Here is a 57,671-nt window from a genome sequence, read left to right on the forward strand (position 1 = left end):
GCCGCAGGTTCAAATCCTGCCCCCGCAACCAACAAACACATCAAAAAGCCCGCAGCCAGAAATGGACGCGGGCTTTCGACGTGATAAAACATAAAAATAAAGTAAACGCAGTCGCTCAGTCGGCATGATGTATCACGCTGTATTTGAAACAGCTGATATTCCATCAGGGCAATTTGCGTGTGCCAACGTCCAGGCGTGGACGATCAACATTACACAGAACCAATATCCGAACTTTTTTGAGAACATTGAACCAGATGCACTGTAACTCTGGAAGCCACGCGTCTCTCAAACGCCCCAGATGACGGCCTCTTCGTGCCGCTTGATGAGATGGCGCAGGTCTTGGAAGTCGGTTCGGATGAAGGTTGCGAACTGTTCGACGGCGGGTGTGCGCGGGGCGTCCGTCCGCTTCAGGATCGCAAGCGCCCGCTCCGGGTGAGGGATGTTCACCGGCAGCGCGGTGATTGTCTTTTCCTTGCGCTGGGCGAAGACGACGCTGTGGGGCATTACGGTGAGCGCATCGGCCGATTTCAGATAGTTGATCACGCCCATCAGCGAGCCGCCGGAATAGCGGATCTTGATCTCGGTCGCGCCGAAGGAGAGAAGCAACGCCCGCAGGTCGGTCATAAGAGGGCTTCCCGGTGGTGGTGCGACCCAGGGGTAATCGAGCAGGTGGCTCGGTTGCGGCCGGCGCTTCAACAGCAGCGGATGAGTGACCCGGCAGGCGATGACGTTGCGGCCGGGAAGAATCTGCTGGAACTCGAGCCCGGAACCCTCGTCGAGAATATCGATCGGGCAGATGGCAAGGTCGATCTGGTCAGCCTTCAGCGCGGCGCGCAGGTCGGGAAAATAGCCGTAGCTTTGGTCGATACGCACATCGGGATGACGCGTCTGGAATTCAGCGCAGAGTTCGGCGATCAATGCATCCATAAAAAAAGGCGTGCCGCCCACGCGCACCACGCCGCTTTTGCCGATGCGAAAGCTTTCCAGAAGATCGGAGGCTTTTCGCGAAGCTGCCAGCATCACGAAGCCATGTTCGGCAAGCGCAAGCCCAAAGGGCGTCGCTTGCAGCGGCCGGCGGCCCTTGATGAACAGCGGCTCGCCGACCCGCTTTTCAAGCATGGACAGCGTGCGCGAGACGGCAGGCTGCGCCATGCCCAGCAGGGCGGCCCCTTCTGTGACACCGCCGGTCTTGACGACGGCGGCAAGCTGGATCAGGTGGCGTTCATCAATCTTCATAACGATCCGTTATATTGATCTCGAACAAAATCATCAATCCATCCATTTCCGACTGCTATATTCCCTTTACCAACACGGCGGATTTGGGAGGAAAAGCATGTCGTTGGGTGCTAAAGCGCTCACATTCAGCGAAGCGACATCGTCGCAAGCCTTCGCCGAGCGTTTTTCCGCAAGTCCGGATAGCAATCTGCCGCAGCTCATCGCCGCCGCCGTCACCCATGTTCACGATCTCATCAAGCAATTTCGCCCGACGCAGGACGAGTGGCGCAAGGTCATCGCTTTCCTGACGGAAGTCGGCCACGCCTCCGACGAGCGCCGGCAGGAATGGGTGCTTCTCTCCGATCTCATCGGCGCTTCCGCTCTCGTTGAGGAGATCAACACCCGCCGTCCGAAGAGCGCGACGCCCAACACCATCCGCGGCCCCTTCTTTCGCAACGATGCGCCTGAGCGCGCTTCCGGTTCCTCCATCTCGCTCGATGGTATCGGCGAGCCTCTCGCCGTTTCGGTAAGGGTAGAGGATCTCGACGGGCTGCCCATTCCCGGCGCAGAGGTCGTGACGTGGCAGGCCAATGCCGAAGGTTTCTACGAGAACCAGCAGCCGGACCTGCAGCCGGAGCACAATCTGCGCGGCCTGTTTCGTACGGATGCGCAAGGCCGTTTCGATTACCGCTCCGTCGTGCCTTCCGGCTATGGCGTGCCGGATGATGGGCCGGTCGGGCGGCTGCTGGCCGAGGCCGGTTATCCGCTGCGGCGGCCGGCACATCTGCATTTCGTTATCCGCGCCAAGGGGTTCGAGACGATCACGACGCATATCTACGATGCCAATGATCCGCATCTTTCCGAGGATGCCCTGTTCGGCGTGCGGCCGGAACTGGTCACCTGCTTCGAGCCCGCCGACGTCGCGGGCAAGCGCGGCAAGGCTGTGAGCCTCACATTCGTCATGATGCGCGCCAAGCCGGGGAGAGCGGTATGACCCAGCTCTTTTCCTATGCCGGTAGCCCGGCGCGCATTGTCTTCGGCGAGGGTACCAAAGGCCAGGTGGCAGAGTGGATCAGAAAGTCCGGCTGTAAGCGGGCGCTGGTGCTGTCGACGCCGCAGCAAAAGGCCGATGCCGAGGCTCTGGCGCGCGAAATCGGCGATCTCGCCTGCGGCATCTTTTCAGGCGCCACCATCCACACGCCGGTCGATGTGACGGACGCGGCGATGAAGGTGGTGGCTGAGACCGGCGCGGATTGTGTCGTCTCGCTGGGTGGCGGCTCGACCACCGGGCTCGGCAAGGCGATTGCTTATCGCACGGACCTGCCGCAGATCGTCGTGCCGACCACCTATGCAGGCTCGGAAGTCACGCCGATCCTCGGCCAGACCGGGGCTGGCCGCAAGACGATGGTGCGGGATGCGAAGATCCTTCCGGAAGTTGTCATCTACGATCCGGTGCTGACGCTCGGCCTCCCGGTCGCGATGAGCGTGACCAGCGGTCTGAACGCTATGGCCCATGCCGTGGAAGGGCTCTACGCACAGGACCGCAACCCAATCTCGACGCTGATGGCGCTGGAGGGTCTGCGCGCCTTCGCCCGCAGCCTGCCGAAGATCGTCGCGTCGCCCCGCGACGCCGAGGCTCGCAGCGATGCGCTCTATGGCGCCTGGCTCTGCGGCACGGTGCTCGGCACGGTCGGCATGGCGCTGCATCACAAGATTTGCCACACGCTGGGCGGCTCCTTCGATACGCCGCATGCGGAAACCCATGCGGTGATGCTGCCGCACACCGCCGCGTTCAACGCCCGCGCCGCTGTATCGGAACTTGCAGCAGCGGCGGAGATCTTCGGGGGTTCCATTGGCGGCGGGCTCTGGGATTTCGCCAAGGCCATCGGCGCGCCGTTGTCCCTGAAGGATTTCGGGCTGAGTGAAGCCGATCTTGATCGCGCCGCATCGATCGCCGTCGAAAACCCCTATTGGAATCCGCGGCCGATCGACAAGGCGTCGATCCGCGCACTTCTGCAGGACGCCTGGGAGGGCCGCCGGCCGATGGACTGATATCTCGCACGCCGCTGGGCGCGCTCTTTGGGAGGAGAGACGACAATGGGAGAAAGCATGTTTACCAGACGCGATTTTCTGAAGACGACGGCGGCCGGCGGGGCCGTTCTCGCCACATCGGGCCTTGCCGCGCCGGCGATTGCGCAGGATGTGGCGATCAAGCTCGGCTATGTCAGCCCGCAGACCGGACCGCTCGCCGCTTTCGGCGAGGCCGACAAGTTCGTGATCGACGCCTTTCTTTCGACGACCAAAAGCATGGGCCTCAATTACGAGGTGGTGGTGAAGGATAGCCAGTCCAACCCCAACCGGGCGGCGGAAGTGGCCAAGGAACTGATCGTCGATGACGAGATAAACCTGATGCTGGTCTCCTCGACGCCGGAAACCACCAATCCGGTTTCCACCACCTGCGAGGCCGAGGAGATGCCCTGCATCTCGACCGTTGCCCCATGGCAGCCATGGTTCATCGGCCAGCAGGGTAATCCAGGCGATCCGGCCTCGTGGAAGCCGTTCAATTATGCCTACCATTTCTTTTGGGGGCTCGAGGATATCATCGCCGTCTTCACCGGCATGTGGGGCCAAATCGAGACCAACAAGAAGGTCGGCGGCCTCTTCCCGAATGATGGCGACGGCAATGCCTGGGGCGACAAGGTCGTCGGCTTCCCGCCGGTCCTTGAAAAGCTGGGCTACGGGCTGACCGATACCGGCCGCTACCAGAACCTGACGGATGATTTTTCCGCCCAGATCAATGCCTTCAAACAGGGGCAAACCGATATCCTGACCGGCGTGATGATCCCGCCCGATCTCACCACCTTCTGGAACCAGGCCAAGCAGCAGGGCCTGAAGCCCAAGATCGCCTCGATCGGCAAGGCGCTGCTCTTCCCGCAGACGGTGGAGGCGCTGGGCGAGGCCGGGCACAATCTGTCGACCGAGGTCTGGTGGACGCCAAGCCATCCGTTCAAGTCGTCGCTGACGGGCGAGACGGCGGCAACGGTGGCGGATGCCTTCAGCAAGGCGACGGGGCGGCCTTGGACGCAGCCGATCGGCTTTGCCCATGCGCTGTTCGAGCTTGCCGTGGATGTGATGAAGCGAGCCGAGGATGTTGCCGATGGCGATGCGGTTGCCAAGGCCATCGGCGAGACCAAGCTCGATACGCTGGTCGGCCCGGTCGCCTGGGGCAACGAAAAGCTGCCGCCCTTCGCCCAGAAAAACGTCGCGAAAACGCCGCTGGTCGGTGGCCAGTGGCGGCTGAAATCCGGCGGCGGCTATGATCTCGTTGTCGTGGAAAACGGATTGGCGCCGAATGTGCCACTGGGCGGGAAGCTGGAGGCTTTGGCGTAGAGGTTGTTTCCGGGATTGCCCCTCACCCTAGCCCTCTCCCCGCTTGCGGGGAGAGGGGACGACGGAGCGGGATCGGGAATACCGAGCGTGCCGCATATTCCTTCTCCCCGCGCGCGGGGAGAAGGTGGCCGACAGTCCGGATGAGGGGCTCTCCGAAAGCTAAAACAAGAAACTGAGAAAACCGATGCCCATACTGGAACTCACCGCAGTCTCGAAATCCTTCGGCGCACTGGTCGTGGCCGAAAACATCAGCTTTGCAGTAGAGCCGGGCGAGGCGCTGGGCGTGATCGGGCCGAATGGCGCGGGCAAGTCCACGCTGTTTAATCTGATCAACGGCACGCTTTCCGTCGCCAGCGGTACCGTCCGCTTCGATGGCCGCGACGTGACCCATCAGCCGCCGATGCAGCGCTGTCTGTCTGGCATGGGCCGCACCTTCCAGATCCCGCAACCCTTCGAGCGGCTAACGGTGTATGAAAACCTGCTCGTCGCAGGAGCCTTTGGCGCGCAGGCGAAGGAGAGCGAGGTGGCCGATCTTTGCGCCGATACCCTCGTCGAGACCGGCCTGATCGCCAAGGCCAATGTGCCGGCGGGTTCGCTCACCCTGCTGGAGCGCAAGCGGCTGGAACTCGCCCGCGCGCTTGCCACCCAGCCAAAACTTCTGCTGCTGGACGAGATTGCCGGCGGACTGACCGAAGGCGAATGCCGTCAGCTCGTCGCGACGATCAAGCGCGTGCATCAGCGCGGCATCGCCGTTATCTGGATCGAGCATGTGCTGCATGCCCTGACGGCGGTGGTCGAGCGCATCCTTGTGCTCAATTTTGGCCGGGTGATCGGCATCGGCGATCCCGAGACGATCATGGCCTCCAGCGAGGTTCGCGAAATCTATCTGGGTATGGAGGTCTGATGCCGAGCCTCATCGAAACCCGCAGCCTTACGGCTTTCTACGGCGATTTGCAGGCCGTCTTTGGCGTCGATATCCGGCTCGATGCCGGCGAGACCATCGCGGTCATCGGCGCGAATGGCGCCGGCAAATCGACACTGATGCGCTCGATAGCGGGCGTCATCGCCAATCGTCCGGAGATGATCCTGCACCGTGGCGAGCCAATCGGCGCGCTGGCCGCACCCGACGTCGTGCGCCGCGGCATCGCGCTGGTGCCGGAGGGGCGAAAGCTGTTTCCGTCTCTTACCGTCGAGGAAAATCTTCAGGTCGGCGCTTATGGCCGCAAGGTCGAAGGCCCGTGGACGCTCGAGAGCATCTACGGGCTTTTCCCGATCCTCAAGGAGCGTCGCCGCAATCCGGCCACTGCACTGTCCGGCGGCCAGCAGCAGATGGTGGCGATCGGCCGGGCGCTGATGTCGAACCCGGAGATCCTGCTCTGCGACGAGCTCAGCCTCGGCCTCGCACCCGTCATCATCAAGGATATCTACGCTGCCTTCTCGAAAATCCGCGCGACAGGTGCGGCCATCGTCATCGTCGAGCAGGATATCGCTCAGGCGCTGAAGGTCGCAGATCGCGTCTATTGCATGATGGAGGGCCGCATCACCCTGTCCGGCCGCCCGGCCGAACTTGACCGCGCTGATATCCACGCCGCCTATTTCGGAGCAGAGACCCATGAGCTTCATTGATACGCTTCTGCAGGGTGTGCTGCTCGGCGGGCTTTATGCCCTGTTCGCGGCGGGCTTGAGCCTCGTCTTCGGCATCATGCGGCTCGTCAATCTCGCCCATGGTGATCTGATCGTGCTCGCCGCCTTCCTCATCCTGCTGATCGTCTCGACGTTCGGACTCGATCCTTTCTTGGCGGCCGTTATCGCAGCGCCAATGATGTTCGGCATTGGCTGGCTCTTGCAGTATCACCTGCTCAACCGCACGCTCGGCAAGGATATCCTGCCGCCGCTGCTCGTTACCTTCGGCCTGTCGATCGTCATCCAGAACGGTCTGCTTGAAGGCTTCACCGCCGATAGCCGTCGCATCTCGGCCGGCGCGCTGGAAACGGCCTCGGTCAATTTCGGCGGTATCAGTGCCGGCGTGATGCCGCTCGTCACCTTTGCCTCGGCCGTGTTGGTCATCGTCGCGCTGAACCAGTTGATCTATCGCACCGCGCTCGGCCGCGCCTTCCGCGCCACGTCGGATGACGTGGTGACGGCGAGCCTCATGGGCATCCGGCCGAACGCGATTTTCGCCATCGCAACCGGCCTTGCGATGATGATCGTGACCGTCGCCGCCCTCTATCTCGGCACGCGGGCGAATTTCGACCCGACAGCCGGACCGGCGCGGCTGATCTATGCCTTCGAAGCCGTGATCATTGGCGGGCTCGGCTCGCTCTGGGGCACGCTTGCCGGCGGGATCATCCTTGGCGTCGCCCAGACCGTCGGTGCCGCCATCAATCCGGAATGGCAGATCCTTTCCGGGCATATCGCCTTCCTTCTTGTCCTTCTCTTCCGGCCGCGCGGCCTTTTCCCTCGGGCAGTGGATTGAGACGCCATGACCACAGGTTTTGAAACCATGAGCAACGAGATCGAAACGCCCCAAGGCTGGCGGGTGGAAACGCGCACACGGCTTTCCGGCATCTTCGCAGTCGTCTCCCTTATGGCCGTCGTGGCGCTGGCCGCCGCCCCCTTCCTCGTGTCGCGCGGCGTGGTGCAGGATCTGTTCTTCATCCTCACCATGCTGGCGCTGGCGCAGAACTGGAACCTTCTTGCCGGTTATGCCGGTTTGATCTCCGTCGGCCAGCAGCTTTTCGTCGGCTGCGGCGCCTATGCACTTTTCGGTCTGGTGATCCTTGCGGGTTTCGACCCGATTTTCGCCATCCCGTTCGCCGGCCTTTTTGCAATGGTCGTTGCCGCACCCACGGCCTTCTTTGCCTTCCGGCTTTATGGCCCCTATTTCGCAATCGGCACCTGGGTCATCGCCGAGGTCGGGCGGTTGCTGTTCGCGCAATGGAAAACGCTGGGCGGCGGCACCGGAACGTCGATGCCGCGCGAGGCGACGAAGGACATGCTCGGTCTCTCGCTGCTACAGGACTGGTTCGGCATGCGGTCTTCCGCCGCTGCCGATGCGCTCGCCTACTGGCTGGCGCTGGCGCTTGCCGCGCTCACCATCGGCTTCGTCTACAAGCTGCTGCGCTCCAAGCAGGGTCTAGGCCTTGCTGCGGTGCGCGACAACGAGACAGCCGCCCGTGCGCTTGGCGTCGAGGCGCGCCGGCTGAAGACCGCGATCTATCTGCTGACCGCTTTTCTCACGGGCATCGTCGGCGCGCTCATCTATCTGCAGAAAGCCCGCATCTCACCGGATGCCGCTTTCTCGCTCACCGACTGGACGGCCTATGTCGTCTTTATCGTTGTCATCGGCGGCATCGGCACCATCGAAGGCCCGATCCTTGGCGTCATCGTCTTCTTTCTGCTGCAGAATGCCTTTTCGAGCTACGGCTCCTGGTATCTGCTGGCGCTGGGGGCGCTTGCCATCGTCACCATGCTTTTTGCGCCCCGGGGTCTCTGGGGGCTGATCTCCGACCGCACCGGTTGGGAACTCTTTCCGGTCCGCCGCCTGCTGAAGGGCGGACCACACAGTAGGGATGATAAGGGAGGGCCGCATGGCTGACATCACCACCGACGTTTTGATCATTGGAACGGGACCGGCAGGCTCTGCCACGGCAGCACTTCTGGCGACCTATGGCCTCGAGCCGCTGGTGATCAACCGCTATCGCTGGCTGGCGACAACGCCGCGTGCGCACATTACCAACCAGCGCACGATGGAGGTTCTGCGCGATCTGGGCCGCGACGTGGAGGACGAGGCCTATATGTTCGCGACCGAACAGGATCTGATGGGCCAGAACGTGTTCTGCACCGCCGTCGCAGGCGAAGAGATCGGCCGCATGCAGAGCTGGGGCAACCACCCGCTCTCCCGCGCCGAACATATCTTGACGTCGCCTGGCCGCATGAATGACCTTCCGCAGACCTATATGGAGCCGCTGCTCTTCAAGACGGCTTGTTCGCGCGGCGCCCAGTCGCGCATGTCGACGGAATATCTGAGCCATGTGCAGGACGACGAGGGCGTCACCACCACCTGCCTCGATCGGTTGACCGGCAAGGAGGTTATCATCCGTTCGAAGTTCCTTGTTGGTGCCGATGGCGGCAACTCCAAGGTCGCCGAACATGCGGGGCTCACTTTTGAAGGCAAGATGGGCGTCGGCGGCTCCATGAACATCCTGTTCGAATGCGATCTATCGCAATATGTCGCCCATCGTCCCTCGGTGCTTTACTGGGTGCTGCAGCCCGGCGCCGATGTCGGCGGCATCGGCATGGGGCTCGTGCGCATGGTGCGACCCTGGCATGAATGGCTGATCGTCTGGGGCTATGACATCAACCAGTCCGCGCCGCAGGTTGACGATGCCTTCGCCACCAAGGTCGTGCGCGATCTCGTCGGTGTGCCGGATCTGAAGCCGACCATCAAGTCGGTCTCCACCTGGACGGTCAACAATATGTACGCGACGACGCTGTCGAATGGCCGCGTCTTCTGCATGGGTGATGCCGCCCACCGCCATCCGCCCTCAAACGGTCTCGGCTCAAACACATCCATTCAGGATGGCTTCAACCTCGCCTGGAAGCTCGCAATGGTCATCCGCGGGCAGGCGGGCATGGGGCTGCTCGACAGCTATCAGGCGGAACGTGCGCCGGTCGCCAAGCAGATCGTCACCCGCGCCAACAAGTCGATCGAGGAGTTCGGCCCGATCTTTAAGGCGCTCGGCCTGCTCGATTCCGTCGATCCGGTGAAGATGCAGCAGAACATGGATGCGCGTTGCGACGATACCGCCGATGCCGAGCGTCAGCGCGCTGCGATTCGGGAGGCGATCGCCAACAAGGTCTACGAATTCGATGCCCACGGCGTTGAGATGAACCACCGATATGACTCCAATGCCGTGGTGAAAGACGGCCAGCTGGAGCCGGCTTTCGAAAAGGACGCGGAGCTGCATTTCCAGCCGACGAGCTGGCCGGGCGCACGGCTGCCCCATGCCTGGCTGTTTGGCGCCGATGGCGGTAAGGTGTCGAGCCTAGACCTTACCGGCCACGGCGTCTTCACCATCCTCACGGGCATCGGCGGCGATGGCTGGGTGGCGGCGGCAAAAGCCTTGTCGAAAGAATTTGGCCTGCCGATCACAGTCCACAAGATCGGCCCGCGCCAGCCCTGGCAGGATCTGACCGGCGACTGGGCGCGTGCCCGCGAAATCCGCGATTCCGGCGCGTTGCTGGTGCGGCCGGATCACCACATCGCGTGGCGCGCGGATGCGGCGATCGGCGATCCCGAAGGCGAGCTGCGCCGCGTGCTGAAGATCATTCTGGACCGGTGAGGACATCATGAGCGCTCAGGAAAAGGGCTATTTCACCGAGGAAAATTCCGTCGAGGTGGTCACCAGCCGCAACGTCGATGCAAAAAGCGAGCGGCTGAAGGAAATCATGGAGGTCGTCACACGCAAGCTGCACGAGGCGGTGAAGGAGCTGGAGCCGACGCAGGAGGAGTGGATGGATGCCGTTCTCTTCCTCACCCGCACCGGCCATATGTGCAACGAGTGGCGGCAAGAGTTCATCCTCCTGTCGGATGTGCTTGGCGTTTCGATGCTGGTCGATGCGATCAACAACCGCAAGCCATCCGGTGCCTCCGAAAGCACGGTGCTCGGGCCGTTTCATGTGGCGGATGCGCCGGAACTGCCGATGGGCGCCAATATCTGCCTCGACCAGAAGGGCGAGGACATGGTGATTGGCGGCCGCATCCTCGACACTGAGGGCCGGCCGATCGAAAACGCCGTCATCGATGTCTGGCAGGCGAATGACGAAGGCTTCTACGACGTCCAGCAGAAGGGCATCCAGCCGGACTTCAACCTGCGCGGCATCTTCCGCACCGGTGCGGACGGGCATTACTGGTTCCGCGCGGTGAAGCCGAAATATTACCCGATCCCGGATGACGGCCCCGTCGGCCAGTTGCTCGGCCATCTCGGCCGCCACCCCTACCGTCCGGCGCACCTGCACTACATCATCAAGGCAGACGGTTTCGAAACGCTGACAACCCACATCTTCGATCCGGATGACCCCTACATCCACTCGGATGCTGTCTTCGGCGTCAAGGAAAGCCTGCTTGCCGAGTTTCGCCTGACAGATAATCCGGCGCGGGCCAAGGAGCTCGGCTTTGACGGCAAGTTCTGGCAGGTGGAGCACGATTTTGTGCTGGCCAAGGAATAGGTGGGCTCTTCTGTGTTCAAGCCGTAAATCAGATTGAGACTTTCTGATACACATTCTTGCCCGGCGCCACGTCGGCAACGATCTGCGTTAGCTTGCCGTCCTTCTTCGCCACGCTGTCACCACCGAAGTGATTGGACTGAACATCCGACGGTTAATAACGCTTGACAATTGCTTGCTCCATCATCCTTGTTGACTGCACGCAATATACAGAAAGAACGTTCGATGCCTGCTGACACCCATGCTGCCGCAATCCTGCTGAACCCTGCAGATGATGTTGCCGTTGCGCGCCGACGGATTGTGGCTGGGGAAGCGACCGGGATTTCCGGTGTTGTTGCGGCACAGCTTGTTCCGCGGGGTCACAAGGTGGCATTGCGCCCGCTGCCGGCGGGCGCTGAGTTGCGCAAATTTGGGCAGGTGATCGGCGTGGCGACACAGGCGATCGAAGCCGGGGCTCATGTCCACCTTCACAATCTGGCCATGTCGGAATCGCATGCCGATCATCAGTTCTCGACCGAGATCGAAGAGCTCGGAATGCTCCCCACATCCGCGCGTCGCACCTTTATGGGATACGACCGCGGCACCGGCGGCGTCGGCACACGCAATTTTATCGGCGTTTTGACGACTGTAAACTGTTCGGCCACGGTATCCCGCTACATCGCCGATCATTTCAACCGGATGGGCGGACTTGATGGCTTCGACAATGTCGATGGCGTCGTGGCCCTCACCCATGGCTTGGGCTGTGCTGTCAGCAACACATCCGAGGGCTACCGGTATTTGACCCGTGTCATACAGGGTTATGCCCGTCATCCCAACTTCGGCGGTATTCTGATGATCGGGCTCGGATGCGAGACGAACCAGATCCAGCCAATTCTGGAGCATTACAAGCTGGAGGAGGGCGAGCGCTTCCGGACCATGACCATCCAGGCGATGGGCGGTACGCGCAAGACAATCGAAGCTGCTTGCGAGATGATCCGCGAGATGCTGCCTGCGGTAAACGCGGCAAAACGCACGCCGCAACCGCTATCCGGGTTGAAAGTCGCGTTGGAATGCGGTGGCTCCGACGGTTATTCCGGCATCACGGCAAATCCGGCGCTTGGCTATGCGTCCGACCTCATCGTTCGTAATGGGGGAACATCCTGTCTGGCCGAAACGCCAGAGATCTATGGCGCCGAACATCTGCTGACGCGCCGGGCCGTGCGTCCTGAAATCGCGCAGAAACTGATGGACCGGATCGACTGGTGGCGGGACTACACGGCGCGCAACGGTGCGGAACTCAACAACAATCCGAGCTATGGCAACAAACAGGGCGGATTGACCACCATTCTAGAAAAATCCCTGGGTGCGGTGGCCAAGGGGGGCTCGATGCCGCTCAAGGCGGTTTACGAATATGCAGAGATTATCGACCAACCGGGTTTTGTCTTCATGGATACACCGGGTTACGACCCTGTCGCCGTGACCGGACAGGTGGCTGGCGGCTGCAACGTGGTCTGCTTCACCACGGGGCGTGGTTCCGTCTCCGGCTGGAAGCCGGCTCCAACCATCAAGATCGCCACCAACACGGAAATGTACGAGCATATGCGCGAGGACATGGACATCGATACCGGCGGTATCGTGACCGGGATCGAAACGATCGAAAGCGCCGGTGAAAAGCTTTTCGAGCAGATCATTGCCGTTGCCTCCGGGCAGAAAACCGTGAGCGAGCTCTATGATTACGGCGACAACGAATTCGTGCCGTGGCAGGTTGGCGCGATCACCTGAACAGGTTTGTCAGGCGAAGAAACTGGCGGGTTGCGGACTTCCTTCGTTGCGCACCAGTTGCGCTCTCGCGACCACGTTTGGCATTGAGTTGCGGATATGATCCCGCACTGCCGCCTGAACCGCACTGCTGTCACGGCAGCGCATGGCGGAAAAGACGGCCATATGTTCTTCGAACAGGGCTTCACGCGGCAGCTTGGCGACCTTCGTCCCCACCGTATGCTTCGATAGGGTCAGAACGCAGTGGGTCCGTTGCAGGATTTGGGCGAGTTCGCGATTCTGGCTGCGCTCTACGCAGCGCACATGCAGGTCGACTTCGAGATCATACATTTCCGCGGCGCTGATGTCGGGGTAGCGGGCCAGGCCGTCGGCGTGACGGGCGGTCATCCCGTCGAGCTCCGCGTCGCTCACGGCGCCGATTGCGCCTGCGATGGCCACCGGTTCAAGATGTTCGCGGATTTCGTAAAGTTCACGGATACGCCGCTCGTCCAGCGGGACGACCGACCAGCGGGAGGCTTCGTCCTTTTCCAGCATGCCAAGCGTTTCCAGCCGTGAGAGGACGTCCCGCGCCACCGTGCGACCGACATCATAGTGCCGGGCCAGTTCATGTTCGTTGATGCGGGTTCTCCCGAAAAAGGAGCGATGCACGACCTGAGCCTCGACATCGTCGTAAAGCGCCTGCCAGGCAAAATTGATGCGGGGCTCGTGCAGGATCGAAAGGGATCCGAGGGATTGCTCCAGGGGGACGCGAATGATGTCCACACCAGCGGCGCCGACGACATAGCCCCTTGCGCCTGCCCTGTGAATCAGGCCTTCGTCCAGCAATAACTGGAGAGCGCTTCGCACGGGTACCCTGCTTGAGCCGACGAGCCGAGCCAGTGGAACTTCCGTCAGCAGCGTGCCCGGCGTTATCGCGCCGTCCATGATCGCCGTCTTGAGGCTTCGGCTCAGTCGTTCTGTCAGCGTCTGCTTGCGTTGCACATCCCGCCCCTTGATCCACGAGACCACCTGTAGAGGAGGATTACCTTCGGCTGCAAGCTGGATCAGGAGAATGAAGAGTTTCGGCGGGAAAATCTCAAAGAGCGGCTATCCCGCAGCCACCCGCCGGTAAACTTCCGGGTCAGGTATCGGCACCGCGCCAATGAGCTTGCGGGTGTACTCGTTCCGCTGTTCTTCAAACACCTGCCGCCGTGTGCCCATCTCCACCAGTTCGCCGCCGCGCATGACAGCGACGGAGTGGGCCATTTTCTCGATAACCGCCATGTCGTGGGAGATGAACAAATAGGCGAGACCCATCTGTTCCTGGAGCTCGAGCATCAGATCGAGCACGCGGGCGCGCACGGAGACGTCGAGCGCCGCCACGCTTTCATCCGCGATGATGAGTTTTGGTTCGAGCGCCAACGCGCGTGCAATGCAAATGCGCTGGCGTTGTCCGCCGGAAAACTCGTGCGGATAGCGTTCCGCTGCATCCGGCGTCAGACCAACACGCTTCAGGAGGGCTGCCACCCGGTCGCGCCGTTCGGAGGCGTTGCCGATCTTATGGATGACCAGCGGCTCGGCAATGGCCGCGCCGACGCTCATACGCGGATCGAGCGAAGCATAAGGATCTTGGAAGATCATCTGTGCCGTGCGCCGGATCGGCTGCATGGCGCGGGCCGAAAGACCGGCGATATCCTGTCCGTCGATGCGCACAGTGCCCTTGAACGGGATAAGACCGAGCACGGCCTTGCCGGTGGTCGATTTTCCCGAGCCGCTTTCGCCGACGAGACCAAGCGTCTGGCCGGCTTCCAGCCGGAAGCTGATGCCCTTCACCGTCGGAGGCACTTCCGCGCCACGGCCGAACCAGCCGCTTTTGCCGCCATAGGTGACGGTAAGGTCGGAGACTTCGAGGACGGGTTTGGGGAAGGGCGGCCGGATCGGGGCGGAGGAAATCCGCGGCGGCTCGTCCGTGCCGGCATAGGTGCCGAGCCGCGGCACGGCGGCCAAGAGCTCACGGGTATAGGTGACTGACGGACGATGGAAGATATCCATCACGTCGCCCTGCTCGACGGTTTTGCCGTTCTGCATGATCACGACGCGGTCGGCCATTTCGGCGACCACGCCCATGTCGTGGGTGATCATGACGATCGAGGTGCCGAATTCCTGCTTCAGCTCGCGCATCAGCTTGAGGATTTGCGCCTGAACCGTGACGTCGAGCGCGGTCGTCGGCTCGTCAGCAATCAGCACTTTCGGGCGGCAGGAGAGTGCCATGGCGATCATCACGCGCTGGCGCATGCCGCCGGAAAGTTCATGTGGATATTGGGTCATGCGGCGGGCGGGATCGGTGATGTGGACGGCATCCAGCATGTGCTTGGCCACATCCTCCGCATTGGCCGCATCCTGATGCTCGCGGATTGCCTCCATAAGCTGGGTACCAACGGTCATCACAGGGTTCAGCGAGGTCATCGGCTCCTGGAAAATCATCGCCACGTCGCCGCCGCGCACCTGCCGCATCGCCTTTTCGGACAGGCGAAGCAGGTCCGTATCTCCGAGCCGGATTTCGCCGGAGGCGACCCTGAGTGACGCTTTCGGCAAAAGCCCCATGATCGCAAGCGAGGTCACGGATTTGCCGGAGCCGGATTCGCCGGCGAGGCACAGCGTTTCGCCTGCGGCAAGATCGAAACTGATACCGTCGAGGATCCGCTTCAACCCGCTTGGCGTGCGTGCGTCGATCGAGAGGTCACGGACCGAAAGCACGGTTGCGGGGCGGGATTTGGTGTCGCTCATGCGAAGACGATTCGCGGGAAGTAGAAGGAGACGACCCAGTTCGGCATGTCGACGATCTCGCTGATCCGAAGATCGCCGCAGACCGAGCAGAGCATGTAGGCATCGACCGGGTTCATGCCGTGTTCGGCCGTGAGCAGATCGACCATGCGCATGACGGCTTCGCGTGCGCCGGTCATCAGGTCGGGGCCGATGCCGGTCGTTACCTCGTAGCCGGCGCCATCGAGATGGCGGGTCACGGGTTCGGTGGTGGTAAAGCGCGGCGTCTGCAAATTGGCGCCCTTGACGAGATCGAGCGTCAGCTCGACGTTCATCTGACTTTCGATCGCAGTGCCGCAAACCTCGCCATCGCCCTGGGCGGCATGGGTGTCGCCAACGGAGAAGAGACCACCCTGAACCTCGATCGGCAGATAGAGCGTTACGCCTGCCGAGAGATCGCGGATGTCCATGTTGCCGCCGACGCGGCGGGGCGGAACGACGGAGTGAAGACCGGCTTCCGCAGGCGCAACACCGATGGTGCCGGTAAAGGGCTTTAGCGGCACGCGGCCGCCGGGACCGAAGGCGGAAGGCTCCATCGAGACCGTATCGTATGTCCAGACATGCAGAGCCGGGTCCTTGAACTGGTCCGCCAGGAGGCCGAAACCCGGAATATTTGCCGTCCAGCCATAGCCGGAGGGATGAAACTTGCGGATCGTCACCTTCAGCGCGTCGCCGGGTTCGGCGCCTTCGACATAGACCGGGCCGGAGACGGGATTGATCTTGCCGAAATCGAGAGCGGCCAGCGTGTCGAGCGTCGCATCCGGGCCGAGCTGGCCGCCGGAGGAATCCAGGCACTCGAACAGGATCGTTTCACCCGGCTTTGCGGTCAAAGCGGGCGGAAAATCCTTGTTCCAGCCGAAATTGTGCTGGGCGCGGTGAATGGTGTGATTGCAAGCGACACACATGGGCGATGCCTCGATTTTTCTGGTTGTTTCCTCGGTAGGGTGCCTTCCCCCGCGTGGGCGGGAGAAGGCATGTGCTTCAGCTTATGGCTTTACGAAGATCGCGTCGTAATTGATGACGCGGGTCGGATCGATGTAGATGTTGTCCGGGCCGCCCATGCGAACGGACTTGGCAACGACGCGGCGCTCGTTGATGACCGGCACCCACGGCGCATCCGCCATGATATCGGTGAAGATCTTGCCCCAGACGGCCTGACGTTCGGCAACCTGAGCCGGATCGGACATGGCGTCAGCCGCCATCGCCCGCTTGTCGAGATCTTCATTGCAATACCAGGACCAGTTCCAGCCGCCCTGAACAGCGCCGGCGCAGCCGAGGATCGGGCCGTAGAAGTTTGACGGATCCGGGAAGTCGGCGATCCAGGCCATGCCACCCGACCAGATCATCGGTGCCTCGCCTTCGGTGCCGCCGGCCGCGATCACGTTGCCCTGGGCGAGAGCCCGGATTTCAGCCTTGATGCCGATGGCGGCCAGATCCTGCTGGATCGCCTGGGCGATGCGCGGCTGCGGATCGGTGTTGGTGGCGTAAAGCACCGTCTCGAAACCATCGGGATGGCCGGCTTCGGCGAGCAGGGCCTTGGCCTTTTCGACGTCATAGGCATAACCGGTGAAGGCCTTGTCGTAGCCCGGCATCAGCGGCGGCAGCGGCTGGGTGGCGGGCGTTGCGCGGCCGTTCAGGATACGGGTGATGCGCTCCTTGTTGACAGCCATGTTCACGGCCTGGCGCACCTTCACGTCATCGAAGGGCTTCACCTTGGTGTTGAGGGTCACGTAGCCAGTGTGCAGCTGTTCGCCATCGACGATCATCTGCGCGCCTTCCGGCGAGTTCTTGATCTCCAGGAACTTTGCCGGCGGAATGCCGTCGCCGGCGATGTCGACCTCACCCTTCTGCAGGCGCAGGAGCGCCACCAGCGGCTCCTGGCCGACTTCGACCTTGAAGCTGTCGATATGCGGCATGTCCTTGACGTAATAGTCCTTGTTGCGCTCGAAGACGAGCTGCTGGCCGATCGTCCAGTCCTTCAGGATGAAGGTGCCGGAGCCGACCGGTTTCTTGCCGAAATCGCCGCCTGCCGCGTCCACGGCTTCCTTCGGCACGATTGAGGCGAAGTTGATTGCCAGCACATGCAGGAAGGTCGCATCCGGGCGCGACAGCTTGAAGATTACGGTGCCGTCATCCGGGGTTTCGATGCCCGAGAGGGTCTCGGACTTGCCACCTGTCAGGTCGTCGAAGCCGGCGATTGCGCCGAAGAAGCCGGCGCCGGGACCTTGCGTCTTCGGATTGACGGCGCGCTCGATCGAATACTTGACGTCGGAGGCCACGACTTCACGGCCGTTCGAGAACTTGACGCCCTTGCGGAGCTTGAATTCGTAGGTGAGGCCATCCGGCGCAACGGTGAAGCTTTCGGCAAGCGAGGGCACGATGTTGGCCGTGCCCGGCTCGTAATCGACGAGGCGCGAATAGAGGCTCTTGATCATCGACCAGTTCACCCAGTCATAGCCAATCGCCGGATCGAGCGTGGTGATGTCGTCCTTGTAGGTAACGACGATATCGCCGCCCTGGGCAGGTGTATCCTGCGCGCTGGCGGCAAACGGCATCAGCGCAAGAAACGCCGCCGTGGTGGTGCTGAGAAGCATGCGTCTGAACATTTTTAGTTCCCCTTTTTGATCGCTGGACTTCAGTTTGAACGGATGCGCGGGTCGATGACCGGCGCGAGGAAATCGGCGACGAGGTTGCCGATGATGATGGCAAGCGCAGAGGTGAGCGTGACCCCCATGATGATCGGGATGTCCACCTGCTGGATCGCCTGCCAGGCAAGCTGGCCGATGCCCGGCCAGCCATAGACCGCCTCCACCACCACCACGCCGCCCATAAACTGGCCGATATCGATGCCGATCATGGCGATGATCGGCAGCACGGCGTTGGGCAGCACATGGCGCAGGATGATGCGGCGCTGGGAGAGCCCCTTGGCGCGGGCGGTGCGCACATAATCCTGATTGAGAACATCGACAACGGCCGAGCGAACCATGCGCGCATACCAGCCGGCGCCTAGGATGCCGAGCGTCGCGGCGGGCAGCACGACATGGGAGAGAGTGCCGTAGCCGGACATGGGGAACCAGCCGAGCGTTGCCGCGAACACGTAAAGCAGCAGCAGGGCGACCACGAATTGCGGCGCCGACACGCCGACGAAGGCGGTGGTCATCACGGCACGATCGATGAACTTGCCGCGATTCAAGGCAGCCAGCGTTCCGAGCGTCACGCCAATGACGACTTCGATCAGGATGCCGGCTGCCATCAAGGTCAGCGTCGCGGGCAGGCGGGCTGCGATCAGGGTGATGACCTCGGTCTTCTGCGCATAGGAGCGGCCGAGATCGCCCTGCACCAGACCGCCAATATAGTGCATGAACTGGACGAGCAGAGGCTGATCGAGGCCGAGCTCATGGCGGATATTGGCAACCGTCTGCGCCGTCGCGCTGCGTCCTGCCAACATGCGGGCCGGGTCGGCCGGCAAGGCATAGAGCAGGACGAAGGTGATGGCGGCGACGCCGAACAGAATTAGCGCGGATTGGATCAGGCGCTTCAGAAAGACGGACAGCATCAGCCTCTCCCCCGCTGGGTCGGATCGAGGATATCGCGCAAGGCGTCACCAACGAGATTGAAGGCGAGCGCGGTCAAAAGGATCACAGCGCCGGGGAAGAACACCAGCCAGGGAGCGGCCTGGAAATAGCTCTGGCTTTCAAAGATGATGTTGCCCCAGGACGGGTCCGGTGGCTGCACGCCGATGCCGAGGAAAGAGAGGGTCGCTTCGAGAAGCACCGTCGTTGCAATGCCGAGCGTGCCCCAGACGATGGCCGTCGGAATGAGATGCGGCAGGATATGCAGGAGCAGGATGCGGCCGTGCCCCGCTCCAAGGGAGCGTTCGGCCAGAATGAAATCGCGCTCCACCAGCCCGCGCGTCTCGGTATAGACGATGCGCGCCACCTGCACCCAGTTGACCAGCGCAATCACCATGGCGACGATCCAGAGGCTTGGCTTCAGAAGCGCCGCGAGCACGATGGCGAGCAACAGCGCGGGAAAGGCCATCATCAGATCGGTGAAGCGCATCAACAGATTGCCGGCCCAGCCGCGCATGTAGCCGGCGGTGGTGCCGACGAACAGGCCGATGGCAACGGCGATGCCATTGGCGACAAGGCCGATGATCAGCGATGTGCGGGCGCCGAACAGCATGCGAGAGAAGAGATCGCGCCCCAGCGTGTCCGTACCGAGCAGGAACGGAGCACCCGGCGGCATGGGTGCGCCCTCCAGCGTCAGGCCGTCGAACATCTGCTCATCGGGATTGAGCGGTGCGATCAGCGGGGCGGCGATCGCCATGGCGATGACGATCAGGACGACCGCAAGGCCGAAAAGCGCCGTCGGCTGCCGGCAGATTTCTTTGAGAACACGCATCAGCCGACATCCTTCAGGGCTTTTGATCCGCCAAGAAACAAGGCGGCGAGCTGCTCCATGGGCATACGGCGCTCCATCGCGCATTCCCGGAGCAGCCGGTAGGCTTCTTCGTCATCGATCTGCCGCTCCGTCTTCAGCCGGTTGATGGCGGCAAAGACCACGGGAAGCAGACGCAGGCGCTCTTCGAGTTTCGCCACGCGGGCATCAGCTTCCATGCGCTGCTGATGGGAGGCGACGGCCAATACGAGGGCGGGATAAATCGCTGAGGCGGAAACGGGTTTCGGAATGATCGCTGAAGCGCCGCAACCGATGGCCCAGGCGATCCGACCGGGGGCTTCCGAACCCAGAAGCGCCGCAACCGGGCGTGCCGGCTTGCCTTCCGGCCAGGGTAACAACTCATCCCAGCCGCGATCGGCGTCGACGATGACGAGATCCGGTAGGTCGATGGGCGAGAGAGGCAGCCATTGTAGCGAAGCGGAAACGCCCAGAAGCGCGAGCTGGCGGCGTAGCCTGTCGGTGTTGCCGTCTTCTTCTGCAAGGATCGTTGCGCGCCAGCCGGCAAAATTCGGGGTGTTGATCATGACACCACCCTGAGCGACGGGGCAGGGCGGGCGCGCTCGCCGGTGAGGTAAGGATCAGCGACGATTGCCGGCCGCGAGGCGATGACATCGAAGCCGCCCTCGGCATTGATCCGGCCGAGATGGAAGGGTAGCGCAGAATGGTTTGTCGCCGGGTCTATGACAAGATCGCCGAGAACCGAAGGCCAGGTGCGGGACGTGACTTCCCTGCGGATCGCCATCGGCTCATCGCTGCCACAGGATTGGATCGCTGCGATGCAGAGCGTCACGGCCGCATAAGCGCTGGCGAAGATGCTGGAAATATGGGTGATTTCCGGCCGCCATGCCTGCACGCGCGCCTTGAAGGCGCGGTTCTCGGCGGTGTCGAGGCTGTCGAAATAGGGAAGCGCGCAAAGCTGGCCGACGGCGGCACCCTTCTCGATATCGGAAAGCTCACATTCAGTCAGGTCGCAGCTCGCGACCGGGCAATTTTCCGGCAGGAAGGCCGGGTTCTGTTCGCCGAGACGGCGCAGGGCGGCAAGGAAGGCGTAGCTCGATGGGCCGATCAGATTGTTGAGAATGAAGCTCGGCCGCTTTTCGGCGATATCGGCTATGATGCGTTCGACGGCCGTTTCTTCCAGCGGCAGATAACGCTCGCCAAGGATCTGGCCGCCGGCCTTGGTGATCAGCTCGCGGGCGAGGCGATTGGTTTCCCAGCCCCAGACATAGTTCGCACCCAGCAGATAGGGCCGGTTGCCATGGCGGGGCATGAGATGGTCGAGCAGGGGGATGAGATGCTGGTTCGGGCACCCCGCGATATAGATGACGTTCTCATTGGCCTCGAAACCCTCATAGGGGCACATGTACCAGAGAAGGCCGTCATGCTTCTCGACCAGCGGAATGACTTCCTTACGGGCCGAAGACGTGATCGTGCCGACAATGTTGCGGCAGCCGTGATCGCGGATCAGGCTGCGGGCACCTTCCAGATAAGCGGAAAGATCGGCATGGGCATCGAAGAACACCAGCTCGACGCCTTCGCCGCCGGCTGCTTGCCAGTCATGAAGCGCGCATTCCGCACCGGCCCAGCCATCCCGTCCCAGCGCGCCATAAGGCCCGGTGGTCGAGTAGAGAATGCCTATCTTAGCCGTGTCCCGCATCGGTTTTCCAAACACAAAAAAACCCACAACGCGATTCCCGGAAGCCGGGGCGTTGTGGGGCGATATTGCCCTTCGACAAACGAAGTCATGTCTTTGGCATAAGGAAATATGCCTAATCTTCAGGCGTGAATAAAAGACAGGCAAACCTGTTTGTCAAGGCGCTAATTCACGCGCTTGCTGTGATCCGCTCAACGTTGATTGCGTGCGGATTTTATTTTTTCTCGCAATAACGATCACTATATGGAGTGAAGGGCGATTCGGATGCCTGCAGGGATCCACTTCCGCTGATCGAGGCACGCAACGCGACAGGAAGCGAAATGGCTGTAAACAGATATTATTCCGGCCCGGTCTCCGATCATTTCGACGGCACGCGGTTCTTCAATCCGGATGGAGAAGAACCGGCTGGCGCGCTGGATCTGCTTCGCTGGAAATTCGGAAAGGGTAATGTCCCATGGCCAAACATATTCGACAGCCCCTTTCCTCCTGCCAGACCGGAGGAACGGGTGACGGAGCAACGGCTTGTCGTCACGATGGTTGGTCATGCGTCGATGCTCATCCAGGTTGGTGGCCTCAATATCCTGACCGATCCGGTCTGGTCGGATCGTACGAGCCCCTTCCCCTGGGCGGGACCGAAACGGGTCAATCCGCCGGGTATTCGCATGGGCGATCTGCCTCCGATCGATATCGTTCTCGTGACGCACAATCATTACGACCATCTCGATCTCGACACGCTGCACAAACTTCAACAACGTGCGGACCCGCGTATCGTAACGCCTCTCGGAAACAAGGCGATCATGCGCGGGCGACTTCCGGCTGCACGGATTACCGAAATGGATTGGGGCGAGGCGCTGACGATCGCGCCGGATATCGATCTGCATTGCGACCCCTGTCACCACTGGTCGGCGCGCGGATTGGGTGATCGCCGCATGGCCTTGTGGGCGGCGTTCGTGCTGACCACGCCGGCCGGCAATATCTATCATATCGGCGATACCGGTTTTCACCGGGGTATCAATTACCGCGCCGCCCGCGAAAAGTACGGCAGTTTCCGCCTGGCAAACCTGCCTTTCGGGGCTTATGAGCCCCGCTGGTTCATGCGCGGGCAGCACCAGAACCCGGAGGAAGCCGTAGAAGGAATGGAACTGTGTGGCGCGGCCTTCGTCGCGGGTCATCACTGGGGAACGGTTAAACTCACGGACGAGGGCATCGAACATCCGCTTTTGGCTCTCAATATCGCGCTGGATGCTCGAAACATCAGTCGCGACCGATTTCGTGCCATGCGACCCGGCGAGGTTTTCGATGTTCCTGCGGCGGACATCTAGGCAAAACCGATTATAACGAGATAGATCTGAAATATATTTCACGTAATGAATTATATTGACAAGCAAGATGCCTTGGCGTTAGCTGCCCATATCGAACTTCGAGGAGGAAGTTCGGTTTCAACGCGATCAGTGGCGTCCTCGAGACGCCCTCGGGCTTTTGGGAGGGGCTTCGGCCTCGAGGAGGAATCTTGCGCAAATTTTTAGGCTCGACCGCATTGGCGGTCCTTGCAGCAACGCTTTTTGCCGGCACGGCATCCGCGGAGACGGAAAACCCGTTCCGCTGCAAGCCGGGCGAAAAATACGTCATGAACGTCATGGTGTCCGGCGTGGAATACTGGTTCCCGGTCTATGAAATGTTCAAGCAGGCTGGTCAACAGATGGGCTGCGAGACGGAATATACCGGCACGCCGGAATATGACGTCAACAAGCAGATCGCCACCTTCGACCAGGCACTGGCCCAGAACCCGGCCGGCATTCTCGTCCATCCGATGAACTCCGATCCGTTCATCGAGCCGATCAACCGCGCCATCGATCAGGGCACGGCCGTCGTGACCTTCGCAGCCGACTCGCCGCTTTCCAAGCGCGTTTCCTTCATCACCTCGGACAACAACCGCGAAGGCGTCTATGCCGCCGATGCGATCGCCGAGAAGATGGGCGGCAAGGGCGAATATGCGGTTCTGGAAAATCCGGGCCAGGACAACCACGACAAGCGCATCACCGCCTTCATTGGCCGCATGGAAGAGAAGTGGCCGGACATGAAGCTGGTCGGTCGGGCCGCGTCCAACCAGGACCCGACCAAGGCCTATCAGGGGCTGTCGAGCATCATCCAGGCCAATCCGAACCTCGGCGCGGTCTTCATGCCGGAAGCCAACTCGGCAATCGGCGCGTCGCAGGCATCCAAGGAAAACGGCGGCAAGGTTCTCGTCATGTGCGCCGACGTCAACGCCAACATCCTCGACATGATCAAGGCCGGCGAAGTTTTTGGCTCGATCAACCCGAACCAGGGCATGCAGGGCTATATGGGCTTCATGCTGCTGTGGCTCGCCAAGCATCCGGAACTGATCGACCCGATGAACGACGCCAAGCGTTCGGGCTTCAACCCGATGAGCATTCCGGTTGTCGATAACGGTCTTTCGATCGTGACAGCCGAAAATGCCGATGACTTCTATTGGGACAAGTACCTGAAGCGCCGTGGCACCAAGGGTATCGAGGAATAAGTCAATCGTCCCCTCTCCCCGCAAGCGGGGAGAGGGCTAGGGTGAGGGGCAAAACTCTCATCCTCGAATATGTCGAGGCTCCCGCCCCTCATCCGTCCTTCGGGCACCTTCTCCCCGCATGCGGGGAGAAGGCAAGACTGCCGCAGTCGCCTTCGCTTTGTGTACGATGGCCGGCTATGAATAAGGGAAAGTGACAATGGCCGAGCCGGTGCTCACCATTCATGGCGTCAGCAAACATTTTGGGGCGATCCGGGCGTTGACGGATGTCAACTTTTCGCTTGAGCGCGGCGAGGTCCATGCGCTTTGCGGTGAAAATGGCGCCGGCAAGTCGACGCTGATGAACATCATTGCCGGCGTGTTGCAACCGACCGAAGGCGAAATCCGCGTTGATGGCAAAGCTGTCCGCGTTGCTTCGCCGGCAGCCGCACAGGCGCTCGGCATCGGTCTCGTGCATCAGGAGATCGCCCTTTGCCCGGATGCGACCGTGGCCGAGAATATGTTCATGGCGGCCACCAACCGCCGCCGCTCGCTTTTCATGAATTACCGCGCGCTGGAGCGCGACGCCCAACGGGTGATGAACCGGCTCGCCGCCATCGATGTCCGCCAGAAGGTTGCGGACTTGCCGATTTCCAGCCAGCAGCTTGTCGAGATCGCCAAGGCGCTGACGCTCGACTGCCGCGTTCTCATTCTGGACGAGCCGACTGCCGCGCTTACCGAGACCGAGACACAGCAACTCTTCACCATCATCCGCGATCTTAAGGCCAACGGCATCTCGATCATCTATATCAGCCACCGCATGGCCGAGATTTTCTTGCTCTGCGACCGCGTGACCGTGTTCCGCGATGGCCGTTACGTCTGCACCGACAGAACAGCCGATATCACGGCCGATGACGTGGTGCGCCGTATGGTCGGCCGCGAGATCACCCAGCTTTATCCGGAAAAACTCAAGGCCGAAGACGCTTCCGGCGAAACGATCCTCGAGGTCGCCGGCCTCAGTGACGGCGCGCGCTTCCATGACATCGGCTTCGGTCTGCGCCGGGGGGAAATCCTCGGCATCGGCGGCCTGATCGGCTCGGGCCGTACGGAGATTGCCGAGGGCATTTGCGGGCTGCGTTCGCATACGGCGGGCGAAGTGAGTCTGCATGGCAAACCGCAGGCGATCCGCGCCTATGCGGATTCCGTAAAGGCTGGCATCGTCTATCTGTCGGAAGATCGCAAGGGCTCGGGCATCTTCCTGGAGATGTCCATCGCCCAGAATATCTCGGTCCTGAACCTGAAGCCGCTCACCAACCATGTCGGCCTGCTCAACGGCCGCGCCGAGGCAGCGCTCGCGGAAGATTTCGCGCGGCGGCTGGCGGTGCGCATGGGTGGCGTCGAGGCGCCGGTCAAGTCGCTCTCCGGCGGCAATCAGCAGAAGGTGGCGATCGCCAAGCAACTGGCGGTGAAGCCCAAAGTGATCCTGATGGACGAGCCGACGCGCGGCATCGATGTGGGCGCCAAGACCGAAATCCACCGGCTGCTGCGCGATCTCGCGCGCTCGGGCATCGGCATCGTCGTCATCTCGTCCGAAATGCCGGAACTGCTCGGGCTCTGCGACCGTGTTCTGGTCGTCAGGGAAGGACGGATCGCCGGCGAGCTTGGCCCGGAGGAGATGACGGAAGAAGCCGTGATCCGCCTTGCATCAGGGGTCAGTGCGACAAGGACGGCAGATCATGCCGCGTGAAGACGTTAAGGGAGAGACGGGAATGGCAATCGACACGATGGCGGCGGACATGCCGAAGACAGGGCACTGGAAACGCATCGGCACCATGCGCGAAGCGGGGCTGGTGGTGATCATCCTGGCGCTCTGCGTGCTCATGAGCTTCGCCTCACCGCACTTCCTCACGCTCGGCAATTTCCGCGCCATGCTCATGAGCTTTTCGGTGGAAGGCATCGTCGTCGTCGGCATGACGATCCTGCTGATCGTCGGCGGCATTGATCTCGCCGTCGGCTCGGTCGTGTGTTTCGCCATGGTGCTTTCCGGCTCACTGTTCCTTGTCGGGCTCGATCCGTGGACGGCCTCGCTGATCGGCATTTTTGCGAGCGGCGTCATCGGCGCGATCATGGGTTTCTTCGTGACCGTGGTGGGGCTCAACCACTTTATCACCTCGCTCGCCGGCATGGTGATTGTGCGCGGGCTCTGCCTGATCATCACCAAGGGCACGCCGCTCTCGCTCTTCACGCTGCCGTCGAGTTTCAAGGCGGTCGGGCAGAGCACGTTCTATGGCGTTCCCTATGTCATCCTGATCTTCGTCGCCGTCGTCATCCTGTTCGATTTCCTGCTGCGCCGGGCTACCGCCTTCCGCAAGGTGTTCTACACCGGCAGCAACGAGAAGGCGGCGCTCTATTCCGGTATCCGCACCAACCAGGTGAAGTTCTGGGTGACGGTTCTCTGCTCGACGCTGGCCGGTGTCGCAGGTGTCATCTATATGTCCCGCTTCGGTGCCGCGACGCCCACCTTCGGTGTCGGCATGGAGCTCAACATCATCGCGGCGGCGGTGATCGGCGGGGCTTCGCTGAACGGCGGCTCGGGCACGATCTTCGGGGCCATTCTCGGCATCGCGCTGCTCTCCGTCGTCACCTCGTCGCTGATCCTGCTCGATGTCTCAGTCTATTGGCAGGACATGATCAAAGGTTGCATTCTGCTCGCCGCCGTCTCCATCGACCATTTCCTGCACAAGCGGAAGGCCGCCTGATATGCCGATTGCCAAACTGAAACCCAAGACGACAGCGCCGCGCGAGGAAATCGTCATCGCGCGCCAGATGCACCAGGCGCTCGTGCTGCACTTCCTTGAAGGCCTGACACAATCGCAGATTGCCGATCAGCTCGGCATCTCGCACGCCACCGTCAACCGGCTGATCAAGCGCGGCCGCCAGCTCGGCCTCGTCGAAATCAAGATCAAGTCGCCGGTCGAACCGCTGGTCGATATGGAAGAACGCCTGCTGGCACTCGGCGGCATCAGCCGCGCCGTGGTGGTGCCGACCGTATCCGACAATCCGCAGACGGCGTTGCAGGCCGTTGGAGAAGCGGCGGCACGGCTGCTGCTGGAAGAAATTGCCGATGGCGACACGATCTGCATCACCGGCGGCAAGGGTGTCGGCGCTGTTGTTGCCGGCTTGCAACCCGCCCGCCGCTTCGATGTCAGGGTGATCCCGGCGACCGGCTGCGTTCAGGGCAAGCACTATACGGACGTCAATCACGTCTCGACCCTGATGGCCGACCGGCTTGGCGGCCGCTCCTACCAGATCCACGCGCCGCTCTTTGCCGATGACGCCGAGCAGCGGGATATGTTGATCAACATGCGCGCCGTCGCCGATGTCTTCCAGCGGGCACGGGAGGCAAAGGTCGCGGTGGTCGGCATCGGCTCGATCCTCAGCACGGATTCGACCTATTACGACCTGCATCCGTCCTCCAGCGAAGACCGCAAGGCCATCGAACAGTCCGGCGCGAGTGCGGAACTGCTTGCTCATCTTCTCGATGGGCACGGCCGGGTCTGCGACTACAGCCTCAACCGCGCTCTCGTGTCGCTAACGCTGGAAGAGTTCGCCTCCATCCCGACCAAGATCGGCGTGGCAAGCGGCCTCAACAAGGCCGGCTCGATCCTGAGCGTTCTGCGCGGCAACCATCTCGATACGCTCGTCACCGACGAGGCGACCGGGGCACGCATTCTAGACATGGCAGAAGGGTTCTCAGGATGAGCGGCGAACAGTTGATCCGCGAGATCGGGCGCTCGGGCGTCGAGGCATCGGCCGTCGGGCTCGGCACCTGGGCGATCGGCGGCTGGATGTGGGGCGGGACGGACGAGGCGCAATCCATCGCCGCCATCCAGGCCTCGCTCGATGCCGGAGTGAGCCTCATCGACACGGCCCCGGCTTACGGTCTCGGCCGCTCGGAAGAGATCGTCGGCAAGGCAATTGCCGGGCGTCGCGACAAGGCCGTCATCGCCACCAAATGCGGCCTCGTCTGGCACACGCAGAAAGGCAATCACTTCTTTGATCAGGATGGCAAGCCGGTGCACCGATATCTGGGGCGGGACTCGATCATCCACGAAGTCGAGGAAAGCCTGCGCCGACTCGGCACCGACCATATCGATCTCTACATCACCCATTGGCAGGACGCGACGACGCCGATCGAGGAGACGGTAAGAGCGCTGGAGGAGCTGAAGGCGGCCGGCAAGATCCGCGCCATCGGCGCTAGCAATGTCGATAAGACCGAGCTCCAGACATACATCCAGACTGGTTCGCTCGATGCGATCCAGGAGCGGTTCAGCATGATGGATCGCGAGATCGAGGCGGACCTGCTGCCGCTCACCCATCAAAACGGCGTGGCGACGCTCAGCTATTCCTCGCTGGCGCTCGGCCTGCTCTCCGGCACCATCGGGCCAGACCGGGTGTTCTCCGGCGACGATCAGCGCAAGGACAATCCGCGCTTCTCCGTTTCCAACCGGCAGAAGGCGCAGGCGTTTTCCGAGGCGATCCGACCGGTTGCCGAGCGGCATGAAGCGAGCATCGCGCAGGTGGTCATCGCCTGGACGCTGGCGCAGCCGGGCGTGACCTTTGCGCTCTGCGGCGCACGCAACCCGGCACAGGCACTCGACAATGCGCGGGCTGGAACGCTCAGGCTTTCTGCGGACGATCTTGTCGCCATCGACGCGGCACTCGCCGCGAAACTGGCCAACATGGACGGATAACAGGCTGTCATCATGAACCGTGAAGAGACATTGGACGGGCTCCGCAAGAGCCCGAAGGTGGACGTGTGCGTCCTCGGCGGCGGCATCAACGGGCTCGGCGTCTTTCGCGAGCTGGCGCTGCAGGGCGTCAACGTGCTGCTTGTCGAGAAGGGCGACTATTGCTCCGGCGCCAGCGCTGCATTGTCGCGCATGGTGCATGGCGGGCTGCGCTATCTCGAAAACGGCGAATTCAGCCTTGTGCAGGAATCGCTGGTCGAGCGTGACCGGCTGCTGCGCAACGCGCCGCATTACGTCGCACCGCTGCCGACCACCGTTCCGATCTTCGATGTTTTCTCCGGCCTCGGCAACGGCATTGTGCGTTTCCTCGGCCTCACCCGCCGCCCGAGCCGTCGCGGGGCCATCGCCATCAAGGCGGGGCTCGGGATTTATGATTTCCTGACTCGCAAACGGGCGCTGATGCCGAAACACCAGTTTCGCGGCCGCCGCAGCACGCTTGCCAAATGGCCGGCGCTCAACCCGGCGATCCGCAACTCCGCAACCTATTACGACGCCTGGGTAAGCCATCCGGAGCGTATCGGTATCGAAATCTTGCGCGACGGGCTATCGGCCGGCCCGAATGCCGCCGCCCTCAACTATGCGACGATCGAGCAATCACCGGCAGGAGGTTTCCTGCTGCAGGATGGCATTTCCGGCGAGACGCTGGGAATCAAGCCGTCCCTGATCATCAACGCCACCGGCGGCTGGATCGATATCGCCAACGGCGCGCTCTTCCCGGCGGATACGCGTCCAGCGCCGTTGATGGGCGGCACCAAGGGCTCGCACCTGATCATCGATCATCCCGGCCTACGCGACATGCTCGATGGCCACATGATCTATTACGAGAACGAGGACGGGCGCATCTGCATCCTTTTTCCCTATCTCGGCAAGGTGTTGGTCGGCTCGACCGATATCCGGGTGGACGATCCCGGCACGGTGCGATGTGAGGCTGACGAGCGGGATTACATCCTGCAATCGCTCGCCTTCGTGCTGCCGGGCATCGTCATCGGACCGGAAGAAATCGTCTTCCAGTTCGCAGGCGTGCGGCCGCTGCCCGCCAGCAATGACAGCTTTACCGGCCGCATTCCGCGCGATCATTTCTGCACGATGCTCGAAGGCAGCGGCCCGCCGGTGCTCTGCATGATCGGCGGCAAGTGGACGACCTTCCGCTCCTTCGGGGAACTGGCCGCCGACATGGCGCTGGAACGGCTCGGCCTCACGCGCCGGCTGGATACCACCGAGCGCACCTTTGGCGGCGGGCGCGGCTTTCCCGAGGATCGCGGCGACTGGCTGCGGCAGCTTTCGGCCACCACCGGCCTTGCCGCGGATCGTCTCGCCACGCTTTTCACCCGCTATGGCACCGATGCCGCCGAGATCGCCCTCTTTATCTCGGCGGGTGTGGATCATGCTGTGCCCCACGTCGGCTACAGCGCCCGCGAACTGATCCATCTCATCCGCTCCGAGGCGGTCGAGCATCTGGACGACCTGCTGCTGCGACGCACGACGCTCGCCATCAGCGGCGAACTCTCGCTCGACATGACCGAGGCGACGCTCGCGGTCCTCTCCACCGAGAAGTGCTGGCCGCCCCAGCGCGCCGCCGAAGAGCGCACCCGTTTTCTAGCCCTCCTGAACGACCGCCACGGCGTTTCGGAGGAAACCCTTTCCGCAAGGAACAAACAAAGGAGTGAACTATGCGAAACATCAGCAAGGTCCGGATGAACCGGCTGTTCGGCAACGGCCGTTGCCTGGATGTGGCGATCGATCATGGCGTCTGCAACGAACCGTCCTTCCTCGACGGGCTGGAGAATGTGCCGGCGGTCGTCAAGGCGCTGGTCGATGCAAGGCCTGATGCGATCCAGATGAATTACGGCCAGGCCGACCTGCTGCAGGACCTGCCCGGCAAGGACAAGCCGGCGCTGGTCATGCGCATCGACATGGGCAACCCATACAACCGCATCCGTCACCGCGATATGTGGGCGGTGCTGCAGAATGAAGCCGAGCCGCTGATCGGCGCGCTGCAGATGGATGCCGCCTGCGTTGTCGTCAATCTGTTTATGCTGCCGGATGAGCCCGATCTTTTCCGCCAGTGCGTCCAGAACATTGCCCGCGTGCGTGCCGATTGCGAAAAATACGGCATGCCGCTGATGATCGAGCCACTGGTGATGCAGCCGGTGACGGAGCGCGGTGGTTACATGGTCGATGGCGATGCCGACAAGATCGTGACCCTGACGCGGCTTGCCCGCGAAATGGGCGCCGATATCGTCAAGGCCGATCCGACGACCAATCCGGAGGATTTCCATCGCGTGGTCGAGGCGGCGCGCTGCCCGGTTCTGGTGCGCGGCGGCGGCAAGGAAGACCTCTCCGCCGTCTTCGCCAAATCCGCAGCACTTATGCGGCAGGGCGCCATGGGCATGGTGTATGGACGCAACATCTACCAGCACGCCAACCCAAGCGCCGTCGTGCGCGGCCTGATGGCGATCATCCATGACGATGCGAGCGGCGAAGAGGCGTTTGCCAAGTATCAGCAGGGATGAGGTTCCCTCTTCTCCCCAGCGGGGAGAAGGTGGCGCGTAGCGCCGGATGAGGGGGGCGGCTGGCTCGGAATGTGCGGCGAAGCCCCCCCCTCATCTGCCCGTTGGGCATCTTCTCCCCGCTGGGGAGAAGAGGAGCCTGCCGCTAGGCTTTGCACCAAAATCGCGCAAAACTGTCAGAACCTTGGGAGGGGTTCGGAATGGAAAAATATCTGTTGGGGCTCGATGCCGGAAACACCGTCATCAAGGCCGTGATCTTCGATCTCAAGGGCAGGGAGGTGGCCTATGCCGGGGAGGAGGGCCATAGCCGCATGCCATGCCCCGGCCATGTCGAGCGGGATCTCGGCGAACTCTGGGCCAATGCCAAGCGGGTGATCCGCGCCTGCCTCGACAAGGCGGGCATCGATGCCGCGGATATCGCGGCGATCGGTTGCGCCGGCCATGGCAACGGGCTTTATGCGCTCGATCGTGACGGCCAGCCGCTTCTCGGCATCCAGTCGCTCGACACAAGAGCAACCGGGCTTGTCGAGGAGTGGGCGGTTGAAGGTGTTGGCGACCGCACGGCGCCGATTGCCCGTCAGCGCCCCTGGCCCTCCCAGACGCCGACGCTGCTTGCCTGGCTGAAGCGCCATCGCCCCGAGCTTTTCCAGCGCATCGGCACGGTGTTTTTTTCGAAGGATTTCGTCGTCAACCGGCTGACGGGAAGCCGCGTCAGCGAGGTCTCGGATATGTCCGGCGCCGGCCTGCTCGATCTCGCCGCCCGCCGTTACGACAAGACACTGATGGCGGCTTACGGCCTTGCCGACAGCATGCATATGCTGCCGCCGCTGATCGAAAGTGCCGATATCGCCGGTCATGTGACGGAAGAGGTGGCTGCCGAGACCGGGCTTGCGGCCGGCACGCCCGTCGTCGGCGGGCTGTTCGATGTCGTGGCGTCTGCGCTCGGCTCGGGCGTATCGCGCACCGGCAGCGCCTCGGTTATCGCCGGCACCTGGAGCATCAACCAGGTGATCATCGATGGTCCCGATCTCGATGGCCCGGTCTTCATGTCCTCCACTTTCGATCGCAGCCGCTACATGGCGATGGAAAACAGCGCGACCTCGGCCGCCAATCTCGAATGGCTGGTCAGGGAGTTCTTCGAAGGTGAACACCACGACGGCGTTTCGCCCTTCGATACGGCCTGCGCGCTGGCAGCAGTGGTCGTGCCGGCAGCGGACGATCCGCTCTATCACCCCTATCTCTACGGCGCCCAGCAGGATGGCCATGCGCGGGCCGGCTTTTACGGCATGGCCGGCTGGCACACCAAGAGGCACCTGATCCGTGCCCTTCTGGAAGGCGTCGCCTTCGGCCATCGCCAGCATATCGAGACCATCCGCAAGGCGGGCGCGACCTTCGAGGAAGCGGTGCTCTCCGGCGGCGGCTCGCGCAGCAGGCTCTGGCCGCAGATTTTCGCCGATGTGCTGGGCGTTCCCGTCACGGTCGCGGTCTCGCGGGAAACCGGGGCGCTTGGGGCCGCGATTGCGGCCGGCACGGGTGTCGGGCTGTTTGCCGATTTCACCGAGGGCGCGACGGCCATGGTCCGCACGGATCGTCATTATAAGCCGAACGCCCAGCTTTCGGCCCATTACACTCGCCGCTATGGACTTTACAAGGATATCGCGGAAGCGATGGCGCCGCTGTGGCGGCGGCTTTCGCAGGCGCAGAGCCTCGCGACAGGAGTTGCAGCGTGACCATGCCCATGAACGAAACGCTGGTAGACGAAGGCATGTATGACTTCATCGTCGTCGGCGCGGGATCGGCCGGTTGCGTGCTGGCAAACCGGCTCTCGGCCGATCCGAAAAACCGGGTGCTTCTGCTCGAAGCCGGTGGCTCTGATCGATATCACTGGGTTCATGTGCCGATCGGCTATCTCTATTGCATGGGCAATCCACGTACCGACTGGATGATGAAGACGGCCGCCGAGCCCGGCCTGAACGGCCGCGCGCTCAACTATCCGCGCGGAAAAGTGCTTGGCGGCTGCTCGTCGATCAACGGCATGATCTACATGCGCGGGCAGGCGGCCGATTACGATGGCTGGCGGCAGGCGGGCAATACCGGTTGGGGCTGGGACGATGTGCTGCCGTACTTCCTGAAATCGGAAGACAATTATCGCGGCAAATCCGGGATGCACGGTGCCGGCGGCGAATGGCGCGTCGAGCGCCAGCGGCTCTCCTGGCCGATCCTCGATGCCTTTCGCGATGCGGCCGAAGAACTCGGCATCCGCAAGACCGACGATTTCAACGATGGCGACAATGAAGGCTCCGGCTATTTCGAGGTCAACCAGAAGGGTGGCCTGCGCTGGAACACCACAAAGGCCTTTTTGCGCCCGGCGATGAAACGCAAGAACCTGCGCGTGTTGACTGGTGCCGAGACCGAACGGCTGGAATTCGACGGCAAGACGGTGACGGGTGTACGCTTTCGCCTGAACGGTCACTCTCACACCGCCCGCGCGTCTCGCGAAGTCATTCTCTCGGCCGGCGCCATCAACTCGCCGAAAATTCTCGAACTCTCCGGCATCGGCCGGCCAGATGTCCTCTCTGGCCTTGGCATCCCCGTGCATCACGAACTGCAGGGCGTCGGTGAAAATCTGCAAGACCATCTGCAGATCCGCACCGTCTTCAGGATCGAGGGCGCACGCACGCTGAACCAGCTCTACCACAATCTCTTCAGCCGCGCCGGTATAGGACTGCAATATGCAATCAGCCGTTCCGGTCCCTTGTCGATGGCCCCGAGCCAGCTCGGCATCTTTGCCAAGAGCGATCCGGCCGTCGCCACCGCCGATCTCGAATATCACGTCCAGCCGCTCAGCACCGATCGGCTCGGTGAGCCGCTGCATCGCTATCCGGCCGTGACGGTCTCCGTCTGCAACCTCCGCCCGGAAAGCCGTGGCACCGTGCATGTCACGACGCGGGACGCGGCAGGAGCCCCGGAGATCCGGCCCAATTATCTCTCGACATCCGGTGATCGCCTGCTTGCGGCAAAGTCCATCCGCCATGCCCGCAGCCTGATGGAGACAAAAGCGATCTCACGCTTCCTGCCGCAGGAGATGTTGCCGGGCACGGATTATCAGAGCGACGACGAACTCATCCGCCGCGCCGGCGATATCGCCACGACGATCTTCCATCCGGTCGGCACCTGCAAGATGGGAAGCGATCCGATGGCGGTGGTGGACCCCGGACTTCGTGTCCATGGCCTGGAAAAATTGCGCGTCGTGGATGCCTCGATCATGCCGACCATCGTGTCCGGCAATACGAATTCGCCCGTTATCATGATCGCGGAGAAGGCGGCCGACGCCATTCTTAAGGCCTGAACTGCGAAACATATCGCCGGGTGTCGCGTGCGTCAGCCTCCGCGACTTGCCGCGCAGCATTCATAACCGTAATCGATCTACGACGGTTGATCTTATGGACGAAAGAACATATCATGAACAATTATGAAGAAATCGCTGAATGAAAGATTGGCCATCCTGTCTGATGCGGCCAAATATGACGCGTCTTGCGCTTCCAGTGGCACCACCAAAAGGGATTCGCTGAAATCCGGCGGTCTCGGATCGACGGAGGGCTCGGGCATCTGTCATGCCTATGCGCCCGATGGGCGTTGCATTTCCCTACTCAAAATCCTGATGACCAATTTTTGTATCTACGACTGCGCCTACTGCATCAACCGGTCGTCCAGCAATGTCGAGCGCGCCCGGTTTTCAGCGGAGGAAGTCGTATGGCTGACCCTAGAGTTTTACCGGCGAAATTATATAGAAGGCCTCTTCCTGTCCTCCGGCATTATCCGGTCTTCCGATTACACCATGGAGGAGATGGTCCGCATCGCGCGCGAACTGCGGCTCACGCATAACTTCCGCGGCTATATCCATCTCAAATCGATCCCGGAAGCGTCTCCCTTGCTCATCGAGGAGGCAGGGCTTTACGCCGACCGCCTGTCGATCAACATCGAACTGCCGACGGACAGAGGGCTGACGCAGTTCGCGCCGGAAAAGCGCCCTGCCAATATTCGCCGGTCGATGGGTGACCTGCGGCTCAAGATCGAGGCGGCGAGCGAACCCACCCTGCAGACGAAGCGGCGCAAGCGTTTTGTCCCGGCGGGACAGAGCACGCAAATGATCGTAGGCGCTGATCAATCCAACGACAGTACGATTCTTGGCACCAGTGCGCGGCTTTACGGCAGTTACGGTCTCCGGCGCGTCTACTACTCCGCTTTCAGCCCCATCCCCGACGCTTCGAAAAACCTGCCGCTGATCAAGCCGCCTCTCATCCGCGAGCACCGGCTTTATCAGGCGGACTGGCTGTATCGCTTTTATGGCTTTGGCATCGAGGAAATAACGGAAAAGCAACCGGACGGCATGCTGGACCTGAAGCTCGACCCGAAGCTTTCCTGGGCGCTCGCAAATCGCGATCGGTTTCCGGTCGATATCAACCGGGCGGAACGGGAAACGCTGCTGCGGGTTCCAGGCCTTGGAACGAAGGCGGTCGCGGGCATACTTTCCTCCCGTCGATACCGTCGGCTGCGGCTTGAGGATCTCGCCCGCCTGCATGTGTCGTTGAAGAAGGTACAGGCCTTTATCATGGCCGAGGGGTGGACGCCGTCGCGTTTGATCGATCGGTCGGACCTGCGCGCTATGTTTGAACCAAAACCCGAGCAATTGGCTTTGTTCTGATGCACCGGATCGTGTTGGAGGGCCGGGGCAATTTCGCGGAATGGCGCGATGCGGCGCGTAGCCTTCTGGCCGCGGGGGTGGCGCCGGAAAACGTCGATTGGCGTACCCGTATGGATGCTGCGGGCGATCTCTTCAGACAACAGGATGAGGGTTTGCCGACATGTACGTCCTCGCCGTCGTTTACCGTGCCCAAGGCTTTTCTGCCGCTTGCCGAAGCAGTCATTTGTCATTCCGATCCGGCCCGTTTCGCGCGGCTGTACCGGCTTCTCTACCGTTTGCAGGAGGAGCGATCGCTGCTGGCGGTGCGCGCCGACAAGGATGTGGCCGAGCTTCATGACATGGTAAAATCCGTGCGGCGCGACGACCACAAGATGACCGCTTTCGTGCGCTTCAAGGAAATACCGAACGACACGGGCGGCTCGCGCCGGCGTTTCTTCGCCTGGTTTGAACCGGACCACTACATCGTCTCGCGTGTCGCGCCGTTCTTCCAGCGCCGGTTTACGGACATGGACTGGGTTATCGCCACGCCAAAGGGCACGGCGGCCTGGAACGGCGAGGTGCTGGAGGTTTCCACCGCACCGGCCGAAAACCCGCATCATACCGATCAGGCAGATGCGCTGTGGCGCACCTACTTCCGCAACATCTTCAACCCGGCGCGTTTGAAGGTGAAGATGATGCAGACGGAGATGCCGAAGAAGTATTGGAAAAACCTTCCCGAAGCGGAACTTATTCCCGAAATGATCGCCAGTGCGGAGGCCGACGTCATCGCCATGGCAGAGCGAGCGGCACGCGAGGCGCCGCTGTTTCACACGCGTCTCAAGTCGGCTGCCGAAACGCCAATCGTTGCTCCATCGGGAGAGCCGGCCTCCTTGGCCGAGGTACGGGAGCAGGCGATGCACTGCACTCGTTGCCCTCTCCATTGCAAGGCGACGCAGACCGTTTTTGGAGAGGGGCCAAGCAACGCGGATATCATGATCGTCGGCGAACAGCCGGGCGATCAGGAGGACCTGGCCGGACGTCCGTTTGTCGGGCCTGCGGGCAAGGTTTTCGATCAGGCCGCCGAGTACGTCGGTCTTGATCGCACACGCACCTACGTCACCAATGCGGTCAAGCATTTCAAATATGAACTGCGTGGCAAGCGGCGCATCCACCAGAAACCGAACCTCGGTGAAGTCCAGCATTGCCGTTGGTGGCTGAAACTTGAGATGAATTTCGTCAAGCCCAAACTGGCCGTCGCCATGGGCGCGACCGCCCTGTCAGCCTTGATGGACAATCGGGGGAAACTTTCCGATCTGCGTGGCCGGATGCTGGATATGGGCAGCACCGGAGCGATACTCGTAACGGTACACCCTTCCTACCTTCTGCGCATTCCCGACAGGGTTAAACAACAGGAAGAAATGGAACGGTTCAGAGAGGATCTGGCACAGGCTGCGTTGTTTCAGAGACAGCAGGTTGGCTCTCCCGTTGCTTCGGAATGATGCAGCAAACTGCGAATGCCCCGCCTTTCTGTGAGCAGCACCGGAACTTTCCGTCGCAATGGCAGTTCCATGATGCAGCGCAAAAAGGAGCCGGCTATGGGGAACGATTGGACCAAATGGTTGCACGAAAGGGCCTATGCCTTGTGGGAAGGCGAAAATCGGCCCGTTGGCCGGCAGGATGAGCATTGGTTGCGGGCTGAGGAAGAGTTGAAACAACGTCAACTGACGGAAGACGACGGTGACCGCGACCGAAAGGCGGAACCTCAAAATCCTGCCTCTGAGTGAGTCTCGCACTTGATCTTTCTCCGCCCTATCTTCGGGCGGTGTTTATTTCTTACATCCCCTGCTTTTGAACCCAACGGTGGATCATGGACCTGAAGTTTTCCCAGCTTGACTACATCAAGCCTGAGCTTGGTGCGGAATACACGGGCGATGGCGTGCATTTCGCCATTTTCTCCGCCCATGCCGAACAGATGGATCTCTGTATTTTTTCAGAAGACGGACGTCAACAGGTGGCGCAACTCCCCTTACCAAAGCGCGAGGGCGACATCTGGTCGGGCTACATCGCCGGCCTGAAGCCCGGAACGCTCTATGGCTATCGGGCCCACGGCCCCTATGATCCACTCAAGGGTCACCGGTTCAATCCGAACAAGCTTCTGCTCGATCCCTATGCAAAGCAGATTTCCGGCGAGTTGACGTGGGACGACGCGCTTTATGGTTATTCCATCGGTTCGCCGGAGGAGGATCTTTCCTTCGATGACCGGGATAGTGCTCCTTTCATGGTCAAGGGTGTCGTCCAGGATCCGGATTTCGATTGGGACGGCGACCAGAGTATTCGCCGGCCATGGACCGAGACCATCATCTATGAAGCCCATGTGCGGGGGCTGACGATGAAACATCCAAACGTGCCGGACGAGTTGCGCGGAACATTCCTGGGCATGTCCAGCGAGCCGATCATTGAGCATCTGCTGAAACTCGGCATCACCGCGATCGAGGTGTTGCCGATCCATTATTTCCCCGATGATCGCTATCTCATCGAAAAAGGGCTGCGCAATTACTGGGGCTACCAGTCGCTCGGGTTCTTTGCGCCGCAGCCACGCTATCTGTCCCAGTCGCGCATCATGGAATTCAAGACCATGGTCAAGCGCTTCCATGCCGCGGGCATCGAGGTGATCATGGATGTGGTTTACAACCACACGGCCGAGGGCTCCGAGCGGGGCCCGACGCTGAGCTTCCGCGGTCTCGACAATCTGAGCTACTATCGGCTTTCGCCCGAAGATCCGCGCCATACCTACGATACGACCGGAACGGGCAACACGCTCAACGTTGCCCATCCCATGGTCCTGCGCATGGTGCTCGACAGCCTCCGTTACTGGGTCGGCGTGATGCATGTTGATGGCTTCCGCTTCGACCTCGCAAGCACGCTTGGTCGCGCACGGCATGTCGAGTTCGATCGTGACGGAGCGTTTTTCAAGGCAATCCGCCAGGATCCCGTCCTTGCTGGCGTCAAGCTGATCGCTGAGCCATGGGATGTCGGGGACGGCGGCTATCAGGTTGGCGGGTTCCCGTTCCCGTTCCGGGAATGGAACGACAAGTACCGCGATGATATCAGAAGCTTCTGGAAGGGCGACGAGGGCATGGTGCCCAAGGTTGCCGAACGGCTCAGCGCATCCGCGACCCAGTTCAACCATTCGGATCGCGGGGCAACCGCATCCGTGAACCTTCTGAGCGCCCATGACGGGTTCACCCTGGCCGATACCGTTTCCTACAGCGAGAAGCACAACGAGGCGAATGGCGAGGAAAACCGCGACGGGCATTCCAACAATCACTCGGACAATATGGGCGCCGAAGGCGAGACGGAAGACGCCGGCATTCTCGATGCGCGGCTGAAGCGTCGGTTCAATATGATGGCGACGCTGATGCTAAGCCAGGGTGTGCCAATGATCCTGGCGGGCGATGAGGTTGGAAACAGCCAGGGCGGCAACAACAATGCCTACTGCCAGGACAACGATATCAGCTGGATCGACTGGAGCCGCCACGAGGATCATTTTCTGGAACTTTGCAGGAAGCTGGTCGAGCTTAGAAAACAGCATCCGGCATTGCGCCCCGAGCGGTTTTCGAACGGCGAGGATGGTCCGAACCACATCGAATGGTTCAAGGCAGATGGTACTCCGATGGATGACGGCGCCTGGGGCGACAACCAGCAACGCTGCCTTGGCGCATATTTCGTCGCCCGGGATACCGAGGTCGATCCGCCTGTCGTGACGGATCGCCTGCTTGTCATTCTCAATGCCGGCGGTCAGGAAGAATTTACTCTGCCGCAGTTGGAGGAAGCAAAGGCGTGGCAACGGGTTCTCGATACCAGGGCTGACGAACCCTTTCTTGAGACGGAAGTTCACGACAGGGTTCCGGTGGCGGCGGAAAGTATTGTCGTCGTTGTCCTGCCTGCGGGTTGATCCCGCAGGCCGCGGGCTCAAACGCCGTGCGTGCGGTCGTAGCCGTTGACGGATGGAGCAATCCATCCTGAAGGCAAGTCGGCGGCTTTATAGATCTCGACTTCAAGCGGATAACATGCCGCCGTATCCGACGAATGCTCGGCGGAGCAATCTCCGCCGGGGCAGGCGGACATGCATCCAAGCAGATCGATTTCAGCGAAAAATTCCAGGTAGTCGCCGGGCCTGACCGGGCTTGCCTTCATGAAATACTGGCCGGTGTCGCGCGTAAAGCCGGTGCACATGAAGACGTTCAGAACGTCATGGATATATGTCTCGGCTTCGGCGAGTGGCTTGCCGGTCTTTTCGGCGAAGGCCCTCGTCAGGTTGGAGTGGCAGCAATGATGATATTGTCCGCCATGGCTGAGCAGATTGTGCGTGTACGGGTCGCAGCGTGTCCCGATGACATCATGAACCGAACCACCAAACGCGTCGAAGCCATACCAATCCAGCGTATCGTGGGTGATGGTGGCGATAGGGCGCAGATAGGGAAAATTGGAAAACAGCTGGTCGCCGAAGCCGACATGGGTGCCGTTCAGCGCCCTTGTCTTGCCGGTATAGAGACGCTCGTTGAGATTGTCGGCGTTGAACAAGTTGAGATCGCCAACCTGCGCGCCGTCCCGGCAGAGGATACGGCAGAAATGTCCTGATGGAACCGTCCAGCAGGCGGCGTCCCGTGGCGGCACGGTGACACGGTCGACAAGCGTGAGATTGTCGCGAAGCGCGCGGTAGGCGGCAAGATCAGGGCGTGGCAAGGTTTCGACGGGATAGCAGATGACGGGCGTGATCGCCTTGCGTCTTGCGGCATCTTCCGGGGGCTGCGTGATCGGGGAGGGTTTCATATCTAGTCCGCTTTGAAAGTTGAATGGGTTGCTGGTATTTGACTGAGGGATCATGCGATCACTGCGATTTCCATCCCGACCCCGACGCTTGTGCCGGATTCTGCCTTGAAGATGATCTTGCCGGATTTCGGTGCGAGGATACGCGTTTCCATCTTCATTGCCTCGATCAACGCCACGGCATCGCCTTCGGCAACCTCGGCGCCGTCCGCCACCAGCCATTGTTGCAGCGTGCCGGATATCGGCGCGGTTACAGAGCCTTCGCTGGCCGTCGCTTCGCGGACGGAGCTTGGCGCAGGGGCGGCGAGGCCGGTGAACAGCGCGGCGGGCAGGCCGAGGGCGTGCCGCTTGCCATCGATCTCGATAAAGCTGCGCAGCAAGCCGCCCTCGACAGGATTGACGCGCGGCGCCGGCTCAAGCCCTCGAAACGCCGTCTCGATCCAGTTTGTGAACACGCCAAAACCGTTTTCGCCGGTGAAGGCGGGCTCCTCCAGCACGGCGCGATGGAAGGGCAGCACCGAGGCAACGCCTTCAATCGTGAATTCGGCAAGTGCCCGGCGGGCGCGGATCAGCGCCTCCTGGCGCGTTGCGCCGCTGACAACCAGCTTGGCCATCATCGAGTCGTAGAGGCCGGGGATTTCGGACCCGGTCTCGACACCGCTGTCGAGCCGCACGCCCGGGCCGGCCGGTGGCCGGAATCGAGTGATGAGACCTGGCGTCGGCAGGAAGCCGCGGCCTGGGTCTTCGGCATTGATGCGGAACTCGAAGGCATGGCCCCGGCACGCAGGGGTCTCCGTAACCGACAGCGGCAGGCCATCTGCGATGCGCAGCTGTTCGATAACGATATCGATGCCGGTCGTCTCTTCGGTCACAGTATGCTCGACCTGCAGGCGGGTATTGACTTCAAGGAAGGAAATCACGCCATTCTGCGACAGCAGGAATTCAACTGTGCCGGCATTGGTATAGCCGGCCTCGACACAGATTGCCTTTGCCGCCGCATGGATGCGATCGCGCTGCTCTTCGGTGATGAAGGGGGCAGGGGCCTCTTCCACCAGCTTCTGGTTTCGCCGCTGCAGCGAACAGTCGCGCGTGCCCAGCACGACGGTATGACCGTGGCTGTCGGCGATGACCTGTGCCTCGATATGGCGCGGCTTTTCGAGAAACTGTTCGGCGTAACATTCGCCGCGGCCGAAGGCTTCCTTGGCCTCGCGCACGGCGCTGTCGAACAGTGGGCCAACGTCTTCCAGTGTGTGCGCCACCTTCATGCCCCGCCCACCGCCGCCAAAGGCCGCCTTGATCGCCAGAGGCAAGCCGGCCTCGCGGGCAAAGGCAACGGCTTCTGCCGCAGATGCCAACGGTCCGGCCGAGCCCTTCACGAGAGGAGCTCCGACCTTCTCGGCAATACGCCGGGCTTTCACCTTGTCGCCCAACGCCATGATGACTTCCGGTTTCGGCCCGACCCAGATCAGGCCGGCATCGATAACGGCACGCGCGAACTCTGCGCGTTCGGATAGAAAGCCATAGCCCGGATGCACCGCATCGGCGCCAGCGCGCTTGGCGATGTCGACGATCTTGTCGATGTTCAGATAGGTATCCGCAGGCCGACCGGAGCCGAGGCCATAGGCTTCGTCGGCAAGCTCGGCATGGAGAGAGGCCGCATCAGCATCGGAATATATCGCAAAGGAGGCGACGCCGTAATCACGGGCGGCTCGCATGATGCGGATGGCGATTTCGCCGCGATTGGCGATCAGCAGCTTTTTCATCGGGTCATTCTTCCTGTGCGTCTTCGGGGTCGAAGCTGGCAATCGGGTTGAAGCGGATGCGGGCACCGATCGGCACCTGCCCGGCAAGATCAAGATGATGGCGGGCGACAGACCCGATCACCGGATAGCCGCCGGTCAGCGGATGATCGGCAAGGAACAGTACCGGCTGGCCGGTATGCGGCACCTGGATGGCGCCGATGGCGGTCGCTTCGGACGGAAGCTCCGCCTGGTCGCGACGTTCGATCGGGGAGGGGCCGGACAGGCGCATGCCGACGCGGCTCGATTCCGCCGTCACTGTCCATTCCTGCGCTTGGAAAGTATCAAGGCCCCTTGCCGTGAACCAATCCGTGCGTGGACCGAGAATGACATCCAAAGTTACCAGATCGCCGGCGCGGGGCAGCGGTGAGGGGAGGGGGCGGTAGGGATCGACGGCCGCGCCGGTGTTGCCGGCCGCGATCAGCCGGTCCCCGGCGACAATCGGCGGCGGGCCGACCTTGGCCAACGTATCGGTCGACGCCGAGCCCAGAACCGGGTCGATGGCAAAACCGCCGCGCAATGCCAGGTAACTGCGCATGCCTTGCTGAGGCGCATCCAGCGTCAGCCGGTCGCCGGCATCGAGCGCGAAGGCGCGGGCGAAGGGGGCGGCGATGGACCGGCCGTCGGCGGTGTCGATGCGGAGAGGGGAAGGAGCTCCGAAGATGGCAAGCGTTACTGGGGCATCCACCTTGAGGGCGAAGCCACCGAAAGTCACTTCGATGATAGCAGCATCTCGCGGATTGCCGACAGCGAGATTGGCCTCCTGCATCGCCAGCCGGTCGAGCGCCCCGGATTCGCCCACACCCTGATCGGCGCGACCGGCGCGGCCAAAATCCTGATAGAGCGCCGGGCGATCCGCGCGGAGAACACGTAAGCCCGTTTGTCCCGTATCCGGCGCTGGTGCCTCAGAAATCGGGCTTTGAAGCGTGGGAGATGTTTGCCTGCTGTCCTGCATCACCCCGAGGCGAACCGTCCTCCCTTTTGCCATGTCACGAAAATGCACCCGGTCGCCCGGGGCAAGCAGCGCGGCGCGCGTTCGGCCGGTGTCCCACATCTTCAGCGGCGTTTTTCCAAGAAGCTGCCAGCCGCCGGGACTGTCTGATGGATAGATGCCCCCGAATTTGCCACCGAGAGCGACGGAACCGGCGGGGATGCGCACCCGCGGGCTCTTGCGGCGCGGCACGTCAAACGCCGGGTCGTCCGATGTCATATAGGCGAAGCCCGGCGCAAAGCCGGTAAACGCCACCGTATAGGTTGCGGCCGTGTGGCGACGCACGACTTCCTCCACTGTCCAACCCAGGATCTCTGCGACATCGGCAAGATCCTCGCCGTCATAGGTCACGGGTATCTCGAATAGGTCGCCCTCGCGGGTGCTTCGTTGGCTGAGATCGAACCTGCGGATATGTGCTGACAGTCGTGCGCGGTCGGTCAGCAGCGGGTCGAAACGCACCATCAGCGTGCGCGCGGCCGGGATTATCTCGACGACGCCTTCCGCTGGGGCAGCGCGCATCCGGTCAAGCAAGGTCAGGGTCATGTCGAGATCGGCAAGCTCGACCATGAAGCTGACACTGCCGACTGGCAGGAAACGCAGCCGCTCAGTCATGATCGACAAAGGACCTGAGTGTCACACCCCGGGCTGCGAGCGTGTCGCGCAGGGTGGACGCTATCGAAACCGCGGTCGCGGTGTCGCCGTGGATGCAGATCGATTGCGCATCGAGCGGGATATCGGTGCCGTCGATGGCGGTAATGCGCTTCTCGTTGACCATGCGCAGCATGCGGGCTGCGACCTCGGCGGGATCGTGGATGACGGAGCCGGGCAGGCGGCGGCTGACGAGGCTCCCATCGGCATTATAGGCACGATCGGCGAAGGCCTCGCAGACAACGGTGAGGCCTGCCGCCCGTGCCTGTGCGACGATCGGCGCGCCGGCGAGCGCCATCAGGATCAGCGACGGATCGATCGCCTTGATGCCGGCGATGACATCTGCCGCCTGGCGGGGATCGCTGGCGATGGTGTTATATAGAGCTCCGTGCGGCTTCACATAGCGCACCGTGGTTCCGGCAGCCTTCGCCAGGCCCTGCAGCGCGCCAATCTGGTAGATGGTGTCTCCCACCAGTTCCTCGCTCGACGGGTCCATGTTGCGGCGACCGAAACCCACGAGATCGCGGTAACCGACATGGGCACCGACGACCACGCCACGCGTTGCCGCGACTTTCAGGACCTTGAGGATGCCGGCTGGATCACCCGCATGAAAGCCGCAGGCGATATTGGCGCTGGTGACGATCTGGAGCATCGCCGCGTCATCGCCCATCGGCCAAGGCCCAAAACCTTCCCCAAGGTCGCTGTTGAGATCGATGCTCGCCATGACGCAGCTCCAGTTGAGTGTTTGCAGGGATTGTTCAATATCATACTTTATATTGTTCAACAATATGGATGCCTGGAGTATGGTTCAGATCGGCGTTTTTCCGTGGTCACCAGCCCAGCAGGTCCTGCCCATTTGAGAAAGGTCTCCAAAGGAAGTCTGTGGCCAGAGGTACTTTTCCATCGATTTTGACGAACTGCGGCGCAGCGGAATCGAAAGCCATGCGCGGAGAAATCCTCTGGGCAGCGACAGAATGCCAGATTTTTTCCGCTTAATCCGCGAAGAACGAAATTCATTTTCTCTATAAATATTGTAGATTACTTAGGCTTATCATCAGTCGAAAGCGATGGCCCCCATCGCGCAACGAGCTGAGGAGAGCAATGAATATGGCACGCAAGATCAGGCTTGGGGCATTTCTTCCTGGCGGAGGGCAGCACGTTGCCGCTTGGCGGCATCCGGATCAACCTGCCGATGGCGCGGTGAATTTCGAGTTCCACAAGCAATTGGCCCAGACGGCGGAACGCGGATTGTTCGATGCCTATTTCCTGGCTGACAATCTGGCGGTCGGTTTTGGGGGAGCGCGGGAGGGCGGCAACGCCAGGGTGGCGGGCTTCGAGCCGGTCACGTTGTTTTCAGCGCTTGCGCCCTTCACCAAAAATCTCGGCTTTATCGCAACGTCGTCCACGACCTACGAAGAACCCTACACCACGGCGCGAAAGTTCGCATCGCTCGACCTGATCTCCGGCGGGCGTGCCGGCTGGAATGTGGTTACCACGACCGGTGACCCGACCGCGCAGAATTTCAATCGCGAAACACAGCTTCCGCATGCCGCGCGCTACCGTCGCGCCGCCGAGCATGTCGACGTGGTCAAGAAGCTCTGGGACAGCTTCGAGGATGACGCCTTTCTGCGCGACAAGGAGACCGGCATCTTCTACGATCCGCAGAAGCTGCACGAGAGCAATCACCGCGGCGAACACTTCCAGGTCCGCGGACCGCTCAACGTCTCGCGTTCGCCGCAGGGTTATCCCGTCATTGTTCAGGCGGGGCAATCGGACGATGGTCGTGGGCTTGCCGCCGCAACAGCCGAAGTGATCTTCACGGCCCACCAGCATCTCGATACGGCCCAGGAATTCTACCGGGACATCAAGGCGCGCGCCCACGGATTGGGTCGCGACCCGAACCATATACTTGTCATGCCGGGCGTATCGCCTTTTATCGGGCGAACGCAGGCCGAAGCGCGCGAGAAATATGAGCGGCTTACCGCCCTCATTCTGGAAGAAGACGGTGTCGGCCTTCTCAACGGACTGGCGGGCGGCACGCTGGATCTCAGGGGCTACGATATCGACGGTCCGCTGCCGCCTGTCCCGCCAACGGAAGGCATGAAAAGCCGTCAGGCGCTGATCCGGCAGATCGCCGACGAAAACAACTTTACCATCCGCCAGCTCTATCAATGGATCGCGTCCGCCCGAGGGCATTACACGATCGTCGGCACGCCTGAGAGCATCGTCGATACGCTGCAGGAATGGTTTGAGAACGAGGGTGCCGACGGTTTCAACATCCTGCCGCCATGGCTGCCGACAGGGCTCGATGATTTCGTCGATCTCGTCATCCCAGAATTGCAGCGTCGCGGCCTGTTCCGCACCGCCTATGAAGGAACGACGTTGCGGGAAAATCTTGGGCTTCCCTTCCCTGTTAACCGCTGGACAGCCGAACGAACAGTCGTTCAAGCCGCCGAGTAAGGGGAGAAATCATGGCTTACGACAATATCGATCTTTCACTTGCCCCCGGTTTTTCACCTTCTAATCGGGTGGTATCAGGAACGGCAATCGGCGCACGGCTGCGCGATTTTCTCCTGCCCTTCCTGACCCGATATGGACTGGTCACCGGCTTCCTTTTGCTCTGGCAGGTGTCAGCCACCCGTGGATGGGTCAATCCGGCGGTGTTTCCACCTCTCGACGTCATTGTCGTGGCGTTATGGGACAGTCTCGCCAGTGGGGCTCTGCTGGATGACATCGCCATCAGCCTGCAAAGGGCGGGTATCGCCTTCTTCGCCGCTGTCATGCTCGGTATCCCGCTGGGTCTTTTCATGGGGCAGATCAAGACGGTAGAGCAGGCACTGGACCCGCTTCTGCAGTTCTTCCGCCAGACGTCGGCGCTTGCGCTCTACCCGATCTTCATTCTGCTGCTCGGGCTGGGCGAGACATCCAAAGTTTTTGTGATTTTCTGGGCGACGCTGTTTCCGATCCTGCTGGCCACCATTGGTGGCGTGAAGGAGGTCGATCGCAAGCTGATCGAAATGGCGCGCACGTATGGTGCAAGCCGGCTCACCGTCTTTCGCCGGGTCATCCTGCCGGCTTCCGTGCCAGCGATTTTTGTTGGCCTGAGGCTGTCTGCCACGACTGCACTCCTGCTCCTGATCGCGGCAGAGATGATCGGCGCCAATAAGGGCATCGGCTTCCAAGTGATGAATGCCCAATACAACTTCCAGATACCGCTGATGTTTGCGGCGATCCTGCTTCTGGCGCTCATCGGGCTTGCCGCAAATGCCATTCTGCTCGCGCTGCAGCGCCGGCTATGCCGGTGGTCGCAACCCGCCCCTTGACTGCTCATTTTCCCTCATTTTGAAAGGATTATATCCGATGACCTTCCACTCCCGTCTCCTCGCTTCCGCCGCCGTCTTCCTCGGGCTCTCCGGCGCCTGGGTTGGCTCGTCCTTTGCCGCAGACGAAGTCAAATTGCGCTATCTCGCGAGCCAGGGCGGACTTTCTGCCCATGAACTCGCAGCCGAGCTCGGTTATTTCGACGGCACCGGCATCACGCTTGAAAACGTCGGCTATGCCACAGGCGGCCCTGCGTCGCTGATCGCTCTTGCCTCGGGCGACGTCGAGATCGGTAGCGCCGCGACCTCGGCCGTCCTGAACTCCATCATCAGCGGAAATGATTTTGTCGCGGCCTATCCGTCCAACGGCATCAACAACGAGGTGCAGTCGATTTTCTATGTGCTGGAAGATAGCCCGATCAAGGATATCAAGGACATCGCCGGCAAGAGCATCGCGGTCAACACGCTCGGCGCCCATCTCGACTATACGATCCGCGAGGCGCTGCATTCGGTCGGGCTGCCGTCCGATGCCGCCAACCAGATCGTCGTTCCCGGCCCCCAACTGGAACAGGTGCTGCGTTCAGGCCAGGTCGATGTCTCGGCTTTTGGCTACTGGCAGACAACCTTCGAGGGCGCCGCGAAGAAGAACGGCGGTCTGAGAGCCGTTTTTGACGATACCGATGTCCTCGGTGAAATCGCCGGCGGTTTCGTGGTGCTGCGCCGCGATTTCATCAAGGAACATCCGGAGGCCGCCAAAACCTTCGTGGAACAGTCGGCACGCGCACTTGATTACGCCCGGGAGCACCCGGAGGAAACCAAAGATGTCTTCGCCAAGGCGCTGAAGGAGCGGGACGAAAATCCGGATATAGCGCAGTATTTCCGTGGTTACGGCGTGCGTGAAGGCGGCCGCGCCGTGGATCGTGACATCCAGTTCTGGATCGACGTGTTGGTGCGCGAGGGCAAGCTGAAGGAAGGCCAGCTCGCGACCAAGGACATCCTTTACTCCGCCGATATCGCCAGCAACTGAGCCGGAAGGAACAGCTCTATGAGCCATGCCCAGCAATCCGTCCGTGGAGAGGTGGCCATCCGCCATCTCTCCAAGTCCTTCACTCTCAACGGAGAGCCTCTGCCGGTTCTGCGCGACGTCAACCTGAATATCCGCTCCGGCGAGAGCCTTGCCATCGTCGGCGCCAGCGGTTCCGGAAAGACGACGCTGCTCAGGGTGCTGGCTGGTCTGGAGGCAGCGGATGCCGGCGAAGTGCTGATCGACGGCAAGGCGGTGCATGGCGTCGGCGCAGAGCGGGCAGTTATTTTCCAGGAGCCGCGGCTGCTGCCGTGGCTCACGGTTCTCGACAACATTGCGTTCGGCCTTGAGACGCGCGGCACGTCAAGGGATGAGGCGCGCGCGCATGCAAGACGATATGTTAAGCTCGTGGGCTTGCAGCAGTTCGAAAATGCCTATCCCCGCCAGCTTTCAGGCGGCATGGCGCAACGCGTGGGTATCGCCCGGGCACTTGCCGTGCAGCCTGAAATCCTCTTGCTCGACGAACCGCTCGGTGCGCTGGATGCGATGACCAAGATCGGCATGCAGCAGGAACTGGCGCGCATCTGGCGCGATGAGGAGGTGACGACGATCCTCGTGACGCATGATCTCGAAGAGGCAATCTATCTTGCCGATCGCATCCTGATCCTGCCCCGCGAAAAGGGGGGAGAGTCGAAGTTCATCGATATCGACCTCCAGCGCCCGCGCGACAGGAGCGCGCCGGAATTTGTCCGTCTGCGCGAAGAGCTGTTGCGTATCTTCGGACTTCATTAGCCGGTTTTAGCTTGGATCGGCCTCCCGCATGCGATAGCCGACGCCCGTTTCCGTGGTGATATAGTGCGGCTGATCGGGAACACGCTCGATCTTCTGGCGAAGCTGACGCACATAGACCCTGAGATACTGTACATCCGTCGACCCACCCCAGATCTGCTTCAGAAGATGCTGGTGCGTGATGACCTTGCCGGCATACTGAACGAGAATGCGCAGAATATCGTATTCCTTAGGCGAGAGCTTGATCTCGCGCTCACCGAGCCTGACGATCCGCTTGACGAGATCGACTGAAAGCTCGCCGGTGCGGAAGATCGGCCGTTCGCCCTGCTGCTGCAGCTTGTGACGGAGCGCGACCCGAATGCGGGCCGCGAGTTCCTTCATGCCGAAGGGCTTTGTGACGTAGTCATCCGCGCCGGTCTCCAGCGCCTTGACGATACCGATCTCGTCCGTCCGGCTCGACAAGATTACGATCGGAAGTTCCAGAGCCTCGCTGCGCCATTTCTCAAGGAGTTCGTGGCCGGAGGTGTCCGGCAGGCCGAGATCAAGCAGAATGAGATCGGGGTGTCCGCTCGCGACGCGGCTGATCGCCTCTTTGCCGTTGATCGCTTCTTCAACGGCATAACCCTCGCTGGTGAGGCCGACCCTGAGCAGTTTTCGGATGGCCGGTTCGTCGTCCACCACGAGGATCTTGACGTTTGAAACGCTCATGCCAGTTCGTCCATCCTCGGTATTTCGGCCGGGATCGGCATGGCGATGGTTAAGATCGCGCCGGACCGGTCGGTTCTGTTTCCTGCAGAGATAGTACCGCCCATGGCCTCGATAAAGCCTCGGCAGATCGAAAGCCCCAATCCCGTTCCCGCCCGCACCCTGTCGCCCTTGTGCACCCGGTAAAAGCTATCGAAAATCCGCTCCAGGTCCGAGGGCGGAATGCCCTCGCCCTCGTCGATGACCTGCAGCAAAACGGTCGCGCCATCGACCCTGCCCCGGATCGTCACGACCGAGCCGGGCGGCGCATATTTGCCGGCATTGTCGAGCAGGTTGAACAGAACCTGTTCGAACAGGACGGGATCGAGTTTGACCATCGGCAGATCGGCGGGAATATCGACCGATGTCTGCTGGCGGCCAAGAACTTTGCCCGCCCGGCGAAGCGCAGACCCCACGATATCGCCGATATAGTGGTATGAAGAATTGGGTTCGGTCGCTCCGGACTCAAGGCGTGTCATGTCGAGAAGATTGGCGATGAAGCGGTTGAGGCGCTCGGATTCGTCGACCACCGTCGCCAACAGCTCTGCCCGGTCCTCTTCCGCCATCGCGGCCGAATAGTCGCGCAAGGTTCCCGCCGCCCCCATGATCGCCGCGAGCGGCGTCTTCAGATCGTGAGAAATCGAGGTGAGCAGGGCGGAACGAAGCCGGTCGGCCTCCGCTGCCAGCCGCGCCTGATCGACGTCGGCAACCAGTTGTACGCGCTCAATGGCAAGGGCTGCCTGATCCGCCAGCGCATCGAACAGTCGCTGTTGTTCCGGGGTCAGCAGGTAATCCTGCTTGTCATTGTCGAGACCGACGACGCCGATGGGCATGCGCCCGGTGCGCAGCGGCAGATAGAGGCGTTTTGCCCCCGGCAGGGTGTCCGCGCCACGGCCGGCCGGCCGGTCGTGTTCCCAGGCCCAGCGCGCCGCAGCGATATCCGCATCAACCAGCGTGTCATCCGGCGGATAGCCGGCCTTTACCGCAATGGTGTCGCCTTCCGGCATGAGGATGACGACACGAACCTTCAGCATGGAGGCGATCTGGTGAGCGGTTGCCCACAGAACGTCGTCCAACGTGCCTGTGCTCGCAAGCTTCTTGGAGAAGAGATAAAGGTCTTCCGTCGTCCTTGCCCTCTGTCGTGCGGCAACGGCCTGCCTTTGGACACGCGCCGTCAGGTTGCTGGCGGTAATGGCCACGACAAGGAAAAACACAAGTGCGAGCACGCTTTCCGGATCGCTCACCGTCAGCGTGTAACGTGGTTCGAGGAAGAAGAAGTTGAAGGCGAGGGCGCTGGCAACGCAGGCATATAGCGCCGGGCCGAGGCCGGCCGTAACGGCGGAGGTCAAAACCGCGATGAGGAACACCAGCGCGAGATTTCGGACATCCAGAAACTGGTCGAGCAGTATCCCGGCGGCAAGGGCGACCGATATGTAAAACGTGCTGAACAGGTAGGGCGGCAATGTGAACTGCCGTGGCGGCGGCGCGGCTTTGACGCCTCTCGATATAGAAGGTGTACGCTCGATCCCGGAAAACACATGCACGCTGATGTCGCCGGTATAACGGATCAGATCGTGGGACACCGACCCTTCCATCCACTCGCGCCAACGCGGCTTGTCCGGCTTGCCGGTTATGACATGGGTGAAGTTGTGGGTGGTGGCGTGGTGCAGGATGTCGCGGGCAACCGTCTGGCCGGGGATGGTGACCGCTTCGCCGCCGAGCTGTTCGGCAAGACGCAAGTGAGAAGCGAGCCTGTCCTTGTCCGCGTCGGAAAGATTGATCGACCTTGAGGTTTCGACGTGGATCGCCGTCCAGGGCGCCCGCAGGCGATCCGCCTGCCGCTTTGCATATCGCACAAGAGCCGCCCCGCGCGGGTCGTGGTCGATGCAGACCAGCACACGGTCGCCTGCCGCCCAGGGACCGGAAATGGCATGCGCCTGCATGTGGCTGAGCAATTGGTCGTCAACGCGCTCGGCGGTACGGCGCAAGGCGAGTTCGCGCAGTGCCGTCAGGTTGCCTGGGGAAAAGTAGTTTTCGATCGCCCTCTTGGCCGTGGTCGGCAGGTAGACCTTGCCCTCATGCAAACGCTTGATCAGGTCATTGGGAGTGATGTCGATGATCTCGATGTCATCGGCGCGGTCGATGATCGAGTCAGGAACGGTTTCGCGCACCCTGATCCGAGTGATCTGCGCGACGATATCGTTCAGGCTTTCGATATGCTGGACGTTCAGCGTCGAATAGACATCGATACCCTGCGCGAGGATTTCCTCGACATCCAGATAGCGCTTCGAATGGCGGCCATCGACATTGCTGTGGGCGAGTTCATCCACGAGCACGAGCCGGGGGCGCCGGGCGAGGATGGCGTCGAGGTCCATCTCATGGAGAGTGCGCCCCTTGTATTCGATATCCCGACGCGGAATGAGTTCGAGACCGGCGACCAGCGCCTGGGTTTCCTGCCGGCCGTGGGTCTCGACGATGCCGATCACGACATCGACGCCCTCGGCCTTTCGCGCTCGGCCGGATTGCAGCATTTCATAAGTCTTGCCGACGCCGGGAGCAGCGCCCAGGAAAATCTTCAGACGCCCGCGGCCTTCTCGCGCGACGTTCTCCAGAAGAGCGTCCGGCGAAGGTCTGTCATTGCGTCTGTCGTCAGGCATGGGGTCTCCCGGGGTGAAGGGCCGGGATTAAAATCCCGGCCATCCTGTTGTTATTGAGCAGCTACGCCATCCAGTGCAAGGTTCAATGCGAGCACATTCACCACGGGCTCGCCGAGTACGCCCAGTTCACGGTCCTCGACATGAGCGTCAACCAGCGCCTTGACCTGCGCTTCATTGAGCCCGCGTGCCTTGGCAACGCGTGGCACCTGGAAATAGGCGGCCTCCGGCGAAATATGCGGGTCAAGGCCGCTGCCGGATGTGGTGACGAGATCCATCGGCACGGGAGCATCCGGATTTGTTGCCTTCAGGGCCTCGGCATCGGCCTTGACGCGGTCGATCAGCTTGGCATTCGTCGGAGCGAGGTTCGAACCGCTGGAGCCGGCGGCGTTATAACCATCGCCGGCTGCCGAGGGTCGGCCATGGAAGTAACGGTCGCTGCTGAAGGCCTGGCCAATGAGTTTCGAGCCGATTACCGTTCCGTCCTTTTCAATCAGGCTGCCATTCGCCTGTTTCGGAAAGAGTGCCTGGGCGATGCCCGTCATGCCGAGCGGATAGATGAGACCGGTCAGCACGGTCAGTGCGACGATCATGACGGTTGCGGGTCTGAGTTGTTTCCACATGCAAGTAATCCTTATGCGAGGCCGAGCGTCGTGATGATGACGTCGATCGCCTTGATGCCGATGAAGGGAACGATGAGGCCGCCGAGGCCGTAGATCAGCAGGTTGCGCGAGAGGAGCGCGCCTGCGCCGATCGGCCGGTATTTGACACCCTTGAGCGACAGCGGGATCAACGCGACGATGATCAGGGCGTTGAAGATGATCGCCGAGAGAATGGCGCTTTCCGGGGTCTTGAGGCCCATGATGTTGAGCGCGCCGAGCTGCGGATAGAAGGCCAGGAACATCGCGGGGATGATCGCGAAATACTTGGCGACGTCATTGGCGATCGAGAAGGTCGTCAGCGCGCCACGGGTCATGAGCAACTGCTTGCCGATTTCGACGATCTCGATGAGCTTCGTCGGGTCGGAGTCGAGATCGACCATGTTGCCGGCTTCGCGAGCCGCGACAGTACCCGTATTCATGGCCACGCCGACATCGGCCTGGGCAAGCGCCGGCGCGTCATTGGTGCCGTCGCCACACATGGCGACCAGCTTGCCCTTGGCCTGTTCCTCGCGGATGAGGCTGAGCTTGTTTTCCGGGGTTGCCTGCGCGAGGAAATCGTCAACGCCTGCTTCCGCAGCAATCGCAGCGGCCGTCATCGGGTTGTCGCCGGTGATCATGACGGTGCGGATACCCATGCGCCTGAGTTCGGCGAAGCGCTCGCGAATGCCGCCCTTGACGATATCCTTCAGGTAGACGACGCCCAGCAGCTTGCCGTCCTTCACCACGGCAAGCGGCGTGCCACCGGCCTTGGCGATCTCGTCGGCAATGGCCTGGATTTCGCGCGCCGTCTGCGGCTGATAGCTCATAACTGCGGTATTGCCCGAGGCAACAGCTGTGCTGCCATCGACATAGCGAAGAACGGCATCGACGGCGCCCTTGCGGATGCTCGAACCATCCAGATCGATGCCGCTCATGCGGCTCTGGGCGGTAAAGGGCACAAACTGGGCGTTAAGGCTTGCCATGTCGCGCGCACGGATGCCGTATTTCTCCTTCGCGAGCACCACGATGGAGCGACCTTCCGGGGTTTCGTCGGCAAGCGACGCAAGTTGCGCCGCATCCGCCAGTTCCTGTTCGCTCACGCCGCGAACCGGCTTGAATTCCGCAGCCTGACGGTTGCCGAGGGTGATCGTGCCGGTTTTGTCGAGCAGCAACGTATCGACGTCGCCCGCAGCCTCGACGGCGCGGCCGGACATGGCGAGCACGTTGAAGCGCACAAGCCGGTCCATGCCGGCGATGCCGATGGCCGAGAGAAGCGCACCGATCGTCGTCGGGATCAGCGTGACGAACAGGGCAACCAGAACGACTATCGGAATATAGCCGCCGGCATAGCTGGCAAAGCTCGGGATCGTCGCCGTCGCCAGCACGAAGATCAGGGTCATGCCGGCAAGCAGGATGTTAAGGGCGATTTCGTTCGGCGTCTTCTGCCGCTCGGCGCCCTCGACAAGCGCAATCATGCGATCGATGAAGGTCGAGCCGGCCGCGGCCGTGATACGAACGCGAATCCAGTCGGACAGAACCTGCGTGCCGCCGGTGACGGCCGAGCGGTCACCGCCGGATTCGCGGATTACCGGTGCCGATTCCCCGGTTATGGCTGCCTCGTTGACAGAGGCGACACCTTCGATGACCTCGCCGTCCGAAGGGATGATGTCGCCCGCCTCGACGAGAACCACATCACCGACCTTCAGGCTGGTGCCCGGTACCACCGCAAAGCTCTTGATGTCATCGCCCTTGAGCAGTTTGGCCTGGGTCTCGGTGCGGGTGCGACGCAAAGATTCCGCCTGTGCCTTGCCCCGTCCCTCGGCGACGGCTTCGGCGAAATTGGCAAACAGCACGGTGAACCAGAGCCAGATCACGATCTGGAAGGAAAAGCCGAGATTGTCTCCGCCGGTTATCGCGTCGCGGATGAAGAGGATCGTGGTCAGCGCGGAAACGACGGCCACAACGAACATGACGGGATTTCTGGCGAGTGCGCGCGGATCGAGCTTGCGGAAAGCATCTCCGATCGCGGGCAGGAGGATACGAGCGTCCATGATGCTCGTGGTTTTGGACTGGCTCATATGAGACTCCAGCTGAATGTTAGGAAAGCCTTGCCGATCAGCACAACGAGCGCCATGGCGCCGAGCACGAGGCAAAGAAGGGTCGAGACCCGCAGCGGCGGCCCGTCTGCCCGCTCCGGATGTCCGGAGCGGGGGCGGGATGATCTGCGGAAGAACTGCATTGTCTGTTCCACGGCGCCACCTCAGAATGTCTGACCGAGCGTCATCGCAAGGTGTTCGACGATCGGGCCAACAGCGAGTGCGGGGAAGAAGGTCAGGCCGCCAACGATCAGGATCACGCCTGAGAGCAGTCCGACGAACAGTCCGCTGTCGGTCGGGAAGGTGCCGGCCGAGGCAGGTACCGTCTTCTTGGCAACCAGCGAACCGGCGATTGCCAGCGCGGGAATGATGACCAGGAAGCGGCCCATCAGCATGGCGATGCCCAGCGTGATGTTGTACCAGGGCGTATTGCCTGTAAGACCGCCGAAAGCCGAGCCGTTGTTGGCGGCAGCTGACGTGTAGGCGTACAGGATTTCCGAGAACCCACGCGGACCGGGATTGGCGATGGAGGCCACGGCATCCGGCAGGACAACGGAAATCGCGGTGAAGACCAGCATGGCGAGCGGCAGGCAAAGTACGGCGAGAACCGCCATCTTGACCTCCTTGGCCTCGATCTTCTTGCCGAGATATTCGGGCGTGCGGCCGACCATCAGGCCGGCAACGAAGATGGCGAGCACGACGAACATCAGGATGCCGTAGAGACCTGCGCCGACACCGCCGATAATGATTTCGCCGAGTTCCATGTTGATCAGCGGGATGAGGCCGCCAAGCGCGGTGAAGCTGTCATGCATGGCGTTGACCGCACCGCAGGACGCTGCCGTGGTGATGGCCGCGAAGAGTGCGGAAAGCACGATGCCGAAGCGGACCTCCTTGCCTTCCATGTTGCCGCCTTCGATGCCGAGCGCATGAATGAGCGGATTGCCGGAAGCCTCAGCCCAGTAGCAGACGACAACGCCAGCCATGAACAGCACACCCATGGTCGCGAGAATGGCCCAGCCCTGACGCTGGTTGCCGACCATGCGGCCGAACACGTTTGTAAAGGCAGCGCCGATCGCGAAGATCGAAACCATCTGGAAGAGGTTCGAAATCGCATCCGGGTTTTCGAACGGATGGGCGGCATTGGCGTTGAAGAAGCCGCCGCCATTGGTGCCGAGCATCTTGATGGCGATCTGGGAGGCAACGGGACCGACGGCGATCGTCTGCTTGGCACCCTCGAGGGTCGTTGCCTCGACATAGGCGCCGAGCGTCTGCGGCACGCCGAGATAGACATAGACCAGTGTCAGCACCACGCACATCGGCAGCAGGATGTAGAGTGTCGCCCGGGTCAGATCGACCCAGAAGTTTCCGATCGATTTGGCAGACGCACGCGAGAAGCCGCGGATCAGCGCGACGGCGATCGCCATGCCGGTTGCCGCCGAAACGAAGTTCTGCACGGTAAAGCCGGCCATCTGCACGAGGTAGGACATCGTGCTTTCACCACCATAGTTCTGCCAGTTGGTGTTGGTCACGAAGCTGACAGCCGTGTTGAAGGCGAGTTCCGGCGGAACGGCGCCCATGTCGGCCGGATTAAATGGCAGCGCACCCTGAAGGCGCTGCAGAAAATAGAGCAGGAGGAAGCCTGCCAGATTGAAGAAGAGAAGAGAAAAGGCGTAGGTCGTCCAATGCTGGTCTTCCCGTTCGCTCGTACCGGCGAGCGCATAAAGCCCCCGTTCGGCAGGCCCGAAAATAAGCGACAGGAGCGTGCGCTCCCCGTTGAAAACGCGTGTCATGTAACCGCCCAGCGGCTTCACGAGCAGAAGAACGATCCCGCAGAAGATGAGGATCTGTATCCATCCATTTGGTGTCATGGGACAAGGCTTTCCAGCACTAGGCCCGGGCGGTCAGAACCGCTCCGGGCGAATGAGGGCATAGGTGAGATAGACGAGGAGCAGCGCGGTAACAGTGCCGCCGAGCGCATAGTCAAAAAGCACGGTCAACCTCCCTCAAAGATTGGCGCAGGCGCGCACATAGGCGAACGAAAGCGCGAAGAAGACGATGCCGATGGCAAGAACGACAATATCCATGTCGGTAATTCCTGTTTTGATTC

The 57,671-nt window shown here is 61.6% G+C and carries 48 protein-coding genes; 28 read left to right on the forward strand and 20 right to left on the reverse strand.

The window, feature by feature from the left end:
* Nucleotides 1–285 precede the first annotated feature (285 nt).
* Nucleotides 286–1,236, reverse strand: a complete 951-nt coding sequence (locus tag BLX89_RS09380; protein ID WP_075290457.1) for a LysR family transcriptional regulator — start codon at nt 1,234–1,236, stop codon at nt 286–288.
* Nucleotides 1,237–1,333: 97 nt separating this feature from the next.
* Between BLX89_RS09380 and BLX89_RS09385 the strand changes: the two genes are divergently transcribed.
* The 10 genes from BLX89_RS09385 to BLX89_RS09430 all read left to right on the forward strand — a co-directional run bounded on the left by BLX89_RS09385 (nt 1,334) and on the right by BLX89_RS09430 (nt 12,594).
* Nucleotides 1,334–2,209 (forward strand): dioxygenase family protein, encoded by an 876-nt coding sequence (locus BLX89_RS09385; RefSeq protein WP_075290459.1) that lies wholly within the window; start codon nt 1,334–1,336, stop codon nt 2,207–2,209.
* Nucleotides 2,206–3,267, forward strand: a complete 1,062-nt coding sequence (locus BLX89_RS09390) for a maleylacetate reductase (RefSeq protein ID WP_075290461.1) — start codon at nt 2,206–2,208, stop codon at nt 3,265–3,267. Before BLX89_RS09385 ends, BLX89_RS09390 begins: the two co-directional genes overlap by 4 nt.
* Nucleotides 3,268–3,324: 57 nt before the next feature.
* On the forward strand, nt 3,325–4,605 hold the full coding sequence (locus BLX89_RS09395) for an ABC transporter substrate-binding protein (RefSeq protein ID WP_075290463.1): 1,281 nt from the start codon (nt 3,325–3,327) through the stop codon (nt 4,603–4,605).
* Nucleotides 4,606–4,789: 184 nt separating this feature from the next.
* Nucleotides 4,790–5,509: an ABC transporter ATP-binding protein gene (locus BLX89_RS09400; protein WP_075290465.1), complete on the forward strand. Its 720-nt coding sequence runs from the start codon at nt 4,790–4,792 to the stop codon at nt 5,507–5,509.
* Nucleotides 5,509–6,231: an ABC transporter ATP-binding protein gene (locus tag BLX89_RS09405; RefSeq protein WP_075290467.1), complete on the forward strand. Its 723-nt coding sequence runs from the start codon at nt 5,509–5,511 to the stop codon at nt 6,229–6,231. Before BLX89_RS09400 ends, BLX89_RS09405 begins: the two co-directional genes overlap by 1 nt.
* Nucleotides 6,218–7,081 (forward strand): branched-chain amino acid ABC transporter permease, encoded by an 864-nt coding sequence (locus tag BLX89_RS09410; protein WP_075290469.1) that lies wholly within the window; start codon nt 6,218–6,220, stop codon nt 7,079–7,081. The genes BLX89_RS09405 and BLX89_RS09410 overlap by 14 nt, the downstream gene beginning before the upstream one ends.
* Before the next feature lie 6 nt (nt 7,082–7,087).
* Entirely contained in the window at nt 7,088–8,203 is a 1,116-nt protein-coding gene (locus BLX89_RS09415; protein ID WP_075290470.1) for a branched-chain amino acid ABC transporter permease, read from the forward strand.
* A complete protein-coding gene (locus BLX89_RS09420; protein ID WP_075290472.1) occupies nt 8,196–9,950 on the forward strand; it encodes an FAD-dependent oxidoreductase in 1,755 nt (584 codons plus the stop codon). The genes BLX89_RS09415 and BLX89_RS09420 overlap by 8 nt, the downstream gene beginning before the upstream one ends.
* 7 nt (nt 9,951–9,957) lie before the next feature.
* Entirely contained in the window at nt 9,958–10,836 is an 879-nt protein-coding gene (locus BLX89_RS09425) for an intradiol ring-cleavage dioxygenase (RefSeq protein WP_075290474.1), read from the forward strand.
* Nucleotides 10,837–11,058: 222 nt separating this feature from the next.
* On the forward strand, nt 11,059–12,594 hold the full coding sequence (locus tag BLX89_RS09430; protein WP_075290475.1) for a UxaA family hydrolase: 1,536 nt from the start codon (nt 11,059–11,061) through the stop codon (nt 12,592–12,594).
* Nucleotides 12,595–12,603: 9 nt separating this feature from the next.
* On the opposite strand, the gene BLX89_RS09435 is transcribed toward BLX89_RS09430, so the two are convergent.
* From BLX89_RS09435 to BLX89_RS09470, 8 genes are all read right to left on the reverse strand, one after another.
* Nucleotides 12,604–13,572, reverse strand: coding sequence for a GntR family transcriptional regulator (locus tag BLX89_RS09435; protein WP_245292799.1), 969 nt, complete (start codon nt 13,570–13,572; stop codon nt 12,604–12,606).
* Between the two features lie 105 nt (nt 13,573–13,677).
* Nucleotides 13,678–15,357 (reverse strand): ABC transporter ATP-binding protein, encoded by a 1,680-nt coding sequence (locus BLX89_RS09440; protein WP_075290479.1) that lies wholly within the window; start codon nt 15,355–15,357, stop codon nt 13,678–13,680.
* Nucleotides 15,354–16,298, reverse strand: coding sequence for an acetamidase/formamidase family protein (locus BLX89_RS09445; RefSeq protein WP_075290481.1), 945 nt, complete (start codon nt 16,296–16,298; stop codon nt 15,354–15,356). Before BLX89_RS09445 ends, BLX89_RS09440 begins: the two co-directional genes overlap by 4 nt.
* 81 nt (nt 16,299–16,379) lie before the next feature.
* Nucleotides 16,380–17,999 carry an ABC transporter substrate-binding protein gene (locus tag BLX89_RS09450; protein ID WP_075290482.1) on the reverse strand — a complete coding sequence of 540 codons (1,620 nt, stop codon included), beginning with the start codon at nt 17,997–17,999 and terminating at the stop codon, nt 16,380–16,382.
* Nucleotides 18,000–18,028: 29 nt separating this feature from the next.
* A complete protein-coding gene (locus BLX89_RS09455) occupies nt 18,029–18,949 on the reverse strand; it encodes an ABC transporter permease (RefSeq protein WP_075290483.1) in 921 nt (306 codons plus the stop codon).
* The gene (locus tag BLX89_RS09460; protein WP_075290484.1) at nt 18,949–19,797 is read right to left on the reverse strand and encodes an ABC transporter permease; all 849 of its coding nucleotides are present in this window, start codon (nt 19,795–19,797) and stop codon (nt 18,949–18,951) included. The genes BLX89_RS09455 and BLX89_RS09460 overlap by 1 nt, the downstream gene beginning before the upstream one ends.
* A complete protein-coding gene (locus BLX89_RS09465) occupies nt 19,797–20,378 on the reverse strand; it encodes an ANTAR domain-containing response regulator (protein WP_075290485.1) in 582 nt (193 codons plus the stop codon). Before BLX89_RS09465 ends, BLX89_RS09460 begins: the two co-directional genes overlap by 1 nt.
* Nucleotides 20,375–21,511 (reverse strand): transporter substrate-binding protein, encoded by a 1,137-nt coding sequence (locus BLX89_RS09470; protein WP_075290486.1) that lies wholly within the window; start codon nt 21,509–21,511, stop codon nt 20,375–20,377. The genes BLX89_RS09465 and BLX89_RS09470 overlap by 4 nt, the downstream gene beginning before the upstream one ends.
* A 317-nt stretch (nt 21,512–21,828) precedes the next feature.
* On the opposite strand from BLX89_RS09470, the gene BLX89_RS09475 reads away from it, so the two are divergent.
* The 14 genes from BLX89_RS09475 (at nt 21,829) to glgX (ending at nt 39,983) form a co-directional block, all read left to right on the forward strand.
* Nucleotides 21,829–22,830 carry an MBL fold metallo-hydrolase gene (locus BLX89_RS09475; protein ID WP_075291077.1) on the forward strand — a complete coding sequence of 334 codons (1,002 nt, stop codon included), beginning with the start codon at nt 21,829–21,831 and terminating at the stop codon, nt 22,828–22,830.
* A 188-nt stretch (nt 22,831–23,018) separates the two neighbouring features.
* Nucleotides 23,019–24,047, forward strand: a complete 1,029-nt coding sequence (locus tag BLX89_RS09480; protein ID WP_075290487.1) for a substrate-binding domain-containing protein — start codon at nt 23,019–23,021, stop codon at nt 24,045–24,047.
* A gap of 196 nt (nt 24,048–24,243) precedes the next feature.
* The gene (locus BLX89_RS09485; protein WP_075290488.1) at nt 24,244–25,770 is read left to right on the forward strand and encodes a sugar ABC transporter ATP-binding protein; all 1,527 of its coding nucleotides are present in this window, start codon (nt 24,244–24,246) and stop codon (nt 25,768–25,770) included.
* 22 nt (nt 25,771–25,792) lie between these two features.
* Complete coding sequence (locus tag BLX89_RS09490) at nt 25,793–26,782, forward strand: ABC transporter permease (RefSeq protein WP_075290489.1); 990 nt, start codon at nt 25,793–25,795, stop codon at nt 26,780–26,782.
* A gap of 1 nt (nt 26,783) precedes the next feature.
* Nucleotides 26,784–27,785, forward strand: a complete 1,002-nt coding sequence (locus BLX89_RS09495; RefSeq protein WP_075290490.1) for a sugar-binding transcriptional regulator — start codon at nt 26,784–26,786, stop codon at nt 27,783–27,785.
* Nucleotides 27,782–28,777 carry an aldo/keto reductase gene (locus BLX89_RS09500; RefSeq protein WP_075290491.1) on the forward strand — a complete coding sequence of 332 codons (996 nt, stop codon included), beginning with the start codon at nt 27,782–27,784 and terminating at the stop codon, nt 28,775–28,777. The genes BLX89_RS09495 and BLX89_RS09500 overlap by 4 nt, the downstream gene beginning before the upstream one ends.
* 12 nt (nt 28,778–28,789) lie before the next feature.
* The gene (locus BLX89_RS09505) at nt 28,790–30,532 is read left to right on the forward strand and encodes a glycerol-3-phosphate dehydrogenase/oxidase (protein ID WP_075290492.1); all 1,743 of its coding nucleotides are present in this window, start codon (nt 28,790–28,792) and stop codon (nt 30,530–30,532) included.
* On the forward strand, nt 30,505–31,347 hold the full coding sequence (locus BLX89_RS09510; protein ID WP_075290493.1) for a class I fructose-bisphosphate aldolase: 843 nt from the start codon (nt 30,505–30,507) through the stop codon (nt 31,345–31,347). Before BLX89_RS09505 ends, BLX89_RS09510 begins: the two co-directional genes overlap by 28 nt.
* 197 nt (nt 31,348–31,544) lie before the next feature.
* Nucleotides 31,545–33,074, forward strand: coding sequence for an FGGY-family carbohydrate kinase (locus tag BLX89_RS09515; protein WP_075290494.1), 1,530 nt, complete (start codon nt 31,545–31,547; stop codon nt 33,072–33,074).
* A gap of 2 nt (nt 33,075–33,076) precedes the next feature.
* On the forward strand, nt 33,077–34,693 hold the full coding sequence (locus tag BLX89_RS09520; RefSeq protein WP_143523587.1) for a GMC family oxidoreductase: 1,617 nt from the start codon (nt 33,077–33,079) through the stop codon (nt 34,691–34,693).
* Between the two features lie 123 nt (nt 34,694–34,816).
* Nucleotides 34,817–36,049: a putative DNA modification/repair radical SAM protein gene (locus BLX89_RS09525; RefSeq protein WP_075290495.1), complete on the forward strand. Its 1,233-nt coding sequence runs from the start codon at nt 34,817–34,819 to the stop codon at nt 36,047–36,049.
* Nucleotides 36,049–37,527, forward strand: a complete 1,479-nt coding sequence (locus tag BLX89_RS09530; RefSeq protein WP_075290496.1) for a UdgX family uracil-DNA binding protein — start codon at nt 36,049–36,051, stop codon at nt 37,525–37,527. The genes BLX89_RS09525 and BLX89_RS09530 overlap by 1 nt, the downstream gene beginning before the upstream one ends.
* 69 nt (nt 37,528–37,596) lie before the next feature.
* Nucleotides 37,597–37,812: a DUF2934 domain-containing protein gene (locus BLX89_RS09535; protein WP_075290497.1), complete on the forward strand. Its 216-nt coding sequence runs from the start codon at nt 37,597–37,599 to the stop codon at nt 37,810–37,812.
* A gap of 83 nt (nt 37,813–37,895) precedes the next feature.
* Nucleotides 37,896–39,983: a glycogen debranching protein GlgX gene (gene glgX / locus BLX89_RS09540; protein WP_075290498.1), complete on the forward strand. Its 2,088-nt coding sequence runs from the start codon at nt 37,896–37,898 to the stop codon at nt 39,981–39,983.
* Nucleotides 39,984–40,000: 17 nt separating this feature from the next.
* On the opposite strand, the gene BLX89_RS09545 is transcribed toward glgX, so the two are convergent.
* The 4 genes from BLX89_RS09545 to BLX89_RS09560 are packed head-to-tail and all read right to left on the reverse strand — an operon-like array spanning nt 40,001 to nt 45,020.
* Nucleotides 40,001–40,861, reverse strand: a complete 861-nt coding sequence (locus BLX89_RS09545) for an urea carboxylase-associated family protein (RefSeq protein ID WP_075290499.1) — start codon at nt 40,859–40,861, stop codon at nt 40,001–40,003.
* Between the two features lie 50 nt (nt 40,862–40,911).
* On the reverse strand, nt 40,912–42,621 hold the full coding sequence (locus BLX89_RS09550) for an acetyl/propionyl/methylcrotonyl-CoA carboxylase subunit alpha (protein WP_075290500.1): 1,710 nt from the start codon (nt 42,619–42,621) through the stop codon (nt 40,912–40,914).
* 4 nt (nt 42,622–42,625) lie between these two features.
* Nucleotides 42,626–44,260, reverse strand: a complete 1,635-nt coding sequence (locus BLX89_RS09555; RefSeq protein ID WP_075290501.1) for a 5-oxoprolinase subunit B/C family protein — start codon at nt 44,258–44,260, stop codon at nt 42,626–42,628.
* On the reverse strand, nt 44,253–45,020 hold the full coding sequence (locus BLX89_RS09560) for a LamB/YcsF family protein (protein ID WP_075290503.1): 768 nt from the start codon (nt 45,018–45,020) through the stop codon (nt 44,253–44,255). Before BLX89_RS09560 ends, BLX89_RS09555 begins: the two co-directional genes overlap by 8 nt.
* Before the next feature lie 383 nt (nt 45,021–45,403).
* Between BLX89_RS09560 and BLX89_RS09565 the strand changes: the two genes are divergently transcribed.
* From BLX89_RS09565 to BLX89_RS09580, 4 genes are read left to right on the forward strand one after another with little or no spacing between them, the layout of a single operon-like run.
* Entirely contained in the window at nt 45,404–46,756 is a 1,353-nt protein-coding gene (locus BLX89_RS09565) for an LLM class flavin-dependent oxidoreductase (protein ID WP_075291079.1), read from the forward strand.
* A gap of 11 nt (nt 46,757–46,767) precedes the next feature.
* The gene (locus tag BLX89_RS09570; protein ID WP_075290505.1) at nt 46,768–47,619 is read left to right on the forward strand and encodes an ABC transporter permease; all 852 of its coding nucleotides are present in this window, start codon (nt 46,768–46,770) and stop codon (nt 47,617–47,619) included.
* Nucleotides 47,620–47,656: 37 nt separating this feature from the next.
* Entirely contained in the window at nt 47,657–48,643 is a 987-nt protein-coding gene (locus tag BLX89_RS09575; protein WP_075290507.1) for an ABC transporter substrate-binding protein, read from the forward strand.
* A gap of 18 nt (nt 48,644–48,661) precedes the next feature.
* Nucleotides 48,662–49,432 carry an ABC transporter ATP-binding protein gene (locus BLX89_RS09580; protein ID WP_075290509.1) on the forward strand — a complete coding sequence of 257 codons (771 nt, stop codon included), beginning with the start codon at nt 48,662–48,664 and terminating at the stop codon, nt 49,430–49,432.
* A gap of 6 nt (nt 49,433–49,438) precedes the next feature.
* Here BLX89_RS09580 and BLX89_RS09585 read toward each other — a convergent pair whose 3' ends face one another.
* Genes BLX89_RS09585 through BLX89_RS09610 form a run of 7 tightly spaced genes read right to left on the reverse strand, consistent with a single transcriptional unit; the run spans nt 49,439 to nt 57,555 of the window.
* The gene (locus BLX89_RS09585; RefSeq protein ID WP_075290511.1) at nt 49,439–50,137 is read right to left on the reverse strand and encodes a response regulator transcription factor; all 699 of its coding nucleotides are present in this window, start codon (nt 50,135–50,137) and stop codon (nt 49,439–49,441) included.
* A complete protein-coding gene (locus BLX89_RS09590; RefSeq protein WP_075290513.1) occupies nt 50,134–52,830 on the reverse strand; it encodes a sensor histidine kinase in 2,697 nt (898 codons plus the stop codon). The genes BLX89_RS09585 and BLX89_RS09590 overlap by 4 nt, the downstream gene beginning before the upstream one ends.
* A gap of 50 nt (nt 52,831–52,880) precedes the next feature.
* A complete protein-coding gene (gene kdpC, locus BLX89_RS09595; protein ID WP_075290514.1) occupies nt 52,881–53,450 on the reverse strand; it encodes a potassium-transporting ATPase subunit KdpC in 570 nt (189 codons plus the stop codon).
* A gap of 11 nt (nt 53,451–53,461) precedes the next feature.
* Nucleotides 53,462–55,546, reverse strand: a complete 2,085-nt coding sequence (gene kdpB / locus BLX89_RS09600) for a potassium-transporting ATPase subunit KdpB (protein ID WP_075290516.1) — start codon at nt 55,544–55,546, stop codon at nt 53,462–53,464.
* Complete coding sequence (locus BLX89_RS24635; RefSeq protein WP_158025949.1) at nt 55,543–55,719, reverse strand: hypothetical protein; 177 nt, start codon at nt 55,717–55,719, stop codon at nt 55,543–55,545. The genes kdpB and BLX89_RS24635 overlap by 4 nt, the downstream gene beginning before the upstream one ends.
* A gap of 9 nt (nt 55,720–55,728) precedes the next feature.
* On the reverse strand, nt 55,729–57,432 hold the full coding sequence (kdpA, locus tag BLX89_RS09605; RefSeq protein WP_075290518.1) for a potassium-transporting ATPase subunit KdpA: 1,704 nt from the start codon (nt 57,430–57,432) through the stop codon (nt 55,729–55,731).
* Between the two features lie 33 nt (nt 57,433–57,465).
* Nucleotides 57,466–57,555 (reverse strand): K(+)-transporting ATPase subunit F, encoded by a 90-nt coding sequence (locus tag BLX89_RS09610; protein WP_143523574.1) that lies wholly within the window; start codon nt 57,553–57,555, stop codon nt 57,466–57,468.
* Nucleotides 57,556–57,671 lie beyond the last annotated feature (116 nt).

Origin of the sequence: Pararhizobium arenae (assembly GCF_001931685.1) — a bacterium.
In the GTDB taxonomy this organism is placed as follows: Bacteria; Pseudomonadota; Alphaproteobacteria; order Rhizobiales; family Rhizobiaceae; genus Pararhizobium; species Pararhizobium arenae.

Coding starts and splice junctions, on each gene's coding strand:
- BLX89_RS09380 (WP_075290457.1), bottom strand. CDS start 1,236: ATGAAGATTGATGAACGCCACCTGATCCAGCTTGCCGCCGTCGTCAAG.
- BLX89_RS09385 (WP_075290459.1), top strand. CDS start 1,334: ATGTCGTTGGGTGCTAAAGCGCTCACATTCAGCGAAGCGACATCGTCG.
- BLX89_RS09390 (WP_075290461.1), top strand. CDS start 2,206: ATGACCCAGCTCTTTTCCTATGCCGGTAGCCCGGCGCGCATTGTCTTC.
- BLX89_RS09395 (WP_075290463.1), top strand. CDS start 3,325: ATGTTTACCAGACGCGATTTTCTGAAGACGACGGCGGCCGGCGGGGCC.
- BLX89_RS09400 (WP_075290465.1), top strand. CDS start 4,790: ATGCCCATACTGGAACTCACCGCAGTCTCGAAATCCTTCGGCGCACTG.
- BLX89_RS09405 (WP_075290467.1), top strand. CDS start 5,509: ATGCCGAGCCTCATCGAAACCCGCAGCCTTACGGCTTTCTACGGCGAT.
- BLX89_RS09410 (WP_075290469.1), top strand. CDS start 6,218: ATGAGCTTCATTGATACGCTTCTGCAGGGTGTGCTGCTCGGCGGGCTT.
- BLX89_RS09415 (WP_075290470.1), top strand. CDS start 7,088: ATGACCACAGGTTTTGAAACCATGAGCAACGAGATCGAAACGCCCCAA.
- BLX89_RS09420 (WP_075290472.1), top strand. CDS start 8,196: ATGGCTGACATCACCACCGACGTTTTGATCATTGGAACGGGACCGGCA.
- BLX89_RS09425 (WP_075290474.1), top strand. CDS start 9,958: ATGAGCGCTCAGGAAAAGGGCTATTTCACCGAGGAAAATTCCGTCGAG.
- BLX89_RS09430 (WP_075290475.1), top strand. CDS start 11,059: ATGCCTGCTGACACCCATGCTGCCGCAATCCTGCTGAACCCTGCAGAT.
- BLX89_RS09440 (WP_075290479.1), bottom strand. CDS start 15,357: ATGAGCGACACCAAATCCCGCCCCGCAACCGTGCTTTCGGTCCGTGAC.
- BLX89_RS09445 (WP_075290481.1), bottom strand. CDS start 16,298: ATGTGTGTCGCTTGCAATCACACCATTCACCGCGCCCAGCACAATTTC.
- BLX89_RS09450 (WP_075290482.1), bottom strand. CDS start 17,999: ATGTTCAGACGCATGCTTCTCAGCACCACCACGGCGGCGTTTCTTGCG.
- BLX89_RS09455 (WP_075290483.1), bottom strand. CDS start 18,949: ATGCTGTCCGTCTTTCTGAAGCGCCTGATCCAATCCGCGCTAATTCTG.
- BLX89_RS09460 (WP_075290484.1), bottom strand. CDS start 19,797: ATGCGTGTTCTCAAAGAAATCTGCCGGCAGCCGACGGCGCTTTTCGGC.
- BLX89_RS09465 (WP_075290485.1), bottom strand. CDS start 20,378: ATGATCAACACCCCGAATTTTGCCGGCTGGCGCGCAACGATCCTTGCA.
- BLX89_RS09470 (WP_075290486.1), bottom strand. CDS start 21,511: ATGCGGGACACGGCTAAGATAGGCATTCTCTACTCGACCACCGGGCCT.
- BLX89_RS09475 (WP_075291077.1), top strand. CDS start 21,829: ATGGCTGTAAACAGATATTATTCCGGCCCGGTCTCCGATCATTTCGAC.
- BLX89_RS09485 (WP_075290488.1), top strand. CDS start 24,244: ATGGCCGAGCCGGTGCTCACCATTCATGGCGTCAGCAAACATTTTGGG.
- BLX89_RS09490 (WP_075290489.1), top strand. CDS start 25,793: ATGGCAATCGACACGATGGCGGCGGACATGCCGAAGACAGGGCACTGG.
- BLX89_RS09495 (WP_075290490.1), top strand. CDS start 26,784: ATGCCGATTGCCAAACTGAAACCCAAGACGACAGCGCCGCGCGAGGAA.
- BLX89_RS09500 (WP_075290491.1), top strand. CDS start 27,782: ATGAGCGGCGAACAGTTGATCCGCGAGATCGGGCGCTCGGGCGTCGAG.
- BLX89_RS09505 (WP_075290492.1), top strand. CDS start 28,790: ATGAACCGTGAAGAGACATTGGACGGGCTCCGCAAGAGCCCGAAGGTG.
- BLX89_RS09510 (WP_075290493.1), top strand. CDS start 30,505: ATGCGAAACATCAGCAAGGTCCGGATGAACCGGCTGTTCGGCAACGGC.
- BLX89_RS09515 (WP_075290494.1), top strand. CDS start 31,545: ATGGAAAAATATCTGTTGGGGCTCGATGCCGGAAACACCGTCATCAAG.
- BLX89_RS09520 (WP_143523587.1), top strand. CDS start 33,077: ATGCCCATGAACGAAACGCTGGTAGACGAAGGCATGTATGACTTCATC.
- BLX89_RS09525 (WP_075290495.1), top strand. CDS start 34,817: ATGAAGAAATCGCTGAATGAAAGATTGGCCATCCTGTCTGATGCGGCC.
- BLX89_RS09530 (WP_075290496.1), top strand. CDS start 36,049: ATGCACCGGATCGTGTTGGAGGGCCGGGGCAATTTCGCGGAATGGCGC.
- BLX89_RS09535 (WP_075290497.1), top strand. CDS start 37,597: ATGATGCAGCGCAAAAAGGAGCCGGCTATGGGGAACGATTGGACCAAA.
- glgX (WP_075290498.1), top strand. CDS start 37,896: ATGGACCTGAAGTTTTCCCAGCTTGACTACATCAAGCCTGAGCTTGGT.
- BLX89_RS09545 (WP_075290499.1), bottom strand. CDS start 40,861: ATGAAACCCTCCCCGATCACGCAGCCCCCGGAAGATGCCGCAAGACGC.
- BLX89_RS09550 (WP_075290500.1), bottom strand. CDS start 42,621: ATGAAAAAGCTGCTGATCGCCAATCGCGGCGAAATCGCCATCCGCATC.
- BLX89_RS09555 (WP_075290501.1), bottom strand. CDS start 44,260: ATGACTGAGCGGCTGCGTTTCCTGCCAGTCGGCAGTGTCAGCTTCATG.
- BLX89_RS09560 (WP_075290503.1), bottom strand. CDS start 45,020: ATGGCGAGCATCGATCTCAACAGCGACCTTGGGGAAGGTTTTGGGCCT.
- BLX89_RS09565 (WP_075291079.1), top strand. CDS start 45,404: ATGGCACGCAAGATCAGGCTTGGGGCATTTCTTCCTGGCGGAGGGCAG.
- BLX89_RS09570 (WP_075290505.1), top strand. CDS start 46,768: ATGGCTTACGACAATATCGATCTTTCACTTGCCCCCGGTTTTTCACCT.
- BLX89_RS09575 (WP_075290507.1), top strand. CDS start 47,657: ATGACCTTCCACTCCCGTCTCCTCGCTTCCGCCGCCGTCTTCCTCGGG.
- BLX89_RS09580 (WP_075290509.1), top strand. CDS start 48,662: ATGAGCCATGCCCAGCAATCCGTCCGTGGAGAGGTGGCCATCCGCCAT.
- BLX89_RS09585 (WP_075290511.1), bottom strand. CDS start 50,137: ATGAGCGTTTCAAACGTCAAGATCCTCGTGGTGGACGACGAACCGGCC.
- BLX89_RS09590 (WP_075290513.1), bottom strand. CDS start 52,830: ATGCCTGACGACAGACGCAATGACAGACCTTCGCCGGACGCTCTTCTG.
- kdpC (WP_075290514.1), bottom strand. CDS start 53,450: ATGTGGAAACAACTCAGACCCGCAACCGTCATGATCGTCGCACTGACC.
- kdpB (WP_075290516.1), bottom strand. CDS start 55,546: ATGAGCCAGTCCAAAACCACGAGCATCATGGACGCTCGTATCCTCCTG.
- kdpA (WP_075290518.1), bottom strand. CDS start 57,432: ATGACACCAAATGGATGGATACAGATCCTCATCTTCTGCGGGATCGTT.